General features: G+C 60.0%; 38 protein-coding genes. 20 read left to right on the top strand and 18 right to left on the bottom strand.

Translation table 11 applies throughout. The annotated features are described in order from the left end of the window. Positions 1 to 306: 306 nt before the first annotated feature. Positions 307 to 1,713: a radical SAM protein gene (locus BCS36_RS06410; RefSeq protein WP_291302076.1), complete on the bottom strand. Its 1,407-nt coding sequence runs from the start codon at positions 1,711 to 1,713 to the stop codon at positions 307 to 309. An 86-nt stretch (positions 1,714 to 1,799) separates the two neighbouring features. On the opposite strand from BCS36_RS06410, the gene BCS36_RS06415 reads away from it, so the two are divergent. Then, entirely contained in the window at positions 1,800 to 2,309 is a 510-nt protein-coding gene (locus tag BCS36_RS06415; protein WP_291302077.1) for a hypothetical protein, read from the top strand. Positions 2,310 to 2,315: 6 nt separating this feature from the next. Here the strand turns inward: BCS36_RS06415 and BCS36_RS06420 are convergent, their stop codons facing one another. Then, positions 2,316 to 3,338, bottom strand: coding sequence for a glycosyltransferase (locus BCS36_RS06420; protein ID WP_291302078.1), 1,023 nt, complete (start codon positions 3,336 to 3,338; stop codon positions 2,316 to 2,318). A 120-nt stretch (positions 3,339 to 3,458) separates the two neighbouring features. Between BCS36_RS06420 and BCS36_RS06425 the strand changes: the two genes are divergently transcribed. The 5 genes from BCS36_RS06425 (at position 3,459) to BCS36_RS06445 (ending at position 10,462) form a co-directional block, all read left to right on the top strand. After that, on the top strand, positions 3,459 to 6,656 hold the full coding sequence (locus BCS36_RS06425; RefSeq protein ID WP_291302079.1) for an AsmA-like C-terminal region-containing protein: 3,198 nt from the start codon (positions 3,459 to 3,461) through the stop codon (positions 6,654 to 6,656). A gap of 146 nt (positions 6,657 to 6,802) precedes the next feature. Further along, positions 6,803 to 7,474: an adenylate kinase gene (locus tag BCS36_RS06430; protein WP_291302080.1), complete on the top strand. Its 672-nt coding sequence runs from the start codon at positions 6,803 to 6,805 to the stop codon at positions 7,472 to 7,474. 843 nt (positions 7,475 to 8,317) lie between these two features. Beyond that, positions 8,318 to 8,842, top strand: coding sequence for a dUTP diphosphatase (gene dut, locus BCS36_RS06435; RefSeq protein ID WP_291302109.1), 525 nt, complete (start codon positions 8,318 to 8,320; stop codon positions 8,840 to 8,842). A gap of 68 nt (positions 8,843 to 8,910) precedes the next feature. Further along, complete coding sequence (locus BCS36_RS06440) at positions 8,911 to 10,116, top strand: aspartate aminotransferase family protein (RefSeq protein ID WP_291302081.1); 1,206 nt, start codon at positions 8,911 to 8,913, stop codon at positions 10,114 to 10,116. 127 nt (positions 10,117 to 10,243) lie between these two features. Next, positions 10,244 to 10,462, top strand: coding sequence for a TraR/DksA family transcriptional regulator (locus BCS36_RS06445; RefSeq protein ID WP_179979951.1), 219 nt, complete (start codon positions 10,244 to 10,246; stop codon positions 10,460 to 10,462). Between the two features lie 592 nt (positions 10,463 to 11,054). Here BCS36_RS06445 and BCS36_RS06450 read toward each other — a convergent pair. The 12 genes from BCS36_RS06450 to BCS36_RS06505 form a co-directional block, all read right to left on the bottom strand. Beyond that, the gene (locus BCS36_RS06450) at positions 11,055 to 12,059 is read right to left on the bottom strand and encodes an inorganic phosphate transporter (protein WP_291302082.1); all 1,005 of its coding nucleotides are present in this window, start codon (positions 12,057 to 12,059) and stop codon (positions 11,055 to 11,057) included. Then, positions 12,052 to 12,681 (bottom strand): DUF47 domain-containing protein, encoded by a 630-nt coding sequence (locus tag BCS36_RS06455; protein ID WP_291302083.1) that lies wholly within the window; start codon positions 12,679 to 12,681, stop codon positions 12,052 to 12,054. Before BCS36_RS06455 ends, BCS36_RS06450 begins: the two co-directional genes overlap by 8 nt. A gap of 248 nt (positions 12,682 to 12,929) precedes the next feature. Further along, positions 12,930 to 14,444: a pseudouridine synthase gene (locus tag BCS36_RS06460; RefSeq protein WP_367209254.1), complete on the bottom strand. Its 1,515-nt coding sequence runs from the start codon at positions 14,442 to 14,444 to the stop codon at positions 12,930 to 12,932. After that, complete coding sequence (locus tag BCS36_RS06465; protein ID WP_291302084.1) at positions 14,445 to 15,704, bottom strand: 2-phospho-L-lactate transferase CofD family protein; 1,260 nt, start codon at positions 15,702 to 15,704, stop codon at positions 14,445 to 14,447. Then, on the bottom strand, positions 15,701 to 16,345 hold the full coding sequence (locus tag BCS36_RS06470; RefSeq protein ID WP_291302085.1) for a 3'-5' exonuclease: 645 nt from the start codon (positions 16,343 to 16,345) through the stop codon (positions 15,701 to 15,703). Before BCS36_RS06470 ends, BCS36_RS06465 begins: the two co-directional genes overlap by 4 nt. Positions 16,346 to 16,360: 15 nt before the next feature. After that, the gene (gene mnmE, locus BCS36_RS06475; RefSeq protein ID WP_291302111.1) at positions 16,361 to 17,767 is read right to left on the bottom strand and encodes a tRNA uridine-5-carboxymethylaminomethyl(34) synthesis GTPase MnmE; all 1,407 of its coding nucleotides are present in this window, start codon (positions 17,765 to 17,767) and stop codon (positions 16,361 to 16,363) included. Positions 17,768 to 18,235: 468 nt separating this feature from the next. Continuing rightward, on the bottom strand, positions 18,236 to 19,612 hold the full coding sequence (locus BCS36_RS06480) for a protein jag (protein WP_291302086.1): 1,377 nt from the start codon (positions 19,610 to 19,612) through the stop codon (positions 18,236 to 18,238). 42 nt (positions 19,613 to 19,654) lie between these two features. Beyond that, entirely contained in the window at positions 19,655 to 21,298 is a 1,644-nt protein-coding gene (yidC, locus tag BCS36_RS06485; RefSeq protein WP_291302087.1) for a membrane protein insertase YidC, read from the bottom strand. 8 nt (positions 21,299 to 21,306) lie between these two features. Then, a complete protein-coding gene (yidD, locus tag BCS36_RS06490; protein WP_291302088.1) occupies positions 21,307 to 21,576 on the bottom strand; it encodes a membrane protein insertion efficiency factor YidD in 270 nt (89 codons plus the stop codon). Then, the gene (rnpA, locus tag BCS36_RS06495) at positions 21,573 to 21,965 is read right to left on the bottom strand and encodes a ribonuclease P protein component (RefSeq protein WP_291302089.1); all 393 of its coding nucleotides are present in this window, start codon (positions 21,963 to 21,965) and stop codon (positions 21,573 to 21,575) included. Before rnpA ends, yidD begins: the two co-directional genes overlap by 4 nt. Positions 21,966 to 22,006: 41 nt before the next feature. Further along, a complete protein-coding gene (gene rpmH, locus BCS36_RS06500; protein ID WP_165064844.1) occupies positions 22,007 to 22,141 on the bottom strand; it encodes a 50S ribosomal protein L34 in 135 nt (44 codons plus the stop codon). 307 nt (positions 22,142 to 22,448) lie between these two features. Beyond that, on the bottom strand, positions 22,449 to 23,363 hold the full coding sequence (locus BCS36_RS06505; protein ID WP_291302090.1) for a hypothetical protein: 915 nt from the start codon (positions 23,361 to 23,363) through the stop codon (positions 22,449 to 22,451). Between the two features lie 574 nt (positions 23,364 to 23,937). Here BCS36_RS06505 and thrB point away from each other — a divergent pair. After that, positions 23,938 to 24,540, top strand: a complete 603-nt coding sequence (gene thrB, locus BCS36_RS06510; RefSeq protein ID WP_291302091.1) for a homoserine kinase — start codon at positions 23,938 to 23,940, stop codon at positions 24,538 to 24,540. 393 nt (positions 24,541 to 24,933) lie between these two features. Here thrB and BCS36_RS06515 read toward each other — a convergent pair whose 3' ends face one another. After that, complete coding sequence (locus BCS36_RS06515) at positions 24,934 to 25,509, bottom strand: translation initiation factor 2 (RefSeq protein WP_291302092.1); 576 nt, start codon at positions 25,507 to 25,509, stop codon at positions 24,934 to 24,936. A gap of 79 nt (positions 25,510 to 25,588) precedes the next feature. Next, positions 25,589 to 26,584 (bottom strand): OmpA family protein, encoded by a 996-nt coding sequence (locus BCS36_RS06520; protein ID WP_291302093.1) that lies wholly within the window; start codon positions 26,582 to 26,584, stop codon positions 25,589 to 25,591. Between the two features lie 306 nt (positions 26,585 to 26,890). Between BCS36_RS06520 and BCS36_RS06525 the strand changes: the two genes are divergently transcribed. From BCS36_RS06525 to BCS36_RS06545, 5 genes are all read left to right on the top strand, one after another. Further along, positions 26,891 to 27,769 (top strand): hypothetical protein, encoded by an 879-nt coding sequence (locus tag BCS36_RS06525; protein WP_291302094.1) that lies wholly within the window; start codon positions 26,891 to 26,893, stop codon positions 27,767 to 27,769. Positions 27,770 to 27,771: 2 nt separating this feature from the next. Beyond that, the gene (gene cbiD / locus BCS36_RS06530; protein ID WP_291302095.1) at positions 27,772 to 29,130 is read left to right on the top strand and encodes a cobalt-precorrin-5B (C(1))-methyltransferase CbiD; all 1,359 of its coding nucleotides are present in this window, start codon (positions 27,772 to 27,774) and stop codon (positions 29,128 to 29,130) included. Next, a complete protein-coding gene (gene cbiE / locus BCS36_RS06535; RefSeq protein ID WP_291302096.1) occupies positions 29,127 to 31,202 on the top strand; it encodes a precorrin-6y C5,15-methyltransferase (decarboxylating) subunit CbiE in 2,076 nt (691 codons plus the stop codon). Before cbiD ends, cbiE begins: the two co-directional genes overlap by 4 nt. After that, positions 31,195 to 32,058 carry a precorrin-4 C(11)-methyltransferase gene (gene cobM, locus BCS36_RS06540; protein WP_291302097.1) on the top strand — a complete coding sequence of 288 codons (864 nt, stop codon included), beginning with the start codon at positions 31,195 to 31,197 and terminating at the stop codon, positions 32,056 to 32,058. Before cbiE ends, cobM begins: the two co-directional genes overlap by 8 nt. A 1,396-nt stretch (positions 32,059 to 33,454) precedes the next feature. After that, positions 33,455 to 34,936, top strand: coding sequence for an aldehyde dehydrogenase family protein (locus BCS36_RS06545; protein WP_291302098.1), 1,482 nt, complete (start codon positions 33,455 to 33,457; stop codon positions 34,934 to 34,936). 1,149 nt (positions 34,937 to 36,085) lie between these two features. On the opposite strand, the gene BCS36_RS06550 is transcribed toward BCS36_RS06545, so the two are convergent. Continuing rightward, a complete protein-coding gene (locus BCS36_RS06550; RefSeq protein WP_291302099.1) occupies positions 36,086 to 36,370 on the bottom strand; it encodes a hypothetical protein in 285 nt (94 codons plus the stop codon). 280 nt (positions 36,371 to 36,650) lie between these two features. On the opposite strand from BCS36_RS06550, the gene BCS36_RS06555 reads away from it, so the two are divergent. The 5 genes from BCS36_RS06555 to BCS36_RS06575 all read left to right on the top strand — a co-directional run bounded on the left by BCS36_RS06555 (position 36,651) and on the right by BCS36_RS06575 (position 42,170). After that, a complete protein-coding gene (locus BCS36_RS06555) occupies positions 36,651 to 37,493 on the top strand; it encodes a sulfide/dihydroorotate dehydrogenase-like FAD/NAD-binding protein (RefSeq protein WP_291302100.1) in 843 nt (280 codons plus the stop codon). Continuing rightward, positions 37,483 to 38,901 (top strand): NADPH-dependent glutamate synthase, encoded by a 1,419-nt coding sequence (gene gltA / locus BCS36_RS06560; protein ID WP_291302101.1) that lies wholly within the window; start codon positions 37,483 to 37,485, stop codon positions 38,899 to 38,901. Before BCS36_RS06555 ends, gltA begins: the two co-directional genes overlap by 11 nt. Before the next feature lie 229 nt (positions 38,902 to 39,130). Further along, the gene (locus tag BCS36_RS06565; protein ID WP_291302102.1) at positions 39,131 to 39,286 is read left to right on the top strand and encodes a hypothetical protein; all 156 of its coding nucleotides are present in this window, start codon (positions 39,131 to 39,133) and stop codon (positions 39,284 to 39,286) included. A 141-nt stretch (positions 39,287 to 39,427) separates the two neighbouring features. Then, positions 39,428 to 40,255, top strand: a complete 828-nt coding sequence (locus BCS36_RS06570) for a histidinol-phosphatase (RefSeq protein ID WP_291302103.1) — start codon at positions 39,428 to 39,430, stop codon at positions 40,253 to 40,255. A gap of 406 nt (positions 40,256 to 40,661) precedes the next feature. Next, positions 40,662 to 42,170, top strand: a complete 1,509-nt coding sequence (locus tag BCS36_RS06575) for an ATP-binding cassette domain-containing protein (protein ID WP_291302104.1) — start codon at positions 40,662 to 40,664, stop codon at positions 42,168 to 42,170. Between the two features lie 182 nt (positions 42,171 to 42,352). Here the strand turns inward: BCS36_RS06575 and BCS36_RS06580 are convergent, their stop codons facing one another. Further along, entirely contained in the window at positions 42,353 to 43,021 is a 669-nt protein-coding gene (locus BCS36_RS06580; RefSeq protein ID WP_291302105.1) for a DedA family protein, read from the bottom strand. 89 nt (positions 43,022 to 43,110) lie between these two features. On the opposite strand from BCS36_RS06580, the gene BCS36_RS06585 reads away from it, so the two are divergent. From BCS36_RS06585 to BCS36_RS06595, 3 genes are all read left to right on the top strand, one after another. Continuing rightward, on the top strand, positions 43,111 to 44,241 hold the full coding sequence (locus tag BCS36_RS06585) for a dienelactone hydrolase family protein (protein ID WP_291302106.1): 1,131 nt from the start codon (positions 43,111 to 43,113) through the stop codon (positions 44,239 to 44,241). Positions 44,242 to 44,545: 304 nt separating this feature from the next. After that, entirely contained in the window at positions 44,546 to 45,124 is a 579-nt protein-coding gene (locus BCS36_RS06590; RefSeq protein WP_291302107.1) for a hypothetical protein, read from the top strand. A 162-nt stretch (positions 45,125 to 45,286) separates the two neighbouring features. After that, positions 45,287 to 45,691, top strand: a complete 405-nt coding sequence (locus BCS36_RS06595) for a hypothetical protein (RefSeq protein WP_291302108.1) — start codon at positions 45,287 to 45,289, stop codon at positions 45,689 to 45,691. The last annotated feature ends 817 nt before the right edge of the window (positions 45,692 to 46,508 follow it).

The raw sequence follows: 46,508 nt of genomic DNA on the forward strand, positions 1-46,508 counted from the left end.
ATAGCGGCAATGTGCCGCTTGAACTGGCGGCCTAGAAAATGCCTTGGGTTTAAGACACCCTATGAAGTTTTTTTAGAAGACGCCAATACCCAAGGACTGGGTGTTGCACTTTGAACTTGAAACCGCGGCATTTAACTTTGCAAAGTTAAATGCTCTAACGCTGCACTCTCGTGCAGCGCGCCACAACGTGGCGTGGATTCAGCCGAAAATGCGATTTTCGGCTGAATGACAGCTTTGAAATGTAAAGCATTTCAAAGCTTATCTGGTCCAAAAGGGGCCCGCCCCACAAGGCATTTCAAAATAAAATTACTCTAAAGCCGCTTCAGCGCTTTCGCCAGGGGCCAGAGCGCCTTCCTTGGCGCGGGGTTCCGGCAGGCTCCATACGCCGGGCATGGGGGCCGTCAGTTCCGCCTTTTCTCCCACATAGGGATTGAAGTAGCCATGGCGCAGCCAGGGGCAGAGCTTTTTCAGCCTTTTCATAAACTGCGTCAGGCCCATGCTTGGCGAAAGCTCAAGCTTGCCCCCGTCTTCCATATCCCGCTTCATAAGGTCAAAGTACCACTCGGGATCGATATTGAGATTGCGCCACTGTATCATGCTGACGCCGTTTTCGCCCACCATACGCGCCAGGGCTTCCAGTTCTTCTTCGGTATCCGTAATGCCGGGAAAGAAAAGCAGGTTCAGCGACACGAAAATGCCCCGGCTTCGCGCCTCGCGTATGGAGGCGCAGACATCGTTCAGGCTGTAGTCCGCAGGACGGTAATAGCGTTCGTACAGTGTAGGGCGCGCGCTGTTGATGCTCACGCGCATGCTTGTGAGCCCGGCGTCGGCCAGGCGGGCCACGGCGTCGGGCCGTGAGGCGTTGGTATTGCAGTTGATGGTTCCCAAACCGCCACCGGAACGGAACAGTTTTATGCTTTCCTCAAGAAGGTCGGGATTCATGAGGGGGTCGCCCTCGCAGCCCTGCCCAAAGGAGTAAATGGGGGCGCGGCTTTCGCGCCCGGCATGAATACGCATGACCTCGGCCACTTCTGCGGGTTCCGGCGTAAAGGCCAGACGGCACTGGGGCGTCACCGCCACGGGAGAATCCTTGTCCTGGGCGGAAATACAGCCCACACAGCGCGCATTGCAGGAGCGCGACGAAGGCAGGGGCGCTTCGTAGCGGCCAAGGGCGAAGTTTCGCGCCGCCGGGCAGTCGTAGCGTGCCACGCAGTTATCCAGAATATGCCGCACAAGGCGGTTCTTGGGATAGTCCTGCAGCAGCCTGCGCGCGCCCTGCTCTATGCGGTGACGCGGGATGCGGTTGAAAACCTGGCGCTGGTCCGTATCGACCTTACGGGCGCAGATATAAAAACGCCCACGCGCAAAGCCAATGGCCCCATACGCGAACAGGGGCAGCAGGGGCGCGTCGGGATTGCTGGCATAGGCAGGATGCGCTGAAAGCGTGTGCGCGGGGGAGGCAAAGGCCGCCACGGCCAGTTGGGCCTCGCCTTCGGGCGGCACTATTTCTCCCGTCTCGGGATCAAGCCCCACCGCCTGTCGGCCAGGCAGCAGAAAAAATTCGCTTTCTTCCGGCAGGGGCATGAGTTCGTCAGGACGCGGCAGCCCCCACTGCGCGCCTCTGCGACAGACCATGAGCAGGCGTTCGTCATCGTAAATATTGCCCTGCTCGTCCGCCATGACAAGATGCGGCTCAATATGCTGCGCGGCCATAAATGCTCCTTGCCCCGGCGGGGGTGAACGTATATAACGGCCCAACGTGGCCGGGCGATCCCGGCCCGTACTTTTGGAGGCCCTTCATGTTTTCCATAATGCTTTTCATTTTTTTGTGTTTTTTCGGCATTCTCGCCGTCCTTGTCTACATGCTGCGCTGCCAGGAAAAGCTGGTGCGTCAATTGCGCGAGGACCACGCCCAATTGCGGGTGATGCTGCGCGCCCTGGAATCACGCCTGGACTATCTGGACGGCAGCCAGCCCCCCGCTGCGGATCTGAGCGTCGCCGATGCAGGCGTCAACGACGCCACCGAGCAGCAGGACTATGCCGTCCCGGCTTTTTCGACGGAAACCGCGCTGGATATGGACTCGAACCCGTACGAGACTGCGCGCCACCAGACGCGGGCCGCCAGGCTGACGGCACGCGCAGCCGAGCCCGTCGCCGACACTGGCAATGACCCCCTGCTGCACCTGAGTTTTGACCCGCCTGCCGGCAAGGGCCAAACGCCGCGCACGGCTGGCGCGCCAGCTGTTGACCCGGCGCTGGATCTGCATTTTGACCCTATGGATGGGGCCCAAAGCGCGGCCCGGCACTAAACGGCTCTAGGCCTCCGGGCCGTCAAGACCGTAGCAGCCCCTGGCCGCAGCGAGATACGCCCTGCGCATGTCAGGGCAGACGCACTCTTCGGCCCAGTGCAGATAGAGCAGTTTGAGACATTGTTCAAGCACAACATCGCTTCTGGCAATGCGGCGGGCCACAAGTTCTTCGTGCCCGTAGGTCCACAGATCGCAGATGTGATCGGTAAAAGCCTGAGCCCTGTGAACCGCGCGGTGGCGCGCGTTGACCTCGGCCAGCCCTGTGGCGCGAATGTGGGCCGCCACGTCAGGGTGCTCCAGCAAAAATTTTATGCGAAAAAGGGCGTCGCCCACATCGTTGGGCGCGTAGCCCACAAGGTGTTCGCCGTCCACAAAAAGCTCGGCAAAACCGTGCCCCACGCGGGGCGTCACAAGACAGCCGCCGCAGCCAAGGGCCTCAAAAACCCTGAAGTTCAGGTCGCCGCGCTCGCAATGGTTAAGCAGCACCCGCCCCTGAGGAAAAAGCCGCCTGTAGTTCCCCTTGGCCACATGCAGACCGGGGAGCTGACTGCCAAGGACGCGCAAAAATTCTGAACGCAGGGGCGTGTTTTCCGAAACTGTGCCAACAAAAAGACAGTCCCATACGGGCTGCGCGTCCGGGTCGGGCTGATCCTGCGCCCAGGCGAAGGGCGGCGACCACCAGACCCTGTCTTTACCAAGAAACGGCGCGTGAAACTGGGGAATGTCATCACGCAGGGAAACCATGCAGGCGTCAAAAGCCTGGGCATAAAAAGGCTGCCAGCTATGGATATGCGAATCCACACTGTAAAAAACAGTCAGGCAGGGGAACTTTTCAACGCCGAGCACAAAGGGCGGGCGGCTGTTATCGCCAACAACCAACACGTCGGGCACAAATCCCGCCAGACGCACAAGGTCTTGCCAGCCGAATATGCGTTCGTCCTCAAAGTTGTGCAGAACCACGTCCTGCCAGCCGCCGGCTTGCAGTTCAACACCGAAAAAAGGGCTGCCTAGCCATAAAATACGCTGCATGGTCCTCCGGTAACTGTCAGAAAGTCTTTTGCATGTCGTACAGTTGCCAATAAAGACAAGATACAATAGGTTTGAAACCTAGCCTTGACGCTTCGCCGCGTCAAGACGAGAGACTGCAACATGCTTCTGAATGCCCGCCGCCTACGCCTTTTCGCGCGCATCCTCCTGGCGCTCTTCCTCCTGCTGTCCGGCCTGACGGCGGGGGCCTTTTACCTGTTGCAGCGCAACCCCGAAGCCCTCGCAGGGCATTTTATCGAAGAACTCAGCGCCCGTACCGGGCTGTCCATCTCTGTGGACGCCGTCAGCGTGGCCCTTCTGCCCGTACCCGCCCTGGCCGTGAGCAACGTGACCGTCACAGGCGAAAACTGGCATTTTACCGCAGCCTATGCCACGTTGCGGCCCGATTTTGCCGCGCTTATTCAAGGGCGTTTTGAACCCCGCAATGTCTCCCTTTTGCGCCCCCGTGTGGAAGGAACCGTGCCCGTGGCCCTCAGCCCCGGCATGGAGCTGAAAAGCCTGCTCGCTTCGGGCAGCGGCGGGGCTGCGGCATTGCCGGGGCGCTGTCGCCTTGCGGTGCAGCAGGGCGAACTGCGCATCCGTGGAGCCGACGACTCAAGCCTCCTCATTGAAGGGGCGCAGTGCGACCTGGAAGCCAAACCGGGCGACAGCATTGCGGGCAACCTCTCATGGGCCGCCGCCACGCTTGTGCCCGCCGATGGCCAGCCCATGCGGCTGGAGAGCCTGAATGTGGACGGCAAGACCAGCCTTGTCGACCCCCTGGGCAAAAGCCCCCGCATGGCGTGCAGCGGCGTGCTGCGCCTCCCGGACTGGCTGCCCGAACTAAAATTTTCTTTCAACCTGACGCCCGATATCATCCCTGGCAAACAGGGCCTTACCCTTGCCGCCGACCTTGGCGGCTCCATCGCCAGGGACGGGATAAACATTCCCTTCAAGCTCGCGGGCGGCGCAGCGTGGCGGCACGCCAATCTGAACGAGGTCAGCCTGAACAAGCTCCAACTGGCCCTTGGGCCGGACAGTGTGAGCTTTGACGGCGCAGTGCAGATTGAAAGCCCCGCAGGCCCCACCCTTGAAGGCAGCCTGCAACTGCACCGCGCAAGCCTCACGCGCTGGTTGGGCTTTGCCCGCAATCTGGCCCCCGGGCTGCAACTGGCCCTGGACGAGCTTTCGGAAGGGCTGCTTGTTTTTGACATGGACGCAGCCGGTCTGCGCGTATCGCATATTGAAGTGACGGCTGCGGGCAGCCGGTTTACAGGCACGGGCGGCGTGGCCGACTGGCGCAAGCCTGAAGTGGCCCTTGATCTGTTCGCCGAAAACGTCAATCTTGGCCGCGCCATCCCCGAGGCGGTGGGCGACCAGCCCGAAGAGCCCAAATTCGAATACGGCCCGCTCACTCCCATGCCGGGTGCGCCCCTCATGCCCGGTGAAATCGGCGTGGACTACAACATCCGCCTTGCCGCCAGAAAGGTGGATTACGGCCCCATCGCCATCAATGACGCCCTTGTGGTTATCCGGCAAGGCCTGATCGACGCCCAAAGCCGCCTCGAAGACACACTGCTGCTTGTGGAAGGCAAGCTTTACGGCGGCAACGTCAAGGGCGAAACCATCCTTGGCGGCGACAAGAGCACGCCCTACTCCATACGTCTGCGAGCGCGCGACGTGAATGGCGAAAACCTGGGCAAAGACCTCAAGGTCATGCCCGTTGGGGGCGGACGCCTGCGCGCCGACGTGGACATCATGAGCCAGGGGCGCGAACTGGATGTCTTTTTGAGCAAGTTGCGCGGCAGCATCACCGCAAGGGCTGAAAACGGCTTTCTGCGCGCGCCGCCCCGTATCAGCGGCGGCAAAAAAACTGCGTTCGCCTTTACCGTCTTGGACATCGGCCTCAAGGTGCGTACAGCGGCCTGGGACGGCCAGAAGCTCGGCCTTGAGGGGCAATGGAACGCGGCAATGGCAGCCGCCGGGCTGGACGTGGCAACCGACATCAACGGCAGGCTGTGGTTCAGCGGCGACGGGGCCGACGGCGGGCAGATGGACTTCACCAATCTGCCCGGCTCGTTTTCGCTGCGTATGGACGCAGAGCGCTCATTCGACCCCGAAGGGGTGCATGTGCAGGCTTCAGGCCGCTTCAGCGGCCAGTCGGCCCGCAATGAATTTTCGGTATCCGAGGGGCATTTCAATGCGCTGGGCGTGGAGGCCCACGGGCAGGCAAGCTTTATCGCCGGTTCGGAGGGGGTTTCGTGGCAGGGCAAGGTTTCGGCCTACAGCCCCGACATGGCCCGTACCCTGCGCCTGGCAGGCCTTGGCAAGATCAACATGCCCAAGGGCTTTAGCAGCATTGAAATGGACACCCGCTTCAGGGGCGACCCCAATTCCCTTTCTTTGCGGGATATCCGGGCCAAACTGGATGAGAGCAGCGTCACCGGCACACTGAACATCGACTGGCGCGACCAGGTCAGCCTCAATTTCAAGCTCAACGCCGACCAGTTCGACCTTGACCGCTATATGAAGGCCAATGAGGAAAAATCCGGCGCGTCAGGGGGCAAACCCTGGGATTTGCGCTTTATGCGCAACTTCCGCGCCTCTGGCGAATTTGGCGTCAACAGGCTCACCGCCATGCGCTTCACGGTGCAAAACCTGCGCACCAAGTACAAACTTGAAAACGGCAAGCTCACGTCCGACTCCATTACCGGCCAGTTTTACGGCGCGCCCATCATCAGCAGGATTTCCATCAACTTCACGAGGGGCTTCAGCTTCGCCAACACCCTCACCATCAACGACTTTGACCTGACAGCCGCCAGCAATGCCAGAGGCGGCGCAGCCGCCCTCACCGGCAGGGGCTCCATCCACTCTGAGGTGCACGGCAACCTCACCGGGCCGGACCAGCTGCCCGCCCTGCTCAACGGCAAATGGAGAATCGAGGTGCTCAACGGCTCCTTCCAGCACAGAACGCCGGAGGGCAAGCTCAAGGGCAAACCCACGATGATTACCGCTTCGGGCGCGTCAGGGAACATTACCAATGGCGTGGCGCGGAGTAGTGATTTTTATCTCAAGGGGCCGGGGCTGCAAGTTTCCGGCGGCGGCTGGATCAACTTCAACAGTGAGACCCTGGACTGCAATTTCGATGTCAGCATGAAGAACGTTCCAGACTTTCCCCTTCGGCTTTACGGCAGCCTGAGCAACACCAAAACCTCCATTGGCGCGGGCACGCTCATACTGAACACCCTTGGCGACATTACCAAAGGATTTGTGGATGTGCTCGGCGGTATTCTCGAAGGCACGTGGAAACTCTTTCGCTGACAGATAAGCAAGTTTGGGCATAAAGCCCAAACGCCCTGTCGACTATTCTTCCTGTCTCCCGTTGACAGAAGCGGTCGTAGGGGCTAGGTTCATTGCGTGTTCTTTTTTGCACAACCAAAATTGCGGTTCCGCCAAGGAGAGTAACGGTGAATATTCTGATTTTCGGACCCAACGGCAGCGGCAAAGGCACCCAGGGCGACCTTATCAAGCAGAAGTATAACCTCGCCCACATCGAATCCGGCGCCATATTCCGTGAACACATCGGCGGCGGTACTGAACTGGGTAAAAAAGCCAAGGCCTATATTGACCGTGGCGACCTCGTGCCTGACGACATCACCATTCCTATGGTGCTTGAAACCCTGAAGACCAAAGGGCAGCACGGCTGGCTGCTGGACGGCTTCCCGCGCAACATGGTGCAGGCCGAAAAACTGTGGGACGCCCTCAACAAAGAAGGCATGCGTCTGGACTACGTGGTGGAAATCCTGCTGCCGCGCGAAGTCGCCAAAAACCGCATCATGGGCCGTCGCCTGTGCAAAAACAACAACAACCACCCCAACAACATCTTCATTGAGGCCATCAAGCCCAATGGCGACGTGTGCCGCGTCTGTGGCGGCGAGCTCTCCAGCCGTTCCGACGACCAGGACGAGGGCGCCATCAACAAGCGCCACGACATTTACTACAACACCACCGACGGCACCCTGGCCGCCGCGTATTTCTTCAAGGATCTCGCTGCTAAAGGCAAGACCAAATACATTGAACTGAACGGTGAAGGCAGCATCGAATCCATCAAGGAAACCCTGCTGTCCAAACTGGCCTAAAGCCAGCGGAGGTCTTTTACCACAGTTCGGCCTGAGCGGATGCGTTTCGGGCAGTGGGGGCAGGTTTCGGGCAGCGCGGATGCCGCTGCCACCCAAACCCTGACCACCCTGGAGATAAAAGACCATATTCCCGTTGGCGCGCTTACCCGTTCCCACAGGAAACACCGGCTTCAGCGCCGGAAAAGGGGCTCCAGCCGCAAGGCAGGAGCCCCTTTCAACGCGAACCGCGCACGTTCACCGTACAAATGCTCCAGCAGCAAACCAGAGCAGGTTAATTTTGAACAGCTCTACACTTCAAAGTTTTCATCCAGCCAAAAATGCGGTTTGCGGTAGGCGCTAGCAAGTCTTTGCCGCTTACGTATAGCGACAGCATCTGCAGACTGCCCGTTCAATTTAACGCTTGAAATGCCCGCTTATGCCAGGCAAAAGCCTGCCTGCTCGCATTTCGTGGCAAAAATTTTAAGGAAAATCCCTGCAGAGCACTTAGCTCGTTTCATCCGTAACCTACTCTGGCAAACCAGAGCAGGTTAATTTTGAACTGCTTTACATTTCAAAATTTTCGTTAAGCCAAAGAATGCTATTTTAGGCAAAATCCACGCGCCTTGCGGCGTGCTTCGCTCTCGTACAAAAGTTTTCGGGGGTGGGGGCGTGGGGGAGGGACCCTTTTGCAAAAGGGTCCCTCCCCCACAAAACACTTCAAAGGCCAGCGCTCCCATTGCAGTAGCGCCTTTTTGGCATTGCGGGGCTGGGGCGCACGGCGTGCTTGCCCCCAAGCCCAAGCTGCGCTACTACTCGGCCATGAGCAATTCACAAAACACCAATGGCTTTGCCAAAAGCGCGTCCATGCTGCTGGATGACGTGCTCGGTCTGCCCGACGCGGCGCAGGCTGACAGCACTGTGGACGTGGCCTTTGTCCGCCCTGCGGCCCGTCAGCTTTACGCCCAGGACGGCGACGATTTTTTTGCCCCTGCCACCAGCAGTTCCGCGGGCTTTGACCTGCGCGCCTGCCTGGATGGAGACAAAGAGGCAGAAGCGGTTATCGCTCCCGGTCAACGCCTCAAGATCGGCACAGGCATTGCCGTGCAGCCCCGCGCAGCCGGCATTGCCGGCTTTGTCTATTCCCGCAGCGGCCTTGGCGCGCGCGACGGACTGACCGTCGCCCAGGGCGTCGGCGTCATTGATCCCGACTATACGGGAGAAATTCTGGTGGTTCTTCTGAACACCTCCGGGCAGGAACGCCGCGTCGCCAATGGCGAACGCATTGCCCAACTCATTTTTCAGCCCTTTATGCGACCACGCTGGCGCGAAGTGCAGGAGCTGGCTCCCACTGAACGCGGATCCGGCGGTTTCGGCCACACAGGGCGCTGATCACGCCGTACCGAAACATCGGTACATCACCTCAACACCATATGTTCATCGAGAAAAGGAGTCCGTCCATGTCACAAGCCTTTGCTGCCGTCAAAGCCGGGGAAGAAAGCCTGCTCTGTCGTTCTTACAGCCGTTATCCCGTGGCTGTGGTCCGAGGCAAAGGCGCGCGACTGTGGGATGTTGACGGCAAAGAGTACGTGGACCTTTTGGCTGGCATCGCCGTTACCGGCCTTGGGCACTGCAACGACGAGGTCAACGCGGCCCTGACCGCCCAGGCTGAAAAACTCTGGCACGTGAGCAATCTTTTTTACCAGAATGAACAGCTTGAACTGGCCCGTCTGCTGCTGTCCACAAGCCACCACAACAAGGCGTTTTTCTGCAACTCCGGCGCTGAGGCCAATGAAGCGTGCATCAAGCTGGCCCGTCGCTACATGCGCAAGATCAAACAGCGCGACGCCTATGAAATCATCACGCTTGAAGGCTGTTTTCACGGGCGTACCCTCGGCGCGCTGGCCGCCACAGGACGTGAAAACCTCAGTGACGGCTTCACGCCGCTGCCCGATGGCTTCAAACAGGTTCCGGCCTGTGACCTTGAGGCCATGAAGGCTGCCATCACTCCCGCCACCGCCGCCGTCCTGGTGGAAGTGGTGCAGGGCGAGGGCGGCGTGGTGCCCTTGTGCGGCGATTATCTGCGCCAGCTTGAAGCATTGTGCCGCGAGCGTGATGTCCTCTTCATGTGCGATGAAGTGCAGGCTGGGCTGTGCCGCACGGGCAAATTCTGGGCTTTCCAGAATTATGGGCTGACGCCCGACGCCATCTGCATTGCCAAATCCCTGGCCAACGGTCTGCCCATGGGGGCCATACTGGCTACCGATGCCGTGGCCTGCGGCTTTGAAGCCGGCAGTCATGCCACCACCTTTGGCGGCGGCGCGCTGGTTTCAGGCGTGGCAGCCAAGGTTGTGGAAATACTGCTGCGCGACAAACTGGCTGACAATGCCGCCAACCTGGGCGCGCATGTCAAGCGCGAACTGGCTGCCATGCAGGATCGCCTGCCCGGCAAAATCAAGGAAGTTCGCGGCATGGGCCTTATGATAGGCATAGAACTTGCCGTGGACGGCAAACCGGTGTGGGAAGAACTGCTGCGCCGGGGTTACATCTGCAACCTGAGCCACGGCGTGACCCTGCGCCTTCTGCCCGCCCTGAATATCGACAAAGCCGACCTTGATTCCTTCATGCAGGCCCTTGAAGATATTCTGAGTGGTCTTCCCGCCTGAAAAAGCGCTTTCAGGGGCTTTACAGAAAAATAATTGTGGACTAAATAGTCTGCGTAGAAAATCGATGACGATTAGTACGGCAACCCCGCTCCGGCGGGGTTGCCGCTTACTTTGACAAGGAGACGCCATGGACGTTTTTGATCAAGCTACAGAACTGGAGCGCCTGGACAGGGAATCCGCTCTCATGCGGGCCCGTGCCGCCATTGACCGCGGCGGCCCGGAAATGATCGACGGTGTAGCCTGCTGCCGTGATTGCGGCGAACCCATCCCCCTGAAACGCCTTGAGGCCCTTCCCGGCGTTGGCCTGTGCCGCGCCTGCCAGGAAGAACGCGAAAGCGGCGACTAGCCGCCCCTCCCCGACATTAGCGACAGGGCCTGCCGCCCCCGTTGCCCTTTTTTTGGCTGCCGCCTGGTCTTGATGCTCGCCCTTTTTCTGGCGGGCACAGCGCCGGATGTTTTGTCGCGCCTCATGACCTGTCAGCGTGTGAAAGGCCTTGTAGGGGGGAGAACGCATATGGTGGCCACCTGACAGATAGGGGGGCGTGTGAAAGGCCCTGTGGGGGAGGAACCCTTTTGCAAAAGGACCCCACGCCCCCACCCCTTAAAACCTTTACTGGGGTTCGGGCGATTACAGGGATGGCCCGGGCTTTGACGTTTTTTCCCAAGCGACCATCTAGAAAATATGCCCTCGCAAAGAATGCGGCTTCCTGGTTTTCGCGCGTATCCCGTCAGGATAATCAGAATGCTGCCGCGAGCGACACGCAAAAACGCTCTGCGCCATCGGCCCCAATGGCCGTTTGACGCAAAATGGAAGAGCCCCGGCCAGTTGGCCGGGGCTCTTCCATAACTTTTGGCAAGGGGCTGCCAACGCAATTCACGGCGGGGATTTTCAGAAAAATCCTTGCAGAGCAGCCACGTTATTTTATTCGTAACCTCCTCTAGTTCCAGATAAAATGCAGCAGCCAGTAAGACACAAAACCAACGACGCCCGCCGCTGGCAGGGTCAGCACCCAGGCCGTGAGCAGGCTTCCGGCCACGTTCCAGCGCACGGCCGAAAGCCGCTTGGTGGAACCCACGCCAAAAATGCAGGCCGTGATGGTATGCGTGGTGCTCACAGGCGCGCCCATCATCGAGGCGCCGGTGATGACCAGAGATGCCGACGTTTCAGCGGCAAAACCGTGCACGGGTTCCAGCTTGAAAATGCGGTGGCCCATGGTCTTCACAATTTTCCAGCCGCCCACCGCCGTGCCCATAGCCATGGCCCCGGCGCAGGACAGCTTGACCCACAAAGGCACTTCTACCGCGTCGATCTTGCCGAAAATGAGCAGCGCCAGGGTAATGATGCCCATGGTTTTCTGCGCGTCGTTCAGGCCGTGACTGGTGGCCATAAAGGCCGCAGACAGCAGCTGCAACCGCCTGAAGGCTCCGTTGACCCTTCGCCGGGACATGCGCGAGCACGACCAGTAGATGATCCACATGATCAGATAGCCCATAAAAAAACCCGCCAATGGCGAAGCCACCAGCGGGATAAGCACCTTGTCGATAATCCCCTTGCCGTTGAGCGCGCCAAACCCGGCGTCAGCCACAGCCGCGCCGATAAGCCCGCCGATGAGCGCGTGGGACGAAGACGAGGGAATGCCGAAATACCACGTTATGCAGTTCCAGACGATGGCCCCCACAAGGGCCGCCAGAACAAGCACATGACTGCCCTCAACCACCTGGGGCAGGACTATGCCGCTGCCCAGGGTCTTGGCCACTTCCGTGCCAAGCAGCGCGCCAGCCAGATTGAGCAGGGCAGCCGCCCCCACGGCAAAGCGCGGCGTGACCACCTTGGTTGACACGACCGTTGCAATGGCGTTGGCGCAGTCATGCGCGCCATTGGTAAAGTCAAAAATAAGCGCCACCAGCACGATGAGCGCCAGCAGCACAGGAATATCAAACATTTTTCAGCACCGCTTCTTCAATGGTTTCCGCCAGGGCATTGACCTGCTCAAGCAAGATGCTCATGCGTTCGTAGGCCTGACTCCATTTAAGTGTCTGCATGATTTGAGACACGGTGATTTCCTGCTGTTCGTCCAGCAGTTCCGCCAGGCCCACGGCCAGCAACATGTCGCACTCGCCCCGCAGATTGCGGAAGGCGCGGGTTTTGTGACAGTCGCGCCTGTGGGTCAGCCCCTCAAGCATAAGACGGCTCATGTCCAGCATGGCGCTGATGGTGCGGGCCATCTGAAGCGCGGGAAAACGTATGCGTGTGAACTCAAAGATGTGCAGACGGGTGCTCAGGCTGTGCAGGCAGTCCATGCACTCTTCCTGCTCCTGGTTGATGCGCAGGATGTCTTCACGGTCGATGGGAGTGATGAAGGTCTGTGTAAGGTCGCGGATGATCTGACTGTGCAGCACATCCGCCTCTTCTTCCAGAAAGGCTATTTCCTTATGGATACGATCCATATTGGACACATCGTCCAGCATTTCAACCAGCAGGCCCGCCATGCGGCGCAGAAGACTGTTCTGCTCTGCCAGCATGGCGAAAAACGGTGCGGATTTAGGCAACAGCGCTGGAAACATCCTTTCTCCTTGGGATCGGTACACGCACGCATGACCTCATTGCCACGCACCATACCGGTTGACGTTCCGGCGGTTGTCCGTCTCTGGCGGACCGCCGTCTTTTGATTTGATATATGTATACTCACAGCGGGCACGTGCCAAGAGGGCACACCCGAAACAAATAAAAGTTTTAACCAGAGCCGCCTGATTTACTTTATTTTAAGCATGTTACAGCAATATTTTTTGGGGATTAAAAACTGTTTGAACACTCAAGATTTTTTTAACGCCTGTTGTTCCGCCTGCGGCAGAACACCCTCAAACCACGCGCGCACAAGACGACTGAGCGCTTCGGGCAGAGGCCAGGGGGGATAGTCGACACATGCGGCTCCCGGCAGGCGCAGGCCGCCGTGGTGCAAAAAAAATCCAGGCAGGTCCGGGGATGGCTCCGCGCCGCCGAAAGCGTCGGGCAGCGCGCCGTCCCCATTCGCATACAGGGCGTCGCCCCACAGCGCGTGTCCCAGTCCCGCTGCGTGCACCCGTATCTGATGGCGCGCGCCCCGGCGGATGCGGCAGGCAGCCAGCGTCAACCCCTGCGGCGGAAGCGAGAATGGGCGGACTAAAGGCCCACACGCGGACGCGGGGGACGCTTTTTCCGGCAAAGGATGGCCCTCGCCTGCCCTGCCCTCTGCCATGCCTGCTGCCATGTCTTCCTCAAGGCCCGGCGCCAGACCTGATGTATGGCTCGCCGTCTGTGCCGCCGTCATGCCCCCGGCAATGCCAGAAGCCAGACCTGCCGGATCAGGAACGACGCCGAAAAGCAGCCGCAGTTCCTCGGCGTCCATTGTATCGGGATGCCAGACATGCAGGGGCCAAAAGTCCGTCCAGCGGGTCTTGTCTGCCTGCGCGTCTCGCAGGCGGCTTTTGCGGCGTCCGCTTACGCCCAGAGACTGCCGCGCGGTGACCGGCCCTGTAAGAACGCCCGTCAGCAAGGCCACATAACGTTTTTCACAGTGCCCTGCAGCTTCTGCGGCGCGAAAAGCGGCAGCGGCGGCGGGCGTCAGAGCGGCGCAAAGCAGGCCTGACGTGCCGAAGTCCAGCCTTTGCAGCAGCATGCATTCCTGTTGTTGCGCCGCTCCCTGTGACGCTTGGCCTTGCGCCGCCTGGCCGCGATTGTCGCTGCCGTCGGGCGTGACAGGAGGGCATGCCCGGCCTGAAGCCCGGCAGCGGGAAGGCCCGTGCCAGGCTGCCGCCAGCGCGGGGGCAAGAGCCTCCACGCTGGCCTCTGTGCTGCCCGCCAGGGCAGCGCTGTGCATGTTGGCTGGTTTGCTGAAAAAACAGTAGTCGTCCTGCCTGTCGAGCATGCGCAGGCCAAGACTGGTCGCCAGTGAGCAGGGGTCGCTGTGCGTGGCGGGCATGATCTGTGCTGGCGCATGTTCCGACGCGGACGCTGCGCCGTCTCCCGGCGCGGGCGTTGGAGCAGTCCCCGGTGCGGATACTAAATCGGCCCCTGTTATGGGCTGTGCCGCCGCTTCAGCCAGACAAATCACATCCCCCTCGCGCATACGCCGCGAGGCGGCGGCGGGACGGCCATTGACCAGCACAAGGCCGCTCTCGATGCAGCGCTTGCGGCCGCGCACCCCCAGGTGGGGCAAAAGCGCTTCAAGCGCATGGTCAAGCCGCTGGCCCGCCTGCTGGTCCACACGCAATTGCCGCTTGCGTCCATCCACATCCGGGCTGTCGCAGTTCCGTTCGGGGCCATTCTGACCGCAAAATTGGGGTTTCACTCAGATCTCCGCAGCCTTGCCCGGCATAAGATCAAGAAGGGCGCGGGCCGTCAGTTCCGGCTCGTGGTACTGGGGATTGTTCTCACACACGATATGCCGATCCACAATAGTGAGGCCCATATCGCTGATGGATTTGCGCACCTCGTCGCCAAGGCCGCCCTCATAGCGGCCATGGCGGGAATCTATAAGCACATGGTGCAGCAGACGGTCGGTTGGGGCTTCCGGGGCGTCCTGGCGCAAATGGCGCAGAATCATGGCGGCCTGGCCCGCCACACTCAGCCCCAGCAGTTCGGCGTCGCTGCCGGAATTGGGAATAAAAATCTTGGGGCAGTCCGCTTCGGCCACGGTGCTTCCCACTCCCTGGGGCAGCAGGTTGGCCAGCACGCTGGTGTAAAAGCTGCCCATGGGATAGCAGATGGCCCCGGCGGAACTCAGATAGACGCCTGCCGCAGGCGCGAGCGGCGGACGGCATGGCGTTGCGGGCAATTCCAGGCAGTCCCGCTCATTGAGCCGTTCCGGCTCGTGCACTGTAAGAAAAATCCGCCGCACAGGCCTTGCCAGCGTGCGAAAGAGGTGCTGCCCCACCAGTACCGAGCCGTCGTCCAGTTCAGCCGCAAGATGCAGGCTTTCCCTGACAATGGGGCGCACCACGCCCCGCGTTTGCAAAAGACGGCTGAAAAAGGCCAGCACAGGGTCAAAGTTGCGCTTGTGGTGCAGATAGCCCCCGGCCAGCAGCAAATTGCCGAAGCAGGCGCGGTAGGGATCAAAATCAACGGGCATGCGGGAGAGAAAAAAATTCAGGTGCAGCCGCAGGGCATCGGCAAAAACGCCGGGCATGCTTTTCCAGACCCGGTGCCCCGCCCTGCCCATGCTGACAAGATGCCGTCTGAGAAAGTCCGCCGAGGCCTTTTTGCCGGAGCAGGAGGTCGCAGCGCCTAGGATGGATGCCACGTCTTCCGACAGTTCTTCGTCTTCGGCAGGGAGGCGGCAGGCGCAAAAATCCAGCACTGCGGCGGGTACCACGGCGCAGTCGGCCAGGGCCAGCAGGCGGTTGCGGATATCGCCCACGGCAGGCATGGCGAAAGCCCGGCGCAAAACCGCCGAACTGCCGCCGGAATCAAAGGTGGTGATCAGATGGACGGAATTGTGCGTATGGCGGGTCAGCTCCCGGCTGAGGGCGCGCAGGGCCGTGCCGCCAGTAAAAAACGTCAGACGCGGCCCCAGGGCCGGAAAAGCCGTCGGCGTCAAAGCGCCGTTCACGCACCGCCCCCGCAGGCCCCCACAGGCCAGGTTGCGGGACGCGTGGTGGGGATGAGCCCCAAATCGCACATGCGCATGAAAATAAGCCTGCCTATCCAGGCATCGGTGGCGGCATAGGCGATTTGCTTGGCGCTGAGTTCGGGCAGGCTCCAGTTGGAGCACTGGGAGCCCTTGGAAATACGCCAGCCAAAAAAATTGGCCGCAAGAGTGCGCAGGCCCTGACTGGGCAACTTATGCGCCCTGGCCACGCCGCCCAGATCAACCAGCCCTGCCGGCTCAAAATCGTGCAGTTTGGCCAGATCACGCATGTCGTCCCTGATGCCCACACCGGCTTTGACCTGCGCCGGGTTTGCGAGCAGAGCTGCCAGATCGGGGCCAAAGGGCATCCAGGCCAGCTGGATCAGATACACGGCCTGCGCCGTGGCCAGCTGGATCAGCGCCGGAGCGTTGCGCCTTCCCTTGCGAAAGGAAGGCCGCGTTTCCGTATCAAAGCCCAAAACGCTTTCTTCCCGCAGTTGAGGCAGCGCGCGTTGCCAGTCTTCTTCGCTGCGCACCACATGCACATGCCCCTCATAATGACACAGGGGCAGAGCGTTCACTTCCTCACTGCTCAGACGGCGACGTAAGACATCCATATCCATAGGTTGTTTACCAGACTACTTGCCAATGCAGAATTGTGAGAAAACCCTGTCCAGCACTTCAGCCGGGCTGCTCAGCCCGGTAACTTCCGCCAGATGGGCGGCGGCCACGTCAAGACGCACGGCGCAGCAGTCATAAGGCCGCCCGGCATCAACATCTTCGCGCAGGGCCGTCAGTTCGGCCAGGGCCGCCTCAAGAGCCAGTGTTTGCCGGGCATTGGGCGCAAGCCCTTCTTCTCCGGCAGCCCCATCACTTTCAGCCAGCAACAGCGCGCGCAGGCGCTCAGCCATGTCCTCCACCTGTGTATCGGAAAAAGCGCTTGTTGCGCAACAGGTTTGGTTCTGAATCCAGCTTGGGGGGAATTTTTGGGGCATGCACAGGTCGCATTTGTTCCACACGACCAGTACAGGCGTTGTGCCTGCCATTTCAAGTACTTCGCGTGCTGCGGGGTCCGGGCAGACCTTGGCCGTTGCCCCGGCCTCGCCCAGAGCGCCGCCGTCCAGCACAAGAACAATGGCGTCCGCCTCGGCCAGTTTTTGCCGGCTGCGTTCAACGCCAAGCTCTTCAATACTTTCAGCGGCCTTGCGCAGACCTGCGGTATCCGTCAGGCGTACAGGCAGACCGTTGAGGTCGCAGGCCTCCTCCAGAAAATCGCGCGTGGTGCCGGGAATATCAGTGACCAGCGCCCGGTTGCGCCCAAGCAAAGCGTTCATGAGGCTGGATTTGCCGGCATTGACGGCGCCAGCCAGCACTACGACAGCCCCCTGCTGCATGACCCGCGCTCTGCGACTGCCCTTGAGCAGGTGCCGCAGCGCGGCAGACACTTTTTCAACAGCGGCGCTGAAGGTGGGGGCATCCATGCCTTCAACTTCGTCTTCAGGAAAGTCCACCGCCACGCACACCTGCATGCGCAGTTCTTCCAGCTCATTGCGCAGGGCCTCGGTGCGGCGGGCAAGCAGGCCGTCCAGCCGGTTGAGGCCGTAGCGCAGAGCCTCGCGCGAGGGCGCGGCGATAAGTTCGGCCACAGCTTCAGCCTGGCTCAGGTCCATACGCCCGTTGACAAAAGCCCGGCGTGAAAATTCACCCTGCTGCGCCTGCCGCGCGCCCCGTCGCAGGGCGCTCTCCAGCACTGCCTGAACAATAAAGGCTCCGCCGTGGCAATGGATTTCAGCCACGTCTTCCCCCGTAAAACTGCGCGGCCCAGGCATAAAGACGGCCAGCACGTCATCCAGCGCTTCGTCGTTCCAGTCCAGAACCCGCCCCCTGTGCAAAAACCAGGGACGAAAATTTTCAAACCTGGACGACAGGGGCAAAAACATGCGCGCAAGCACCTGCTTGGCTTCAGGCCCGGAAATGCGCACAATGCCGATCCCCCCGGATCCGGGTGGCGTGGCAATGGCCGCTATGGTGTCGCGTGTGGTGATGCCCATGTTTACGCTACAGTTATGGGTGCGCCGGTTTTACCCTGGCGGCATTTTTTCAGGGTTCAGGAAAATGCGGCTCCCGCCTTCCGCCAAAGGCGAAAATGCGGAAGCCGCCTTGATGTGCAAGCTCTGTCCGATTGCGTTACTAGAGCATTTAACTTTGAAAAAGTGTACATGCTCCAACGCTGCACGAGAGTGCAGCGCGCCACACCGTGGCGTGGATTCAGCCGAAAAATGCGATTTTGGCTGAATGAAAACTTTGAAATGTGAAGCATTTCAAAGTTAATCTGCTCTAAAATACGCCCTGACGGTGTGCACCGCCCAACCTCGCCACGCATAAGCAGGGAGGCCCCCAGGCGTTTCAGCATAAAAAGTTCCACCGCTGAACCCGGCGGGCGCGCCTGACGCATCCTTCATAGAAAACGCTTGCGCCCGTAGCCGCCTGAGGCCGTTCAACGTGAACTCGCTCTAGTTCTTTTCGGCCTTTTTGCGCAAGATGACAACCCTCTTCATGGGGCCGTCCCCTGTGCTGCGCGTCTGCACATCGACCGCCTCCTGAAGGCAGACGTGTACAATACGGCGATGGTACGAAGACAGGGGCCGCGTGGAATAGGACCGGCCACTCTGGCGCACCTTGTCGGCCAGCGCCAGCGCCATTTCGCGCAGCTTTTCGTCCTGACGGCGGCGGTATTCCCCGGCGTCAAGCTGCACGCGCACAGCGGCATTCATGCCTCGCGACACGATGCGCGAAATCATATACTGAAGCGCGGCCAGCGTCTGCCCTTCACGACCGATGAGCAGGCCCGAATCTTCTTCACTGTCAATGCCGACCTGCACCCTGTCGCCGCCCAGCTTTACTTCCAGGTTCACATCTTCGCCCACAATGGGGCGCACCAGCTGTCGGACGGTTTCACGCACAAGAGCGTCCAGGCGTTCCTGGTCAAGCTGCTCCATCGGCATGGCGGGCAGCCCTTCGGCGGCTTCTTCAAAATCATCGTCCAGAACGTCCATGCCCTTGGGCTGACGGGCAGCCTCACGGCCACCGTCTTTTGCGGCGTTGCGACCTTCGCGCCCATCACGGGAATCGCCACGACGGCCGCGCCCTTCGGGGCGTCTGCCGTCTTCACCGTTCTGCCCGTTTTGAGCACTCTGGCCATTTTGGCCATTTTGACCGCTCTGTCCGTTCTGGCCATTTTGACCGTTCTGGCCGCTGTGACCATTTTGCCCATTTTGACCATTCTGGCCGTTCTGCGCACGCCCCGAAGCCTTGCCCCGGTCTCTTGACCTGTCGCCACGGCCTTCGCCCTCGGCCTTGTCGGAAGGCTTTTCAGCGCTTCTGTCGGCAGCCCTGGATCCTGCGCGGCCATTGGCCTTTTCAGCGCCACGTTCCGGGTTTCTCTCACCCTGTTTTTCCTGACGCGGGCCTGCCCCCCTGGGCGGGCGGGCATCGCGCCCCTGCGAACCTTCGGCCTGTTCGGCAGCCGGTTCCTGTGCAGGTTTGCGATTGCGGGAACGGTTATTGCGCTTTTCCTGCTGGCCGTTGGTGGCCTGCGGGCCTTCCTCGCGCTGGGCGCGATTTTTTTCCGGCGCTTCAGGCGCTGGCACGCTTTCAGAAGCTTCAGCCTGCGCGCCTTTGCGTCCCAGGATACTTTCAACGGTTTCGCGCAGCTGCACCCGGCGCGCGCGGACCTTGGCCTTGCGCGCTCCGACGATGCCGAAGATGCCGGACTTGGAGTCCTGCACGATTTCGATTTCCAGCTTTTCACGCGCAGCATCAAAGTAGCCGCAGGCTTCCTCTATGGCGCTGTCCAGGTCCTTTCCCTGGAATTCTTTAAACCCTTCCATACTCGTCCTCGTTCCAATGGGCGGTACAGGCCGCCGTTGCGGCTATTTCGCGGCGGCGTGGCCTTTGAGCTTCCGTATCATCATCTGCTGCTGCGCAATGGACAGCACGTTGTTGACAAGCCAGTACAACACCAGACCTGCGGGGAAGTTCAGGAAAAGCACCGTGAAGATAAGGGGCAAAAACATCATGATCTTCTGCTGCGTGGGATCGGCGGCCGGGGGGTTCATCCTCTGCTGCAGGAACATGGTCACACCCATGATGATGGGGGTGATGTACAAGGGATCCTTGGTGGAAAGGTCAGCCAGCCAGAGCATGTCTGTGCCGGGCAGATACTTGATGAAGGGCGCGTGGCGCAGCTCGATGGAGGTGAGCAGGGCCTGGTACAGGCCGAAGAACACGGGCAGCTGGATAAGGATGGGCACGCAACCGCTGGCGGGATTGACGCCGTAGGTCTTGTAGAGTGCCATGACCTCCTTGTTCATCTGCTCCTTGTTGTCCTTGTACTTCTCGCGCAGCTCCGTCATGTGGGGCTGGAGCTTCTTCATTTTTTCCATCGAGGCGTAACTCTTGGCCGTGAGGGGCCAGAACACGGCCTTGATAAGCACGGTCAGCAGAATGATGGAAAGGCCCCAGTTGTGCACGTACTTCTGGAAGAATTCCAGCAGCCACAGCAGCCCTTTGGCAATGATGTGGAAAAAGCCCAGGTCAACGCTTTTGGCAAGCTGGGGCGAGGCGGCCTGGAGCTCGGAACGCACCTTGGGGCCAACCCAGTAGGAAACAGTCAGTTCCTTTTCCTGGCCGGGGCCAAGCAGGGCTTCCTGTTCTTCGACAGCGGCGCGATACACATTCTGCTGCATAACGCCCTTGACGGTCACGCTGTTGGTTTCACCGGGCATCACGGCCGTAAGAAAATACGTGCTCATGGCGCCAGCCCAGTAAATCTTGCCAACGGCCTGAACACCGGTGGTTTCAAGAGTGCTCGCGGAGCTTTCTTCCTTGAGGCTGCCGTCGTTGTCCCAGGCGACGCGCATGGCGTCGTAACGGTCGCCAGCGGCATTGCTGGCGTCAGCGGCTGCCGTGTAGCTCACACGCACGCTGCGCGCCTGTTCGCTCAGGTTCGTCACGCGAACCTTTTCCTTGATGAGATAGGTGGAGGCGTCGAAGGTCAGTTCGCGCACCACACGCAGGTTGTCCACTTCGCCCGTCAGGCGCAGTGAACCCTGCTGGTTTTCACCAAGGGAGAGGCCGCTTTCGCCAGCATCCAGGGACCACTGACCAGTGCTCCACGAGGGCTGGCTGTTGATAACAAGGCCCATGGGGGCCACCTGGGCCGTCTTGGCGTCAACCATGTTCACCAGGGGCGAATCCGCCGCGAGGCCAACCTGAAATTTTTTCAGCTTGAACGAACGCAGCGCGCCGCCGCCGCTGTAAACAACAGCTTCATAAAGGGGGGTGTCCACCGTAATGTCGCGGCCTGCCGAGGGCTCGAAAACGGGCAGACTGGGCTGCGCGGGCGCGGGCGCTGTTTGCGCCAGTTGCTGTGGCACCTGCTCGCTCTGCTTCTGCTGCTGCGCCACGGGGGCGGGCTTTGAGGTCCAGCCCATATGCTCGGCCAGATATCCCCAGCCGACAATGACAATAAGACAAAGAACAATGGCAATGATAAGATTTTTACTGTCTTGCATGTGGGCGCTCACTCCTGGGACAATGGCGGAACGTCGCGGCGACGTCGTCCTGATGGTGGTGGAACTGGATCATAGCCCGATCCGCCCCAAGGATGACAGCGGGCCAGGCGCTTGAGCGCCAGCCAGCCGCCACGCAACACGCCGTGGGTCATTACGGCCTCTACGGCATAGGCGGAACAGGTAGGGTAATAGCGGCAGGCAGGGGGCAACACGGGCGAGATGCAGCGCTGGTACACGCGTATGGGAAATACGCAGAGGGTGCGCAGCATGTGGCTCATGGCAGACCTGCCAATGCCGAAGAGCCCGACTGATGTCGGGCCGCACGCCGTAGCAACGGCAAAAGTTCCGCAGCCACACGGGCATAATCCAGTGCGGCTTCTCCGGCATGCTTTTTTGCTATGGTAACGATGTCGGCCTCCACGGGCAGTTCTTCTCTGTGCAGGCGGTAGAATTCCCGCAGGAGCCTCTTGACGCGATTACGCACCACGGCATTGCCTACCTTGCGGGAGACGGCCATGCCTGTGCGCGCGCGAAGACCGGGACAGCCTCCCGGCAACACAAAGACAAGGAAATGCTCGGTGTGGTAACGCCTGCCCCGCTCATAACAGGCCGTAAACTCCACCCGACGGCGGATGCGCAACTGCCTGGGCAGAAGATACCGGCGCATGGAAGCTCCCGGACGACGAACGGGGGATGCCCCCCGTTCACTCAGGCGCTGAGACGCTTGCGGCCCTTGGCGCGACGGCGGCGCAGGATGGCTCGACCACCAGGGGTGGCCATACGGGCGCGAAAACCGTGGGTGCGGGCTCTTCTGATCTTGCTCGGCTGATATGTTCTCTTCATGACTGACTCCTTAAAATTTCCGGTATGACCAGCGCCCTTACCGGGACTTAGCGGCACGTCGGGCTTTAGCGGTTATGGGCCGTCCACTTGTTATAGCGGTCAGGGACGGCAAGGCCCTGGCGTTAAAATATATGGAAGAAGCTACATACACGCGCACAGCCCCTCCGTCAAGCGCAGACTGGGCCGATCGTCGGCTGAACATGGCGCGCGTCACAAAAACAGGCGGCGTAACGCCGCCTGTAAGGCTTGACCGGCATGGCAGAATGCATCCTGCCATTACACGGGCTGTTGGTCAAACGCCAAAATCTTACGGCAAGGGAGCCCGCGCAGGAGCGCCGCCCCCACCGGAGGCGCTGCCAGCCCCGTTGCTGGGCGGGAGCAGGTCGTCCGCTGTAAGGGAAGGAACCGGCGGCGGAATCGGAACGTCCGCCTGTGCGCCGCCGTTGGACGAACGCACGGAGCCAACGCCGGCTTTTCCAAAAGCCCCGACAGCTGCGCCCGATCCTGTCACCGACATGGATGGGGCCGCGGACGACGCGCTCGAAGACGCAGATGTGGATGCCGCCGCTGGCGGCACGCCCGAAGGCTTGGCCGCGCCTGAGGGCGCAGCGACGCCATTGCCAATCCCGACAGAAGGTGAGGGCGCAACCGCCGCAGTGCCATTGCCATTACCTTGCCGCGACGAAGACGGAGCGGTAAGCGCCGGGCTGACAGAGGCCGGTTTTTCTGCCGGGGTTCTGGCGGCCTGCGCCGCTTCACTTTTTTTACCAGCCTGAACGGCGGTGGTCCCGCCCTGCTTTGCGGGCCGGGACGTCGCGTGGGGCCAGGGGCGCGCAGGAGCCTTAGGGTCAACAACAATGCTGTGCGGGGCGGTTTTTCCGCCACGGCTGCCCTTGCCGGTGCTCACGTCAGGCTGCCCCTGAGGACTGGACATGAGTTCCGGCACAGCGGCAGGATCGGCAAAAGCCGCGCCCACCATGCGAATCTGGCGCGGCTGCGTCAGCGTATTCCAGTAAAGGCGCGCGCCGCCTGTGCGCATCCAGGCCTCGGTCAGATTGGGGCCGCCATCGGGCAGGGTCTGGGGAAGCGAAGACTCGGCGACACCGGCAAACGACACGCCGGACATGCCGGACGTGACGCCGAAACACAAAATGGCCACGCCCAAGGCCACAGGGCGCAAGGTACGGGCCAGCACCGCGTTTTTGTAGTGTGTCACGAACATAATACCACCTCTTCCTCGCTTATCGGCAAATGCCACAGTAAACTTTAGGGGGGCTGATTACAGTGCTTTGCGGAGGGAAGGACCCACACGCAGCGCCGGGCAGGCGAGGCTTGAGGTTGAACTGCTTTCTTTGTGGGAGAGGACCACTTTTAAAATGGGCTCCTCCACCACGCCCCCATCCCTTAAAACTTTTATTGTATTTCATTGCATTACACAGTGTTTTCTGCTGTAAAGCGGTGGTTCCAGAGGCAGCGTTTTTCAGGCGTCGCGCCCACGTAAAGCTGATCCGCTTTAGAGCATTGCAATGCTAATAAAGGGCGCTTGCTCTCAAGCGGCTCAAGCGACAGCGTGCCGCAACGTGATATGCGCGGTTTACCCGCTCTCAGGCGACGCACACGGGCTGCCATGCTGCGAGAACCCGCCCCACGTCACTACAGGCACGCCACCCGCTTCGCGCAGAGACGCAGCAGAAGCAATCCACGTAAAAGGCGGCTTCGACAGGCTGCCGCGCCTTGACAGCAGCGCCCCCCTTGGGCACATTTCAGGCATCATTTTCACCGGCCAAGGAGCAAAAATGTCCGTGCCCTCTTCTACAGACGCCACCCCTGATCGCTCTGGCCCCTCTTCCATCACGGCACCAGCCAGACCGTCACCGTGCATCATCCTTATAGGAATGGCCGGAGCGGGCAAGTCCACCATCGGCGAGGCCCTGGCCAAACGTCTGGGCTGGGCCTTTATGGACAGCGACCACCTTATTGAAGCCGTTTATGCTGCCCGTCTGCAAGACATAACCGACGCCCTTGGCAAGGACGCCTTTCTTGAAGTGGAAGCCGGCATCATCAGCGCCATAAAGGCCAACCGCGCCGTCATCGCCACCGGCGGCAGCGTTGTCTACCGCGAAAAAGCCATGCGGCACCTCGCCTCGCTGGGGCCCATCGTGCATCTGGACGTGCCGCTCAGCATTGTTGAAGAGCGCATAGCCCGCAATCCGCAACGGGGCCTGGCCATCGGGCCAGGGCAGACCCTCGGCGATATTTTTCTGGAACGCCAGGAACTGTACACCCGTTACGCGACCCTGTGCTGTGAAGCTACCTGTAAAAATCCGCAGCAATGCGTGGACTGGATTGTGGACAACCTGCCCCCGCAGGCCATTGCCGCTGACGGCGCAGGCCGCTGACGGCGTAGTCTGGCCAGACCGCACCCGCCTTCCCTCCTTCTTTCATGCCGCCTGCCGGGATCTGCGGCAATCATGCAGCGCGCCCTTTTGCCGTCAGCTGCCCGAATTGCAGGGCGGCATGTGCGGAATCCTGCCATGCGCCCTTTTGCCCAGGCCATAACATGGCGCTTGGACACAAAAAAAGCGGGGCCGAAGCCCCGCTAAAAAAACACATTTCTGTCGGCAAATACGCGCGCCCAGAACAACGCTCATTGAGAACATGCAATCCCAACCATCGAGCACGCCCACACTGGCGCGTATCCGCGCATATGGACGCGACTGCAAGCGTCAGCGCCTTTATGGCGCGCGCCTCTCTTCACACAGCCGACAGAGCCGCATCAAAATAAGATTATCCTAGAACTGCCAGCTCTTGCCGTCATACCTGATCAGTTCGTTTATCCTGCGGGCCTTGACCTGCTGGCAGGCCGCCGTCAGCGCAGCCTGACGGGAAGCGCCACGGCATTCGTAAACGTTTTCTTTGTAACGCACAAAGCCAACGTACTGGCCTGACGCGCCGGGGCGCAGTTCGGTGGAGATGCTGCTTTCGTCCACTTCAACATAGCTTGCCACAAAGTCCTTGCCGACCTGTTGCACGTCCTTTTTGGACTTGGAGGGAACCACGGTTCTGCCAGCCTGAGCGACCAGCTTGTGGCCCACGGAGTCCAGTTCGGCAGCTATCTGAGCTTCAGTTTTAGCGCCCTTGGCCACGGGTTGCGTCTTTTCCGCACTGGCGGCGGCTTTCTTGTCAACTTTTTTGGCAGACTTGCCGGGAGCCGGAGCTTCAGGCGCGGGGGCGGGGGCCGCAGCTTCTGCGGGCTGTGCGGGCGTAACCGCCGCTTCCGTAGAAGAAGTATCGCCGCCAAACCAGGCGCAACCGCCTGCTGTCAGACCAAAAGTCAGCAAAAGAGCCAGAAATGTTTGTTTGCGCATAGCACCTCACACATTAAAGCCGGGCGGCATAGGGCCACCCGGCTTTTTGCATATTATTCCAATGAAACCCGCCCTTCGATTATTCGAAGGAGATTTCGGTGCGCCGGTTCATGGCGCGACCTTCAGCGGATTCGTTGTTGTACTTGAAGGACTTGCCACGGCCGATGGCGGTCATGCGGCTGGCGGGGATGCCCTGCTTCACAAGATAGTTCTTCACGCTGTTGGCGCGTTCCTGTGAAAGCTTCATGTTGTAAGCGTCAGAACCGATCCAGTCAGTCCAGCCGGTAAGCACGACGCGCTTGTTGGGGCTGGCCTTGATGAGACCGGCGGCTTCGTTCAGGATGCCCATGGCCTTGCTGTCAAGAGCATAGGAGTTGAAAGCGAAGTGCACGCCACGCAGCACGATCACGTCTTCGTCCTGGCAGAACACTGACAGAACAAAGCGCTCAACGGCGGCGTCGCTGGTGGCCAGTTCTTCACCACGCACCACGATGGTGGCGGGGTTCAGAGCGGCGACCTGCTTGATGGTTTCTTCACCGTTCTTGGTGTCGGCGAAGGAGATGATGTGGATAACCAGGTTACGCTGGCTGGCGTACAGCTGACGGGCAACTTCCACCAGATTGGCGCCACGGTTGTTGTCGCCGTCAGTCACGAGGATAACGGCGGCGTCGCGCTTCATGCTGGACAGGAAGGGCTCATAAGCCTGCAGGCCGGTGCCCATGCGGGTCATGCGGCCAAAGATGTCAAAGCCGGAACGCAGCTTGTTGATGCCTGCGGCCATGCTGGCACGGTCCCAGGGGCCCTGGGCAACGATAACGCCGTTGGGCGAAATGGTGTGCAGGCCGCCATTATAGTTCAAGGCAGGAATAGCGGCGTTGACGCGCTGCAACACGCTTTTGGCCACAATGATTTTATCCTGCTTCAGCTGAGCGTTCTTCATCATCATGGAACCGGAATAGTCCACAACGAAGTCAAAGCTGTCAATTTTCTTGGTGCAGGCCGGTGCGGCCGCGGCGGCCACAGCATAGCTCAAAATAAGAGCAGCGGCCAGAACAAGAAGACGAAACGATTTCATACTGCCTCCCAAACGTTGATAAGTTCGTCGAATTACCGTCAACCAACAGTAAATCGCGGTGTGCCCGCCACGTTGCCGGCTCACTCCAGGCAAGGCCTTTGGAGACGGCAACTGTCTTAGACATAACCGCCTTTATGAAAAACCGCAAGTTTTAAATAGGAAATATTCTCTAATAACTGCCTGTTGCTTACGGCGTTCTCAGTTTTTTCGCAGCATCGCACCATAGAAAAACCATTGCGCACCCCACCGCTGGACAGCCTGCCGAGGCTGAGGCATACTTTGACGAAGAATTAAAGGAATATCTCTATGCCTACCCTGCCTTTTTCCAAATGGAGCCCAGGCGGCAACACCACACTTCTGTTTCCGTCAAACGGGCTTGCACCCGCCTTGCAGTGCCGCATGGCCAGACAGGCCCTGACCGAATCCTGCCTGGGCGGAGAACAGGCCGGTTTTGTTGATATTGAGGCCCATAGCCTGCGCATGGCCGGGGGCGAGTTCTGCATCAATGCCAGCAGGGCTGTGGGCGCAATGCTGGCCTACACCGATGATTGCAGCCAGCACGCTGAAGACGCGGCCCGGCCACGTGAAAACGGTGTCCTGCCCGTTGCTCCTGACGGCCCCGCATTACAGCGGAGCTATACAATCAGCGTTTCTGGCTGGCAGAGCCCCGTGCAGCTTCGCGTATGCGGATACGCTCCCCACTGGCGCGTGGAAGTCGTTTTGCAACTGCCAGACATCACCATACAGCGCATGGCCGAGGGCATACACCTGGTGCGCCTGCCCGGCATCAGCCATCTTCTGCTCGACGGTCACATACACAGCCAGCCCGAAGACTGCTACGCTGCGGCGGCCCTGTTGCGCGAACGCTATGACCTTAAACAGGAAGCGGCCGTGGGCGTCATATGGTGGAGGACGCTTCAGGGCCAGATGGATATGCTGCCTCTGGTGCACGTACGCGACACGCGCAGCGACTATCTTGAGAGCGCCTGCGGTTCCGGCGCGCTGGCACTGGCTCTGAGCCGTTCGCAGACTGCCGGGGGCAAAAGCTTTACCATCATGCAGCCCAGCGGCTCCCCCCTGGACGTGCGCCTTTTTTCCGAAGGCGGAGAGTTCATGGCTGGAGTGGACGGGCCAGTATCTCTGGTGGCCAAAGGGCAGGTCTGGCTGCCTGACGCGGCCGACTGATCATGGCCGCGAGACTGCGCGAGGGATTTACCACCGGTTCGGCAGCAACGGGCGCGGCGCTGGCCGCCCTGCACCTTTTGCGCGCCGGAGGCGCGCCAAGCCATGTGGACGTGCCGCTGCCCCCTTTCAGTTCCGGGGCTTCCAGTCCTTCCAGTCCTTCCGCTCCTTCCGGCCCGCCGGATGTCGCAGCTGATGGCGCAGCGGGTGCTGGAGCGGACGCATCAGGTAATGGGAACCCCAAAAACGCGGCACTTCCCACGCCAAGGGGCTGGCTGCGGCTTGAGGTGGCCGCCTGCGGCCATGGTCCGGCCCCTGAGCTGGCCGCATGCCCGGAGTTTGCGCCGCTTTTTGCTCAAGAAGGCTCTTGCGCCCAGTCCACCGGGGCGGGGCACAATGGCGTTTTTCGCGTGGCCCACGCCTCCATACGCAAGGACGGCGGTGATGACCCCGACGCCACTTCCGGCGCGCTTATCACGGCCACGGTAGTTGAACATTCCGCCATGGCCGCACAAACTGGCGTCACCTATGCCGCCACAAGAGCGGCTGCCGCAGAGGCCCTTGCCGTCAGCATTGAGGGCGGGCCGGGCGTTGGGCGCGTGACCCTGCCGGGGCTTCCCATTCCTGTGGGCGAAGCTGCCGTCAACCCCACGCCCCGCCAGCAGATAACCTTTGCCATGCGCCATGGAGCGCTGGTTTTCGGCACAGGCCCCTGCCCTCCCCTTAGGGTCATTGTCAGTGTTCCTGAAGGGGAACGTCTGGCCCGGCAGACATTTAACCCGCGACTGGGCATTGTGGGCGGCATTTCCATCCTTGGCACGCAGGGAACGGTACGTCCGTACAGCCATCAGGCATGGAAGGCCACCATTGAACAGGGGCTGGCCGTGGCTGCGGCCACAGGCTGCCGCGACATTGGGCTGACCACGGGGCGACGCTCCGAGCGCCTGCTTATGGACAAATATCCGCATATGCCGCAAAGAAGTTTTATTCAGGTTGCGGACTTTGCGGCGTTTTCCCTCAAGGCTGCCGGGGCCATGCCCTTTGACAGCCTCATATGGGGTTGTTTTTTCGGCAAGCTGGTCAAACTCGCTCAGGGGCACGCCTACACGCATGCCCGCCACGCCGACCTGGACATGGAGGATCTCGCGCGCCTGTGCCGCCAGTGCGGCGCGTCCTGCGCGGATCAGGTGGGCCACTGCGTCACCGCGGCCCACGCGCTGGAACTGCTCCTGCAGGACAAGGCCGGAAACGACGTTATCGCCCTCACGGGCGAAAAAGCCGCCGCCGTGGCGGCAAATTTCGCAGGCCGCCATGTGCGTCTGCATCTTTTTCACACCGACGGCAGGGAATTACTGGCATTATGAAAAATCAGGTCGCACTGCCCGGCATCGCCGTGCCCGCACAGAGCGGACCCGAAAGCGCAAGCGAGCGCAGGGCCGACTCCAAACCCGAAGCCACGCCTGGCGCGGCCAGGGCCATCTTGCCCTGCGTCCCGGCTGCCCCGCCGGAGGCTGATCTGCTGGAGTCCGTACCGCCCGAAGCCTTTACGCCGCCTGCTGCGCCCCTTGAGGCCGCATCTCCGGGGGCCGCTATGCCAGAAGCTGCGCTACTGGATGGTGCTGAGCCAGAGACCACCCCCCTTGAAGCCGCCGCGCCGTCTCTTCCACATTCCGCTTCGGACGCGGCCCCACGCGCAGTCAGCGCAGCGCTGGCTGCCCCTGACCCGCAGGAAGAACCAGCCGCTTCGCCCTCCCCGGATTTGCAGGCAACTTCCGCCCTTACGACGCCGCCCGTGTCCCCGGAAATCCCCGTTGATGCCGCCCCTGCGCCCGAAACCGAAAACAGCGCCGCGAACTGCGCCACCGGCGCTGCCGCCCATTTGTCAGAAGCGGCTTCGCCAGCACGCCCGCCCAAAAAACAGCGCAAACCCGCGCCGCTGCCCGCGCCACTGCCCGTGGATGCGCAGCCTGCGGAATCCCAGTCGGACGACTGGCCGCCCATGTCAGAAATTCTGCAATCTTTTTTCATCTTTGAGCCCACCACGGCAGAGCCTTCGCCCATCACGGTTCTTGGCCTTGACTGCGCCCGCCCGCGCGGCCTGCTGGAGCTTACGGCCTCACAACGCGCCTTGCTGCAAGAGGCGGACGTCATATGCGGCGGACGCTATCTCTTGCGCGAACTGACTGGCGCTGCTGAAGAAAAAAACTCCGCTGACCAGGGCGACGACGCCGACAACGCGCGCGCCTCTTTACCCGCTTCTGCGCCAGCTTCTGCACTTGACGCCTATGAAGACAATGCGGGCCCCCATACGCTTAAGGCGCGCCTGCTGCCCCTGAGCACCCCGCTGCAACCCGTGCTCACCAGGCTGAGCCAGATGCGCGCCGCTGGCGAGCGCGTTGTCATGCTGGCCGACGGCGACCCTTTGCTTTTCGGCATCGGGGCCACCCTGGTGCGCCTTCTCGGCCAGGACGCCGTACGCCTCTTGCCTGCCGTCAGTTCCCTGCAGCAGGCCTGCGCCCGGCTGGCCCTGCCCTGGCACAAGGTCATCTGCCTTTCCCTGCACGGGCGTGACGATCTCGGCCCCCTCAACGCGGCCGTAAGCAAAAACGCGCCCCTCTGCGTGCTCACCGACGCGCGCATGACCCCGGATTTTCTCACGCGCCACCTTCTTGACCGTGGCGTCGACTGGTTCCGTGCCCACGTTTTTGAACGTATGGGCGCGCCTGACGAGCTCTGCCACAACCTCGACATGGCGCAGGCCGCCAGCACCACATTTGGCCCTGCCTGCACGCTTGTTCTTGTGCCCGGCGACTCGCCGCGCCGCGCACGCCTCGGCCTTGAGGCGCACGAACTTGCCGTGGACAGGGGACTTATAAGCAAAAAACCCGTGCGTGCCGCCGCTCTGGCCCTGTTGCGGATCGAGCCGCACCATGTGGTCTGGGATGTGGGCGCAGGCTCCGGGGCGGTAGCCCTTGAAGCCGCTGTTTTGGCCCATGAAGGGCGCGTCATCGCGGTGGAGCGCTCCGTGGGGCGGGCCATGAGCATTCAGGAAAACCGCCGCCGCTTCGGCGTGGCCATTCTGGACGTTCGCCTGGGCGAAGCGCCCGAATGCCTGACCTCACTGCCCGACCCTCACCGGGTTTTCATTGGCGGCGGTCTTTCAGGAGAAGACGGTGAAGACATCCTTGGGCACGTGTGCCTGCGCCTGCCCGTAGGCGGGCGTGTTGTGGCAAGCTGCGTTCTGCTGGACACCCTCTGCCTTTGCCGCAACTTTTTCGAGCGACTGGGCTGGCCTGTGGAAATCTGCCAGATTCAGGCGTCCGAAGGCAGGGAACTGGGCGGCGATGTGCACCTGGCAGCCATGAATCCTGTATTTTTGCTTACAGCCCAAAAACCCGCCCCCGACGGCGTGGCGCAGAAGCGTGAACATGAATAGCGGCAACACAGAAACACCTTCGACCGGCGGCCTGATCTCCACTGGCCCATCTTGCGCAAAAAGCCCCGACACCGCCCACGCAAAGGGCGTCGGCCCAGGTCTTGTCAGCTTTGTGGGGGCAGGCCCAGGCGACCCGGAACTGCTGACCCTCAAAGGCCGCAAAGCCATTGAAGAGGCCAGCCTCGTGCTCTATGCCGGTTCGCTGGTTCCGCCGGACGTGGTGGCCTGCGCGGCCCCCGGCGTCCCCGTGGTGGACTCCGCCCCCCTGACGCTTGAGCAATGTCATGACCTTGTGCGCCGTACGGCCCTGGCGGGCGGCCCGGTGGCGCGCGTCCACACGGGCGACCCCTCCCTCTACGGCGCGCTGCGTGAACAGGCCCGCCTGTTGGACCAGGACGGCATCCCCTGGCGCGTGATCCCGGGCGTTACCGCAGCCTGCGCGGCGGCCGCCGCCGCAGGAGTGACGTTTACCGTGCCGGAAGTGACCCAGAGCCTCATCATCACCCGCATGGAGGGCCGCACCCCTGTGCCGGAACGCGAGGCCCTGCGCCTGCTGGCGGCCCACGGCACGTCCATGGCCGTCTATCTTTCAGCCGGGGCCTGCGAAAATCTGCAGGCAGAGCTGCTGGCCCACACCCCGCCAGATACGCCAGTTTTATGCGCCTACCGCGTGGGCTGGCCCGACCAGCGCCTCATCTGGGCCACTGCCGGAACCCTGGCCCATTGCGTACACGAACACGGGCTTGCACGGCAGACTGTTTTTCTGGTGCTGCCGGGGCAAAACGCCGCAGACACAGCCTCGCTCCTCTACGCGGCCAATTTCAGCCACGGCTACAGGCTGGCTGACGAAGACTAGACCTGTGGCGCATTGAAATACCTTGTGGGGGAAGGATCCTTTTGCAAGAGGATTTCCTGCTCCGCGCGCCCTCCCTTAAAACTTTTATTGGCTTTTGGCTTATCATAACGCGCTTGCTGATCTGAAGCGGACGCTCCAGAAGCTGCTGCAGGCAGCACTCCACCGTAAAGTTTGTCTGCTCCGGGGTGGTTCGCGAGCACCGCTTGTTTTTTGCCCTGGCAGCGCCTTTTTTTCTTCCGTACGCCATCCGGCGCAGGTGCCCACATTCCTGCAGCGCGCGCTTCGGCGCGTTTTCTTTGAACGATAAGAGCTCTAGAGCTGATTAACTTTGAAATCCTTCACATTTCAAAGTTTTTATTCAGCCGAACAATGCGCTTTTCGGTAGCCGTCAGCGGGTCTTTGCCACTTGCGGATAGCGGCAGCCATCCACAGGCTGTGTTCAATTAACCACTTGCTGCCTTCGCGGCAGCCTTTGCCCGCAGGGCTTGCCTGAACCGTTGACGGAACCGTCTTACGGGGCAGGACAGCATCGCTACGGATGGCGACAGCGATTGCATGGGGCAAGCCGTGTCGTTACGCATGCTGTCTTCGCGGCAATCGTTGGCGAGTCTGCGAGCCTTACGAATGGCGACAGCGATTACGTAGAACAATATGTATAGCTACTCATGCTGTCTTTATCCGTAGCTTCCTGCGTCGCAACGCTTTAAGCCTGCGCGCAACGCTTGAAGCATCCCTGGTTTCCTTCGTCGCAAGGGCTAAAGCTCGGCTAAATCTACGCCCACGTTGCGGCGCGCTGCACTTTTGTGCAGCGTTAGAGCATGTACCCTTTCAAAATTAAAATGCTCTGAACAGCGTCGGCGTACCGCCAGCTATGGACAGAACAGGCCCGGTATAAGCCGCCACCTTTGGGAAACATCCGCTCCCCCCTTCGAACGCCTTTACGGCGCATCCCCCCTTGATGCTCTTACAACGCGCCGCATAACTTGCCTTTTCCGGCCCGTGCCATGTCGCTCCCCCACGCCGCCACGGCGCCCTCACGCCATACGCTGGCGCGGTAAAGCCGCGTAAATGCGCCAGATGACGCAGACGGCATACTAGACCGTCCATAGTACCTGAATCGCAGGCAATTCATTCATAACTTATCCTGATAATCATGCAGAGCGTGATACAGTTGCCGATTTTTCTCTTTTGGCGTTTTCTTTCACTACAAATGGTGACATGTTTTGACTGTATCATTTCCGAACACTACACCATTTATTTGATATTTTTTTCACAATAATATTGTATTTTTTTACCTTCGCTTTCCATAAACCTATAACATGCGGAAAATTGAGCTATTATGCTAGAATAAGAGAGCAATGTTCATGCTGAGTAACCCTCAACCAAAGGATGCGTCATGAAAAAGCCACACTTGCAGGACAAATATTCCCTCTTCATTGACGGCCAATGGAAAGATGCCTCAGACGGCGCGACCTATGACACCTTCTGCCCGGCCAATGGCGAGCGTCTTGCAACTTGCGCAGAAGCCACCAAGGAAGATGTGGACGCCGCCGTCAAAGCCGCGACCCGCGCCTGGCAAAGCTGGAAAAATACCGATCCCATCGTGCGCGCCAACCTGCTTCTGAAAATTGCGGATATTATTGACGCCAACAAAGAACATCTCGCCATGGTGGAAACGCTGGACAACGGCAAGCCCATCCGCGAAACAATGAATGTTGACATCCCCTTCGCCGCCGACCACTTCCGTTACTTTGCAAGCGTAGTGCGTACAGACGAAGGCTCTGCCACCATGCTTGACGGAAACACGCTCTCCCTGGTTCTGCGTGAGCCCATCGGCGTTGTGGGGCAGATCGTGCCCTGGAACTTCCCCTTCCTTATGGCAGCCTGGAAACTGGCTCCGGTGCTGGCCGCCGGTTGCTGCACCGTGTTCAAACCCTCGAACCACACTTCCCTTTCCGTGCTGGAACTGGCGCGTCTTATCGCCGATGTGCTGCCCAAGGGCGTCTTCAACGTCGTGACCGGGCGCGGTTCACGGTCCGGCCAATACATCCTGGAGCACCCCGGCTTCAGCAAACTGGCCTTCACCGGCTCCACGGACGTAGGCCGCAGTGTGGGCCTGGCCGCCGCCAAGCGTCTTATCCCCTCCACCCTTGAACTGGGCGGCAAGTCGGCCAATATCTTCTTTCCCGACTGCCAGTGGGATCTGGCCATGGACGGCCTGCAACTGGGCATCCTGTTCAATCAGGGGCAGGTATGCTGCGCCGGATCGCGCGTTTTTGTGCATGAAGACATTTACGACAAGTTTGTGGCCGAAGCTGTTGAACGCTTCAACCGCATAGAGGTTGGCCTGCCCTGGGAAGCGAAAACCCAGATGGGGTCGCAGATATACGAGGCGCACCTCAAGGCCATACTGCTCTGCATCGAGCAGGCCAAGGGCGCAGGGGCCACAGTGCTTTGCGGCGGCGAACGCGTTACCGAAGGCGAACTGGCCAAGGGCTGCTTTATGCGGCCTACCCTGCTCGGCAATGTCACCAACAAGATGCGCGTGGCCCAGGATGAAATTTTCGGCCCCGTGGCCGTCATCATCAAGTTCAAGACTGAAGAAGAAGTGATCAGCATGGCCAATGACAGCGTCTTTGGCCTGGGCGGCGCAGTGTGGACGCGCGACATAAACCGTGCCATCCGCGTAAGCCGCGCCATTGAAACTGGCCGCATGTGGGTAAACTGCTACAACAGCATCCCGGCGGGCGCTCCCTTTGGCGGATACAAGGAATCAGGCATCGGTCGTGAAACCCACAAGATCATGCTTGAACACTACACACAGCAGAAGAACATCATGGTCAACCTGGGCGAAAAGCCCACCGGCTTCTACCCCTAGGGCAGATGCCCTTTGAAATGTGACGCATTTCAAAGGTGACCTTCTGCCGAAAATATGATTTTCGGCAGAATCCACGCCACCCTGTGGCGCGCTGCAATCTAGAACAGCGTTAGGGCCTGTACCCTTTTTCAATGGGTACAGGCCCTAGACCGGATCAATAGCGAGTATGCCTGTTCTCAACAGTTGCGGCACGCCCGCACCACATGCGACAGCACGGACAGACAGCACGGACAAGACAGCCCTTTGCGGCTCCATGCCAAGGACCTGCGCTCGCCAGCCAATTGGGCCTTTCAGGGCCCAGACGCGCCGTCACGGCGGTTCGTCGGCAAGGGCAGAGGGCGAAGCAAAAAAAAGAGGGCCGTCACGACCCTCTTTCGCAGTAGCATATATGGCCACCATATGAGCAAACCAGAACAGGTTATCCTGGCATGCCGCGTGGCTCCTGGTGTTGATTATTTTTGCGAGTATATATTCCAAAAATTCATGACACGCTGGTATTGGGTCATAACTGTGTGGATAAACTGCGCTTGCGCCTTCACAGTGGGCGTCTGCTCATACAGCCGCCAAGGCAATTTCAAGGTGAGGTTCTCGAAACCGGGCTTTTGGCCTGGCACGTTTTACGCCCAGTTCCCAGGGCGGCGGGCTGTGTTATGGTCTGCGGGGTCTGTAGCGTCGAGCCACAGTCGCATTTCATCAACAACCGTTTTTAGTTTTTTGTTAAAATTATCTTTTCTCACTATGGAACTATTGGCTCCAAAGCATCTGTGCACCTTAACAGCATCGGAAGTCGGCGGAACACTTTCAAGATAATTTGTCCAGTTGCTTACGATGCGTTCTATCTCAGTCCTTTGCTTTTTTGTAATGTCAATATTCAAATTCATCATACGATAGTTTGACACAAATAAAAAATCAGCACAAGTTAATAAAAAATTTTTTTAAAGCGTTAAAAAAAGAGGAGGGCCCCCACGGCCCTCCCCTTCACATGAGTGGAGAATTATTCATGAACTGCGAACCGGCCACGCACCCAGCCATGTCACGGAAAAGTGATGCTTTTCGTTTAACAGTGGCATTGCGGCATAAAGCCGCCTGCCGGGGTTGCGTTTTTTCAGGTTCCACGACGGCCCGCCCACAAGGGCAGGCTACGCCGGTTTACTGTTGGGGCCCTTCGGGCGTCCGCTGCACCAGGGCCAAAGCCAGCAGTGCGGGTGACGCCAAGGGCCTCTGCGCGGAATTTTGCAGCTTGCGCCGCACAAATCCCGCCATGTCCATTGCCAAATCCGCATCGGTTATAGCCGAACGGCAGGCCTTTTTGTTTTCTTCCAGTACGGCAAGGTACCGTTGTATCAGGGCAAGATCATGCTCCTCATAATAAGTCGCGGATCTGTCCTGCGGTCCGTTTTCCGACAGGAATGCGTCATTGATGCGTTGCGACATGACCATTCCTCCCTGAATGGATCACTGCTTCCCTGCGTCTGGGGGGCTGGTTCGCCTTGTTGTGTCAACACGCGGTCTCCCCTTCCCCACTCATCACTAGCCTTATCGGAACGCGGAATAAAAACCTTTAGCGGGAAGACCATATTTATGGGAAATTTTACCGCTCTGTATAAAGGCGTGCATACATAGTGCGTTATGCACTCCCCTTGCGCGAGTTACCCTTGCAAGGGGTCGTGATCACAGATACCATCGGCCACATCAAGCCAGAAGAGGAGAGTCTATGCCAACACGCATATTGCACAAGGAAAGCCTGATTCCGGGCAAAACCAGCAAACTGGTGCTTGATGCACCGGAAATCGCCCGCAAGGGCAAACCCGGCCACTTTGTTATGCTGCGCATGACCCCCACAGGGGAGCGCATCCCCCTCACCATTGCGGATACCGATGCCGAAAACGGCACCATTACCATTGTGTATCTGGTCATGGGCAAAAGCACGGCCCTGCTTGAAGCTCTCAATGTCGGCGACGATATCCTTGACGTCTGCGGCCCTCTGGGCCACCCCACCCATATTGAAAAGAAAGGCACCGTCATCTGTGTGGGCGGCGGTACGGGCATTGCCGCCATGCACCACATTGCCAAGGGCCACGCCCGCATGGGCAACAAGGTCGTGGGCGTCATCGGCGCGCGCAGCAAGGATCTGCTGCTTTTTGAAAACGAGCTGAAATCCTTTGTCAACGAACTGCTCATCTCCACCGATGACGGCAGCTACGGCCACAAGGGCCTTGTGACGGACCTTCTGCGCGACAGACTTGAAAAAGACAAGAGCGTCTTTGAAGTCGTGGCCGTGGGCCCCGTGCCCATGATGGCGGCTGTGGCCGAAACCACACGCCCCTTCGGCGTCAAGACCACGGTCAGCCTCAACCCCATCATGGTTGACGGCATCGGCATGTGCGGCGCGTGCCGTGTCAGCGTGGGCGGCAAAACCAAGTTCGCCTGCGTGGACGGCCCCGAATTTGACGGGCATGAAGTGGATTTTCCTGAACTGCGCCGCCGTCTGGCCGCCTATCGTGAACAGGAAAAAGTCTCCATCGATGACTATCAGAGGACTGCTCATGGAAACTAAGACTCCCAAAAAGCCCGTTGCCCCCAGGGTGGATATGCCCTGTCAGCCTGCCGAGGTGCGGCGCGCGAATTTTGACGAAGTAGCCCTGGGCTACACCAGAGAAATGGCCATTGAAGAGGCCACACGCTGCCTCCAGTGCAAAAAGCCCCTCTGCGTCAGCGGTTGCCCGGTGGAAGTGCCCATTCGCGACTTTATCCGCGAAGTGGCGGTCGGCAATATGGACGCCGCCTACCGCATCATCAAGAGCACCAACAGCCTGCCCGCCGTATGCGGCCGTGTCTGCCCTCAGGAACACCAGTGTGAAGGCAAGTGCATTCTCAGGGCCAAGGGCCAGCCTGTGGCCATTGGCCGCCTTGAACGCTTTGTGGCCGATACCTATATCGCCACCTCGGCCTGCGAGCAGGTCACCGGCACCAACTCCTGCGCCCTGCCGCGCGGCGACCTCAAGGTTGCCTGCATCGGCTCCGGCCCGTCTTCCCTCACCTGTGCGGGCGTCTGCGCTGCGGAGGGCATCAAGGTCGACGTGTATGAAGCCCTGCACGAACCGGGCGGCGTGCTTATTTACGGCATCCCCGCCTTCCGTCTGCCCAAGAACGTGGTCGCCACCGAAATTGACGGCCTGCGTCTGGCTGGCGTTGACTTTCACCTCAACTCCGTAGGCGGCCGTACCGTCGAGGTGGAAGAACTGCTTGAAACCCATCATGCCGTCTTTATCGGCGTGGGCGCGGGCCTGCCAATGTTTTTGGGCGTTCCCGGCGAAAACCTGGTGGGCGTGTTCTCGGCCAACGAGTACCTCACCCGCGTGAACCTTGGTCGGGCGTACGACTTTCCGCATCAGGACACCCCGGCTTTCCCGGGCAAAAACGTCACCGTCTTCGGCGCTGGCAACGTGGCTATGGATGCGGCCCGCACCGCCCTGCGCATGGGCGCTGAAAGCGTGCACATCGTCTACCGCCGCACCAGGGCTGAAATGCCCGCCCGCCTTGAAGAACTGGAACATGCTGAGGAAGAGGGCGTGCAGTTCGCCATGCTTTCGGCCCCGGTGCGCTTTAACGGCGACGCCGAAATGCGCCTCACCTCCGTGACCCTGCAAAAAATGGAGCTTGGCGAGCCCGACGCCTCTGGCCGTCGCCGCCCCGTGGCCATTGAGGGCGAAGTGTTCGACCTGCCCACAGACCTTGCCGTCGTGGCGCTTGGCACACGCTCCAATCCCATTCTTCTGGACGCCACCCCCAAGCTCAAGCAGAACAAGTGGGGTTACATCGAGGTAGATGAAGAAACGGGCGAAACGTCCATACCAAACGTCTTTGCCGGGGGCGACATCGTCACCGGCGCGGCCACCGTCATTCTCGCCATGGGCGCGGGGCGCAAGGCCGGACAGGAAATAGTGCGGCGTCTGCTGAAATAAGGTACAGTCATAACTGATTGTTGCTCTAAGGGTGCGAAAGTTTGCCAGGCGAACTTTCGCACTTTTTTCGGGCCGCACCCTTTGTTTCCGGCCATACCATTGTTTCCGGCCACTCCTTGCGAGGCTTGCTGCGGCAAAGGGCGCACCCGACATGCGCTGCTGCAAAGGCCCGCCCCTGCCGTGCGCCCCATGCTGCAAGACTGAGACGCCGTGGGCTGGCGCTGCGGCGATGCCGCCCTGTGGGCCTGGCCTTGCAGGGCTGGCGCGCTGGACTGGCGGGCTGGACTGGAGCGCCGGACTGGGGCGCGAGCGCTTCACTGCAGGTCTGACGCTGCACAACCAGTATACTGCCACCCAGCGCTGCGAGCCTGAAGCGCGGGCCTGACGCTGCGGGCGGCGTCATAGGGCTGACCGTGCCTGCCGCATCTTGCCAGCCGGGCTTTTCGGAGTCATACTGACAGCACACAGCAACCTTCCTCCCGCCACGGGAGGCCGGGACGCCCCGGACACTCAGGGAAACCAACGCATGATTCTCGCAGACCTGCACACCCACACCAAGTATTCTCACGGCGGCAACAGCCCGGCCGAAATGTACGCAGCCGCTCAGGCCAGAGGCCTTGAGATCATTGGCTTTACCGAGCATTCGCCACGGCCCCTGGGTTTTGATTACACAAACGAATACAGGGACAAACTGACGCGCCACCTGCCGGACTACGCCCGCGAAGTTCTGGAGATCAAGGCCGCCAACGCGCACGGCCCCTGCCGGGTGCTTTTCGGCATGGAAATGGACTGGCTTGAAGGCCAGCAGGACTTTACCCGTGCGTCCAGTACGGCCTATGATTTCGACTACCTGCTGGGCAGCGTGCACTTCATCGGGCAGTGGGGCTTTGATGACGGCGCGCAACCGTGGAAGGACATGTCGCAGGAAGAATGCGAAACCCAGTACACCCGCTACTTTGAAACCTGGGAACGTATGCTGGCCTCCGGCCTTTTCAACATTGCCGCACACCCGGACCTCATCAAAATTTTCTCTGTCGAGCAGTTTCATATCTGGCTGGCAAAACCGGAAAGTCTGGCCCTTGTGCGCAGAGGCCTTACGGCCTTGCGGCAATCCGGCATGAGTATGGAAGTTTCCTCGGCTGGCCTGCGCAAGGCCTGCCGCGAAATCTATCCCGCGCCGCCCATTATGGTTATGGCCGCAGAAATGGGTCTGCCCATAAGCTTCGCTTCGGACGCGCACGTAACGGACGACGTGGGCTACGGCTTTGCCCGGCTGGCTTCCTACGCCAGCGCCTTCGGGTTCAGGGAATACACCGTGTTTGACCGGGGGCAGCGCAGCGTCTACCCCATTTAAGGCGCGCGGCCTTGCCGAGGCTCGGGCAGACATTTTAGCAGGGGTTCTGACAGGGCGCTGGCAGGGATTCAGGCAGGCGCAAGAGTGCACGCCGCCAGCAATGCCGCAACGATGCAGCTTTTGCCGGCAGGGCCCGGCCCATACACCGCACAGGATGCCTTTATGAACAGGGCGACAGCGTCCTGACAAAGTCCACAGACGGCAGCGTATGCCCGCCGTAAGCCGCCCGGCAGAAGCCATGCTGCAATCAGATACGCTCTGGGCGCGCAAGACGGTTTCTGGAACCGCCGCCGTTCGAAGGGCCGGCTGCGCGACGGCAGCCTGCCAAAGAGCCGCGCTTCTGCCTGCGGCAACACTTTCTGGAGCTTTTTCGCATCACGTTGAAGACCTGTAGCAGGGATGACATATGTTTGAGCCAATTGTAACCATCAGGGACCTGAGTCTTTTTCTCCCCGGCGACGCCAGCCAGCGGCTTGTTTTGCACCATATTGACTGGCAGGTTGCGCGTGGCCGCCACTGCGCCCTGCTTGGCCCCAACGGGTCCGGCAAATCCACCCTGCTGCGGCTGCTGCGTGGCGAACTTTGGCCCGCCAGAGGCCACATCTGGTGGCACACGGCAGAGGGGCGCGAACAGTCCCCCCTGGCCGGACGCGCCATGACGGCCCTTGTGTCCCCCGGCCAGCAGGAAAACTACCAGCGCCAGGCGTGGGATCTCACAGGTCTGGACCTCTTGCTCACAGGATTTGACGATACGCCCCTGGTGTATTCCGACGGCGGGGCTCAGGCCCTCGCCCGCCGTGAAGCAGCCGTGCGGATGGCTGGCCGCCTTGAGGCGGAGGGTCTTCTGGATCGTGCCATGCCCACCCTTTCGCAAGGCCAGCTGCGTCTGCTGCTTCTGGGCAGAGCCCTGTTGCGAGCCCCGGCCCTGCTTTTGCTCGACGAATGCACCGACGGGCTGGACGCCCGGTACCGTGAAATTTTCTTTGACGTGCTTGAAGAGCACGCCCCGCGCTGCACCATCATTATGACCGCGCACCGCCCCGGCCAGATACCCTCCTGGTGCGAGGAACGCCACTATGTCAGTGACGGCAGGCTGTACTCCGTCCCGCCAAGACAGGCAGGCCAGGATGGCCCGGAGGCCGAAGAAGCCGACCCGGCGCAGGAAAAGGGGCTTACCATCGCAGCCGATGAGGCAGGACAGGTTGAGGCGGTGCATCCCCTGCTGAACCTTGAAAACGTGACCGTTTTCATCGACAGGCAGGAAGTGCTGCATGATGTCACCTGGAGCATGCACCAGGGGGAACATTGGCGCATCAGCGGGGCCAACGGCTCAGGCAAATCCACCCTGCTGCGGTTGCTGGCCGGGGACGAATTCGCGGCCGCCGGGGGCACGCTGGAGCGCTGGTTGCCGCGTCAGGGCGGCGCTGTGGACACCCTGGCCGAAGTACGCAAGGGCATACGCCTTGTATCCGACCTGTCGCAGGCGCTGTACGGCTATTCGCTGACGGCGCACGACATGGTCTGCACCGGGTTTGACAACAGCATCGGCGTCTACCGCAAGTTCAGCCCGGGGGAAAAGGCCGAGGCCCTCCGCCGCATGCGCGAAATGTTCCCTGAAGAAAGCGAGGAGGGCATAGAGGCTCTTGGGCGGCAGTCCATCCGCCGCCTGTCCACCGGGCAGTTGCGCCGCCTCTTTCTGGCGCGGGCGCTGGTGGGCGAGCCGGACCTGCTGCTGCTGGACGAACCCTGCTCCGGCCTGGATGCCCAAAGCCGCGCGCGCTACCTCAACCTTCTGGACCATCTGGCCGCCAGAGGGCTGCCTATGGTCTTTGTGTCCCACCATGGCGAAGACGCGCCCCTGTGCATCAACCGCGAGGCGCATATGGAAGACGGACGACTGCGCGTCATAGTGTAGGCATCTTCGGAACAAACCGCGCCTGCGCCTTCACGGTGCGGCCTGCCTGTGCTGCCGCGACAGTTTCAAAGCGCCGTTGTGCGGGGGCCTGGGCAATCCGCGCGACAGGTACTGCAGTAACCACAAAAAATCCCGCCAAGGCGGGATTTTTAATTGTCCGGGGCAATATGTCAGTCCACGGGCTATTCTTTTTCGCTTGCGTCCACGGCGCTTTTTTTGCCGCCAAAACGGGAACGCAACACTTCAATGACCACCGGCAGCACCGATACCACCACAATGGCATAGACGATGATGCTGAAATTCTGGCGCACCCAGTCGAGATTTCCCAGAAAAAATCCGGCAGAAACCAGGCAGCCCACCCACAATACGCAGCCCGTCACATTGAAGAAAAAGAACGTGCGCGGGCACATGAGGGCAATGCCCGCCACAAAGGGCGCAAATGTGCGGACAATGGGCACAAAGCGGGCCAGCACAATGGCCTTGCCGCCATGCCGCTCATAAAAATGATGGGCCTTGAGCAAATGCTCTTTCTTGATGAAGCGGCTGTCGCGGGAAAAAATGGCCGGGCCCACATGACGGCCAATGAAGTAATTGACGGCATCGCCAAGAACGCCCGCCGCCAGCAGCACCAGCATGACTTCCACATAGCCCATAAGACCGGCTCCGGCCACCACGCCCGCCGCAAACAGCAGGGAATCGCCCGGCAGAAACGGCGTTACCACAAGACCGGTCTCACAAAAAACTATGATAAAAAGTATGGCGTAAATCCAAAGGCCATACTGTGCAACCAGTTCAAAAAGATGCACGTCAATGTGTAGAACAAAATCAATGAAATAGCGTATTATATCCATATAATCCAGCTCCGGGCCCTGATTTCGGGGGCAAAGCGCCTCTCCCGACCGCCCTTGTACCCCAAGGCCGCTTATGGCACAACACGGGCATGCGACAGATTTTTTCTGCAACCCTGATTTTGTGTTTCTGCTTTACGCTGCTGCCGGCCCAGAACGTGAGGGCCGATTTTTACCATGTGGGTTTTCGCACCCTGGGGCAATGGGACCCGGAAAGCGGCCTGAGGCTTGACGTAAACCTCTGGTACCCCTCGGTGCGGCCTGCGCGCGACATCCAGTATGGCCCGTGGGAAATCTCCGCAGCCCGCGGGGGCAAGCCCGTGGACGGGCGCTTTCCGCTTATCCTGCTTTCGCACGATACCGCAGGCTCGCGCTTTTCGTATCACGATACCGCCGCGTGGCTGGCAGCCAGCGGTTTTGTGGTGGCCGCTCCCACCCACCCCGGCGACAATACCGACAATATGGATCTTCTGCTGACCTGGCAGCAACTGTCAAACAGGGTGCGCGAGCTTTCCAGCCTCATCCCCCTTCTGCTCAATGATCCGGAGGCCGAACCCACCATTGATCCCGATCGCATCGGGGTGCTGGGGTTCGGCGCTGGCGGCACGGCGGCCCTGCTGCTGGGCGGCGCGCTGCCTGACTGCGAGGGCTGGCGCACTTACTGCGTCCAGGCAGGCAAGCAGGACATGTATTGCAATACCTGGGCGCGCAACCGCATGGACGGCCTTTGCCAGAGCCTGCCCCTGACCAAAAGCCTCGCCGACACGCGCGTCAAAGCCGTGGCCGCTGTGGCCCCGGGTTTTGGCATGCTCTTCAACCGCGATTCTTTCCGGTGGTTTTACCCGCCGCTGCTGCTTATGGCCGCCTCCAACGACCGATTGAACAACACTGCCATGCACGCCCGTCGCATTTACGAGCTGGCTGGAAAAAAATCACGCTGGCTGGTGCTGGACAAGGCCGACGCAGGGGCGCTCATGGCCCCCTGCCCGCCCGCGCTGGAAAATGAACTGCCCGAACTTTGCCGTTCAGTCAGGGATGAGGACAGAAAAAGCATACATAAAAACATGTTCGCAGCGTTAACCGAGTTTTTTCTCCACTACCTGGGGAGCAGTGTTAACCTGCCGCACATTCCTGCGCCACCCGACCTTAGCCCGCCCTTGCCGCCCAAGCCCGAACCCGCGCCTGCGCCGGCACAGCCCGCAAAACGCAACCGTGCAAAATAAGAGTGTTTTTTCGTTAATTTTCAGCAAGCTAGTAGGAGCGGCTTCTTGACAATTACGCCGCCCCTTACTAAAGGTCTTATAGTGCTGCACACTGCTGATACGTACAGGCAATGCACGCAAAACGCCAGGTCTGGCGCTGGTCGCAACAAGATGTTAGCATTACATATTTGCGTGGAACCCCCTTACGGAGCCCACCGGAATGGCCTGCCAAGTTCGCGGCAGGCCCTCGCGAAAACATTCGCCAAGGTATATGCTGCCTGTGCGTAACAATGCATCCTTGCTGAGAAATGGAAGTACAGATGCCATGAAGATAAGGCTTTTTTGCATTCTGTGCCTTATATTTGCCGTAGGTGTCGGGTCCGATGCTCTGGCCGCGCAATCTTCAGGCACACAAAAAAACAACATTCAACCAGAGGAGCCCTGGGTTATCATGCCCGCCGGAGGAAGACCGGCCTTTATGGGTATTCATGGCGGCACAATGCCTGTCAGTCTGCTGGTTTACGGCGATGGGACCTCACTGGTGACCTTTGTGGGGCGGACTGGCAACGACTTTCTTGATGTGCTTCGGCGCACGGATCTGCCCGTGCCGAGCCTGCTCAACGCCACCGCACACAATGGAACCAGTGAAATCATACTGCCTGCGGGCAAATCTGGCATACTGACGGCAGGAAATACCAACAGCACCATGCCCGTCTTTAATGTCACCGGAGAAAGACTCTCTCATATGGACATGGCGCCAGGGCAACTGCAGCCCTTCGGCCTGTCCGATAAGCCTCTATCCATTGAAGGCGAGGTCAGCAGACCGGCCCATCTTTCTCCCGCCAAACAGTACAGGCTGTTTTTTCAGCCTCAGTATTTGCAACCCCGCCGCCCCATACGCTGACGGCCAGTTTCGCATTTTCACTGGCCCCTGCTGTACCTTATATTGTTTCCATTTTTTATGTCCGCGTCCTGCGTCTGATTCCTAAACTATAGAATAATTTGTAATTTTATGTAAATTTTGATATATTGATACACTCAGAATCACTAGCTAGAGGAGCTGATTATGTCCCTTTCCAATTACCACGAGGCAATGGAAAGACTATATAGAACCTGCGCAGAGCAGGCATCGCATCGCCCGACCGACAGGCTTTTTTCGCAAGGCCTGAAATATCTGCTGGAAAACTGCCCGTCATTTGATGCTTGTGTTGGTGAAGACAACCCGTTTTACAAGGAGTTTGTCCTCCATCTCCAATCAGGCGTCAGCATGGATGAAGATTGCCTCAGCCTCTTTGAATGCCTGGCCATTTTCTTCCGTATCCGCCAGATGATCCAGAAAGAACGCGTGCTCAGCGATACGGAAAGCAAAATCCTGCACTACTTTGAAACTTGTGGAGAATGGCAGCCTCAGGATACCACCATTGTCAGCCACTGGTACTGGTGGCGCATCCCTACATTGGCAATGCACTAATAAATCCCTGCGCTGAAGTGCATGCATTTTGCGGCGGTCTGCCGAGCGACCAGCCGTCCGGAACACGCTATCCGACATCCTGAACGATTGGCGCTACGGCAAAGCACGCCCGTTTATCAGCGCGACAGTGTTGCCTGCACTCATGCATTGCTTACCGTTCCACACGCCATTCGGCCTGTGTGGCATACTCTCACGCGCGCTTTTTCATAGCACGCTGTACGCCCCCTCCTCTCGCCCCGCCCCAGAGCAGTACAATTTTGTCATGAAAATATCCTGAGTTCGTGTTCGGCCGCGCTCGCCGTAGCGCCACGAGCGCGGTTAGCCATGCCTTCCCACGGCGGAGCCCATACTGTGACCGGCGAGGGCACATATGCTTAAATTTGCCCGGTGCTGGAGCAGGCAACCAGTGAGATAATGAGATGCCTGTTAGACGTTGCCTCTGCCCCCCACTCCGCTTCAGATCAGAACACTCATTGTGCTCACTGAAAAAATGACAATAATTTTATATGGATGGGCGTGGGTGAGGAACCCTTTTATTAAAAGGGCCCTCCCCCACAAGGTATTTCAGCGTTTTCATTCAGCCGCGCTGTGGCGCGCTGCACTTTCGTACAGCGCTGCAGCATTCACACTTTTTCAAAGTTACAGCTCCAAATAAATATCCCCCGGCATAGCCGGGGGTTTTCTACATACAATAAATATCCCCCGGCATAGCCGGGGGTTTTTCATATGCGCCTGTAAGGCTCTCTTACCAGCTGCGCCCTAGCAGGCGCATGCACGATCTGACATTTGCATTTCTGTTACTTGCGGCCCGTAAACG

The sequence above is a fragment of the Desulfovibrio sp. MES5 genome (assembly GCF_002237645.1).
Classification (GTDB): Bacteria; Desulfobacterota; Desulfovibrionia; order Desulfovibrionales; family Desulfovibrionaceae; genus Desulfovibrio.

Excerpts from the sequence above, each read along its gene's own strand:
- dut (WP_291302109.1), top strand. The coding sequence starts at position 8,318 with ATGCTGCTGGATGACGTGCTCGGTCTGCCCGACGCGGCGCAGGCTGAC.
- BCS36_RS06550 (WP_291302099.1), bottom strand. The coding sequence starts at position 36,370 with ATGTCGCAACGCATCAATGACGCATTCCTGTCGGAAAACGGACCGCAG.
- BCS36_RS06565 (WP_291302102.1), top strand. The coding sequence starts at position 39,131 with ATGCCGCCCTGTGGGCCTGGCCTTGCAGGGCTGGCGCGCTGGACTGGC.
- BCS36_RS06445 (WP_179979951.1), top strand. The coding sequence starts at position 10,244 with ATGGACGTTTTTGATCAAGCTACAGAACTGGAGCGCCTGGACAGGGAA.
- BCS36_RS06595 (WP_291302108.1), top strand. The coding sequence starts at position 45,287 with ATGTCCCTTTCCAATTACCACGAGGCAATGGAAAGACTATATAGAACC.
- BCS36_RS06555 (WP_291302100.1), top strand. The coding sequence starts at position 36,651 with ATGCCAACACGCATATTGCACAAGGAAAGCCTGATTCCGGGCAAAACC.
- yidD (WP_291302088.1), bottom strand. The coding sequence starts at position 21,576 with ATGAGCCACATGCTGCGCACCCTCTGCGTATTTCCCATACGCGTGTAC.
- BCS36_RS06575 (WP_291302104.1), top strand. The coding sequence starts at position 40,662 with ATGTTTGAGCCAATTGTAACCATCAGGGACCTGAGTCTTTTTCTCCCC.
- BCS36_RS06425 (WP_291302079.1), top strand. The coding sequence starts at position 3,459 with ATGCTTCTGAATGCCCGCCGCCTACGCCTTTTCGCGCGCATCCTCCTG.
- BCS36_RS06525 (WP_291302094.1), top strand. The coding sequence starts at position 26,891 with ATGCCTACCCTGCCTTTTTCCAAATGGAGCCCAGGCGGCAACACCACA.
- cobM (WP_291302097.1), top strand. The coding sequence starts at position 31,195 with ATGAATAGCGGCAACACAGAAACACCTTCGACCGGCGGCCTGATCTCC.
- BCS36_RS06570 (WP_291302103.1), top strand. The coding sequence starts at position 39,428 with ATGATTCTCGCAGACCTGCACACCCACACCAAGTATTCTCACGGCGGC.
- cbiE (WP_291302096.1), top strand. The coding sequence starts at position 29,127 with ATGAAAAATCAGGTCGCACTGCCCGGCATCGCCGTGCCCGCACAGAGC.
- cbiD (WP_291302095.1), top strand. The coding sequence starts at position 27,772 with ATGGCCGCGAGACTGCGCGAGGGATTTACCACCGGTTCGGCAGCAACG.
- thrB (WP_291302091.1), top strand. The coding sequence starts at position 23,938 with ATGTCCGTGCCCTCTTCTACAGACGCCACCCCTGATCGCTCTGGCCCC.
- BCS36_RS06480 (WP_291302086.1), bottom strand. The coding sequence starts at position 19,612 with ATGGAAGGGTTTAAAGAATTCCAGGGAAAGGACCTGGACAGCGCCATA.
- BCS36_RS06455 (WP_291302083.1), bottom strand. The coding sequence starts at position 12,681 with ATGTTTCCAGCGCTGTTGCCTAAATCCGCACCGTTTTTCGCCATGCTG.
- BCS36_RS06470 (WP_291302085.1), bottom strand. The coding sequence starts at position 16,345 with ATGGATATGGATGTCTTACGTCGCCGTCTGAGCAGTGAGGAAGTGAAC.
- BCS36_RS06580 (WP_291302105.1), bottom strand. The coding sequence starts at position 43,021 with ATGGATATAATACGCTATTTCATTGATTTTGTTCTACACATTGACGTG.
- rpmH (WP_165064844.1), bottom strand. The coding sequence starts at position 22,141 with ATGAAGAGAACATATCAGCCGAGCAAGATCAGAAGAGCCCGCACCCAC.
- BCS36_RS06520 (WP_291302093.1), bottom strand. The coding sequence starts at position 26,584 with ATGAAATCGTTTCGTCTTCTTGTTCTGGCCGCTGCTCTTATTTTGAGC.
- BCS36_RS06590 (WP_291302107.1), top strand. The coding sequence starts at position 44,546 with ATGAAGATAAGGCTTTTTTGCATTCTGTGCCTTATATTTGCCGTAGGT.
- BCS36_RS06505 (WP_291302090.1), bottom strand. The coding sequence starts at position 23,363 with ATGTTCGTGACACACTACAAAAACGCGGTGCTGGCCCGTACCTTGCGC.
- BCS36_RS06440 (WP_291302081.1), top strand. The coding sequence starts at position 8,911 with ATGTCACAAGCCTTTGCTGCCGTCAAAGCCGGGGAAGAAAGCCTGCTC.
- gltA (WP_291302101.1), top strand. The coding sequence starts at position 37,483 with ATGGAAACTAAGACTCCCAAAAAGCCCGTTGCCCCCAGGGTGGATATG.
- BCS36_RS06410 (WP_291302076.1), bottom strand. The coding sequence starts at position 1,713 with ATGGCCGCGCAGCATATTGAGCCGCATCTTGTCATGGCGGACGAGCAG.
- BCS36_RS06585 (WP_291302106.1), top strand. The coding sequence starts at position 43,111 with ATGCGACAGATTTTTTCTGCAACCCTGATTTTGTGTTTCTGCTTTACG.
- BCS36_RS06420 (WP_291302078.1), bottom strand. The coding sequence starts at position 3,338 with ATGCAGCGTATTTTATGGCTAGGCAGCCCTTTTTTCGGTGTTGAACTG.
- BCS36_RS06515 (WP_291302092.1), bottom strand. The coding sequence starts at position 25,509 with ATGCGCAAACAAACATTTCTGGCTCTTTTGCTGACTTTTGGTCTGACA.
- yidC (WP_291302087.1), bottom strand. The coding sequence starts at position 21,298 with ATGCAAGACAGTAAAAATCTTATCATTGCCATTGTTCTTTGTCTTATT.
- BCS36_RS06450 (WP_291302082.1), bottom strand. The coding sequence starts at position 12,059 with ATGTTTGATATTCCTGTGCTGCTGGCGCTCATCGTGCTGGTGGCGCTT.
- BCS36_RS06545 (WP_291302098.1), top strand. The coding sequence starts at position 33,455 with ATGAAAAAGCCACACTTGCAGGACAAATATTCCCTCTTCATTGACGGC.
- BCS36_RS06415 (WP_291302077.1), top strand. The coding sequence starts at position 1,800 with ATGTTTTCCATAATGCTTTTCATTTTTTTGTGTTTTTTCGGCATTCTC.
- rnpA (WP_291302089.1), bottom strand. The coding sequence starts at position 21,965 with ATGCGCCGGTATCTTCTGCCCAGGCAGTTGCGCATCCGCCGTCGGGTG.